This is a genomic window from Bifidobacterium commune, from assembly GCF_900094885.1.
Taxonomy (GTDB): domain Bacteria; phylum Actinomycetota; class Actinomycetes; order Actinomycetales; family Bifidobacteriaceae; genus Bifidobacterium; species Bifidobacterium commune.
Genome location: NZ_FMBL01000001.1, coordinates 498,894 through 556,564 on the forward strand (window position 1 = coordinate 498,894; position 57,671 = coordinate 556,564).

General features: G+C 50.2%; 57 protein-coding genes and 3 tRNA genes (2 of these 60 cut by a window edge). 55 read left to right on the plus strand and 5 right to left on the minus strand.

Annotated elements, in window-relative coordinates; translation table 11 throughout:
- The 3 genes in view from GA0061077_RS01880 to GA0061077_RS01890 are tightly spaced (at most 37 nt apart) and all read left to right on the plus strand, a layout consistent with a single transcriptional unit that may run on beyond the window.
- Nucleotides 1-806 carry the 3' portion of an HAD-IIA family hydrolase gene (locus GA0061077_RS01880; RefSeq protein ID WP_091847223.1) on the plus strand. It extends 232 nt beyond the left edge of the window, so 806 of the gene's 1,038 nt are visible here — the last part of the coding sequence; its start codon lies off the left edge, out of view; it ends in the stop codon at nucleotides 804-806.
- A gap of 17 nt (nucleotides 807-823) precedes the next feature.
- Complete coding sequence (locus GA0061077_RS01885) at nucleotides 824-1,009, plus strand: hypothetical protein (RefSeq protein WP_091847224.1); 186 nt, start codon at nucleotides 824-826, stop codon at nucleotides 1,007-1,009.
- 37 nt (nucleotides 1,010-1,046) lie between these two features.
- Nucleotides 1,047-1,781, plus strand: a complete 735-nt coding sequence (locus GA0061077_RS01890) for a TlyA family RNA methyltransferase (protein ID WP_091847225.1) — start codon at nucleotides 1,047-1,049, stop codon at nucleotides 1,779-1,781.
- Here the strand turns inward: GA0061077_RS01890 and GA0061077_RS01895 are convergent.
- Nucleotides 1,763-2,452 (minus strand): hypothetical protein, encoded by a 690-nt coding sequence (locus tag GA0061077_RS01895; protein WP_091847226.1) that lies wholly within the window; start codon nucleotides 2,450-2,452, stop codon nucleotides 1,763-1,765. The two genes, GA0061077_RS01890 and GA0061077_RS01895, sit on opposite strands and share 19 nt — an antisense overlap.
- A gap of 353 nt (nucleotides 2,453-2,805) precedes the next feature.
- Between GA0061077_RS01895 and GA0061077_RS01900 the strand changes: the two genes are divergently transcribed.
- From GA0061077_RS01900 to GA0061077_RS01930, 8 genes are all read left to right on the plus strand, one after another.
- Nucleotides 2,806-3,855: an NAD kinase gene (locus tag GA0061077_RS01900; protein WP_091847227.1), complete on the plus strand. Its 1,050-nt coding sequence runs from the start codon at nucleotides 2,806-2,808 to the stop codon at nucleotides 3,853-3,855.
- Between the two features lie 44 nt (nucleotides 3,856-3,899).
- Nucleotides 3,900-5,855 (plus strand): DNA repair protein RecN, encoded by a 1,956-nt coding sequence (locus GA0061077_RS01905; RefSeq protein WP_091847228.1) that lies wholly within the window; start codon nucleotides 3,900-3,902, stop codon nucleotides 5,853-5,855.
- 3 nt (nucleotides 5,856-5,858) lie between these two features.
- On the plus strand, nucleotides 5,859-6,515 hold the full coding sequence (locus GA0061077_RS01910; protein WP_091847229.1) for an HAD family hydrolase: 657 nt from the start codon (nucleotides 5,859-5,861) through the stop codon (nucleotides 6,513-6,515).
- Nucleotides 6,516-6,769: 254 nt separating this feature from the next.
- A complete protein-coding gene (locus GA0061077_RS01915; RefSeq protein WP_091847230.1) occupies nucleotides 6,770-7,147 on the plus strand; it encodes a GntR family transcriptional regulator in 378 nt (125 codons plus the stop codon).
- Nucleotides 7,148-7,421: 274 nt separating this feature from the next.
- Nucleotides 7,422-7,580 carry a P-loop NTPase family protein gene (locus GA0061077_RS07290; protein ID WP_159426897.1) on the plus strand — a complete coding sequence of 53 codons (159 nt, stop codon included), beginning with the start codon at nucleotides 7,422-7,424 and terminating at the stop codon, nucleotides 7,578-7,580.
- Between the two features lie 74 nt (nucleotides 7,581-7,654).
- On the plus strand, nucleotides 7,655-8,218 hold the full coding sequence (locus GA0061077_RS07295) for an ATP-binding cassette domain-containing protein (protein WP_143249598.1): 564 nt from the start codon (nucleotides 7,655-7,657) through the stop codon (nucleotides 8,216-8,218).
- Between the two features lie 11 nt (nucleotides 8,219-8,229).
- Complete coding sequence (locus GA0061077_RS01925; RefSeq protein ID WP_143249579.1) at nucleotides 8,230-8,655, plus strand: hypothetical protein; 426 nt, start codon at nucleotides 8,230-8,232, stop codon at nucleotides 8,653-8,655.
- 34 nt (nucleotides 8,656-8,689) lie between these two features.
- The gene (locus GA0061077_RS01930) at nucleotides 8,690-8,905 is read left to right on the plus strand and encodes a hypothetical protein (RefSeq protein ID WP_143249580.1); all 216 of its coding nucleotides are present in this window, start codon (nucleotides 8,690-8,692) and stop codon (nucleotides 8,903-8,905) included.
- Between the two features lie 160 nt (nucleotides 8,906-9,065).
- On the opposite strand, the gene thrC is transcribed toward GA0061077_RS01930, so the two are convergent.
- Nucleotides 9,066-10,565, minus strand: a complete 1,500-nt coding sequence (gene thrC / locus GA0061077_RS01935) for a threonine synthase (RefSeq protein ID WP_091847233.1) — start codon at nucleotides 10,563-10,565, stop codon at nucleotides 9,066-9,068.
- A gap of 283 nt (nucleotides 10,566-10,848) precedes the next feature.
- On the opposite strand from thrC, the gene GA0061077_RS01940 reads away from it, so the two are divergent.
- The 10 genes from GA0061077_RS01940 to GA0061077_RS01985 all read left to right on the plus strand — a co-directional run bounded on the left by GA0061077_RS01940 (nucleotide 10,849) and on the right by GA0061077_RS01985 (nucleotide 19,890).
- Complete coding sequence (locus tag GA0061077_RS01940; protein ID WP_091847234.1) at nucleotides 10,849-12,090, plus strand: glutamate-5-semialdehyde dehydrogenase; 1,242 nt, start codon at nucleotides 10,849-10,851, stop codon at nucleotides 12,088-12,090.
- Between the two features lie 20 nt (nucleotides 12,091-12,110).
- Nucleotides 12,111-12,821, plus strand: coding sequence for a phosphoribosylglycinamide synthetase (locus GA0061077_RS01945; RefSeq protein ID WP_375773974.1), 711 nt, complete (start codon nucleotides 12,111-12,113; stop codon nucleotides 12,819-12,821).
- A 125-nt stretch (nucleotides 12,822-12,946) separates the two neighbouring features.
- Nucleotides 12,947-13,612 carry a nicotinate-nucleotide adenylyltransferase gene (gene nadD / locus GA0061077_RS01950; RefSeq protein ID WP_375773975.1) on the plus strand — a complete coding sequence of 222 codons (666 nt, stop codon included), beginning with the start codon at nucleotides 12,947-12,949 and terminating at the stop codon, nucleotides 13,610-13,612.
- A gap of 388 nt (nucleotides 13,613-14,000) precedes the next feature.
- Entirely contained in the window at nucleotides 14,001-15,023 is a 1,023-nt protein-coding gene (locus GA0061077_RS01955; RefSeq protein ID WP_091847235.1) for a ribose-phosphate diphosphokinase, read from the plus strand.
- Between the two features lie 124 nt (nucleotides 15,024-15,147).
- Nucleotides 15,148-15,218: transfer RNA gene (locus GA0061077_RS01960), tRNA-Gln, on the plus strand.
- An 88-nt stretch (nucleotides 15,219-15,306) separates the two neighbouring features.
- Complete coding sequence (gene glmU, locus GA0061077_RS01965) at nucleotides 15,307-16,689, plus strand: bifunctional UDP-N-acetylglucosamine diphosphorylase/glucosamine-1-phosphate N-acetyltransferase GlmU (RefSeq protein ID WP_091847236.1); 1,383 nt, start codon at nucleotides 15,307-15,309, stop codon at nucleotides 16,687-16,689.
- Between the two features lie 3 nt (nucleotides 16,690-16,692).
- Nucleotides 16,693-17,109 (plus strand): ribosome silencing factor, encoded by a 417-nt coding sequence (gene rsfS / locus GA0061077_RS01970; RefSeq protein ID WP_091847237.1) that lies wholly within the window; start codon nucleotides 16,693-16,695, stop codon nucleotides 17,107-17,109.
- A 29-nt stretch (nucleotides 17,110-17,138) separates the two neighbouring features.
- Entirely contained in the window at nucleotides 17,139-17,864 is a 726-nt protein-coding gene (locus tag GA0061077_RS01975; protein WP_091847238.1) for a histidine phosphatase family protein, read from the plus strand.
- Between the two features lie 183 nt (nucleotides 17,865-18,047).
- The gene (locus GA0061077_RS01980) at nucleotides 18,048-18,308 is read left to right on the plus strand and encodes a hypothetical protein (protein WP_091847239.1); all 261 of its coding nucleotides are present in this window, start codon (nucleotides 18,048-18,050) and stop codon (nucleotides 18,306-18,308) included.
- Between the two features lie 289 nt (nucleotides 18,309-18,597).
- On the plus strand, nucleotides 18,598-19,890 hold the full coding sequence (locus tag GA0061077_RS01985; protein ID WP_091847240.1) for an alpha-amylase family protein: 1,293 nt from the start codon (nucleotides 18,598-18,600) through the stop codon (nucleotides 19,888-19,890).
- A gap of 168 nt (nucleotides 19,891-20,058) precedes the next feature.
- On the opposite strand, the gene GA0061077_RS01990 is transcribed toward GA0061077_RS01985, so the two are convergent.
- Nucleotides 20,059-20,463, minus strand: coding sequence for a pyridoxamine 5'-phosphate oxidase family protein (locus tag GA0061077_RS01990; protein ID WP_091847603.1), 405 nt, complete (start codon nucleotides 20,461-20,463; stop codon nucleotides 20,059-20,061).
- Between the two features lie 400 nt (nucleotides 20,464-20,863).
- On the opposite strand from GA0061077_RS01990, the gene GA0061077_RS01995 reads away from it, so the two are divergent.
- The 15 genes from GA0061077_RS01995 (at nucleotide 20,864) to GA0061077_RS02065 (ending at nucleotide 37,364) form a co-directional block, all read left to right on the plus strand.
- Nucleotides 20,864-22,093 carry a hypothetical protein gene (locus tag GA0061077_RS01995; protein ID WP_091847241.1) on the plus strand — a complete coding sequence of 410 codons (1,230 nt, stop codon included), beginning with the start codon at nucleotides 20,864-20,866 and terminating at the stop codon, nucleotides 22,091-22,093.
- 246 nt (nucleotides 22,094-22,339) lie between these two features.
- A tRNA-Ala gene (locus tag GA0061077_RS02000) sits at nucleotides 22,340-22,412 on the plus strand.
- Nucleotides 22,413-22,699: 287 nt separating this feature from the next.
- Nucleotides 22,700-23,539, plus strand: coding sequence for a histidine phosphatase family protein (locus tag GA0061077_RS02005; protein ID WP_091847604.1), 840 nt, complete (start codon nucleotides 22,700-22,702; stop codon nucleotides 23,537-23,539).
- A 215-nt stretch (nucleotides 23,540-23,754) separates the two neighbouring features.
- Nucleotides 23,755-24,723 (plus strand): magnesium transporter CorA family protein, encoded by a 969-nt coding sequence (locus tag GA0061077_RS02010; protein WP_091847605.1) that lies wholly within the window; start codon nucleotides 23,755-23,757, stop codon nucleotides 24,721-24,723.
- 10 nt (nucleotides 24,724-24,733) lie between these two features.
- On the plus strand, nucleotides 24,734-25,663 hold the full coding sequence (locus GA0061077_RS02015) for a transporter substrate-binding domain-containing protein (RefSeq protein WP_159426898.1): 930 nt from the start codon (nucleotides 24,734-24,736) through the stop codon (nucleotides 25,661-25,663).
- Between the two features lie 87 nt (nucleotides 25,664-25,750).
- Nucleotides 25,751-28,723, plus strand: a complete 2,973-nt coding sequence (leuS, locus tag GA0061077_RS02020; protein ID WP_091847243.1) for a leucine--tRNA ligase — start codon at nucleotides 25,751-25,753, stop codon at nucleotides 28,721-28,723.
- Between the two features lie 352 nt (nucleotides 28,724-29,075).
- Nucleotides 29,076-29,777 carry a ComEA family DNA-binding protein gene (locus tag GA0061077_RS02025; protein ID WP_159426899.1) on the plus strand — a complete coding sequence of 234 codons (702 nt, stop codon included), beginning with the start codon at nucleotides 29,076-29,078 and terminating at the stop codon, nucleotides 29,775-29,777.
- Complete coding sequence (locus GA0061077_RS02030; RefSeq protein ID WP_091847245.1) at nucleotides 29,774-31,750, plus strand: ComEC/Rec2 family competence protein; 1,977 nt, start codon at nucleotides 29,774-29,776, stop codon at nucleotides 31,748-31,750. The genes GA0061077_RS02025 and GA0061077_RS02030 overlap by 4 nt, the downstream gene beginning before the upstream one ends.
- A gap of 133 nt (nucleotides 31,751-31,883) precedes the next feature.
- Nucleotides 31,884-32,870, plus strand: coding sequence for a DNA polymerase III subunit delta (gene holA / locus GA0061077_RS02035; RefSeq protein ID WP_091847246.1), 987 nt, complete (start codon nucleotides 31,884-31,886; stop codon nucleotides 32,868-32,870).
- A complete protein-coding gene (tsaE, locus tag GA0061077_RS02040) occupies nucleotides 32,867-33,469 on the plus strand; it encodes a tRNA (adenosine(37)-N6)-threonylcarbamoyltransferase complex ATPase subunit type 1 TsaE (RefSeq protein WP_091847247.1) in 603 nt (200 codons plus the stop codon). Before holA ends, tsaE begins: the two co-directional genes overlap by 4 nt.
- 75 nt (nucleotides 33,470-33,544) lie before the next feature.
- Nucleotides 33,545-34,486, plus strand: coding sequence for a tRNA (adenosine(37)-N6)-threonylcarbamoyltransferase complex dimerization subunit type 1 TsaB (gene tsaB / locus GA0061077_RS02045; RefSeq protein WP_091847248.1), 942 nt, complete (start codon nucleotides 33,545-33,547; stop codon nucleotides 34,484-34,486).
- Nucleotides 34,483-35,079, plus strand: coding sequence for a GNAT family N-acetyltransferase (locus tag GA0061077_RS02050; protein ID WP_143249581.1), 597 nt, complete (start codon nucleotides 34,483-34,485; stop codon nucleotides 35,077-35,079). Before tsaB ends, GA0061077_RS02050 begins: the two co-directional genes overlap by 4 nt.
- Entirely contained in the window at nucleotides 35,076-36,119 is a 1,044-nt protein-coding gene (tsaD, locus tag GA0061077_RS02055; RefSeq protein WP_091847250.1) for a tRNA (adenosine(37)-N6)-threonylcarbamoyltransferase complex transferase subunit TsaD, read from the plus strand. Before GA0061077_RS02050 ends, tsaD begins: the two co-directional genes overlap by 4 nt.
- Before the next feature lie 120 nt (nucleotides 36,120-36,239).
- Nucleotides 36,240-36,312, plus strand: a tRNA-Asn gene (locus tag GA0061077_RS02060).
- A gap of 323 nt (nucleotides 36,313-36,635) precedes the next feature.
- A complete protein-coding gene (locus GA0061077_RS02065; protein WP_234696464.1) occupies nucleotides 36,636-37,364 on the plus strand; it encodes a M23 family metallopeptidase in 729 nt (242 codons plus the stop codon).
- Nucleotides 37,365-37,461: 97 nt separating this feature from the next.
- Here the strand turns inward: GA0061077_RS02065 and GA0061077_RS02070 are convergent, their stop codons facing one another.
- Entirely contained in the window at nucleotides 37,462-39,039 is a 1,578-nt protein-coding gene (locus GA0061077_RS02070; RefSeq protein ID WP_091847251.1) for a substrate-binding domain-containing protein, read from the minus strand.
- A gap of 136 nt (nucleotides 39,040-39,175) precedes the next feature.
- Nucleotides 39,176-40,399: an NADP-dependent isocitrate dehydrogenase gene (locus tag GA0061077_RS02075; protein WP_091847252.1), complete on the minus strand. Its 1,224-nt coding sequence runs from the start codon at nucleotides 40,397-40,399 to the stop codon at nucleotides 39,176-39,178.
- A 153-nt stretch (nucleotides 40,400-40,552) separates the two neighbouring features.
- Between GA0061077_RS02075 and GA0061077_RS02080 the strand changes: the two genes are divergently transcribed.
- The 19 genes from GA0061077_RS02080 to GA0061077_RS02170 all read left to right on the plus strand — a co-directional run.
- The gene (locus GA0061077_RS02080; protein ID WP_091847253.1) at nucleotides 40,553-41,677 is read left to right on the plus strand and encodes a GuaB3 family IMP dehydrogenase-related protein; all 1,125 of its coding nucleotides are present in this window, start codon (nucleotides 40,553-40,555) and stop codon (nucleotides 41,675-41,677) included.
- 229 nt (nucleotides 41,678-41,906) lie between these two features.
- Nucleotides 41,907-42,422, plus strand: a complete 516-nt coding sequence (locus GA0061077_RS07050) for an Rv3235 family protein (RefSeq protein ID WP_324609212.1) — start codon at nucleotides 41,907-41,909, stop codon at nucleotides 42,420-42,422.
- Nucleotides 42,423-42,501: 79 nt separating this feature from the next.
- Nucleotides 42,502-44,508 (plus strand): AMP-dependent synthetase/ligase, encoded by a 2,007-nt coding sequence (locus GA0061077_RS02090; protein WP_091847254.1) that lies wholly within the window; start codon nucleotides 42,502-42,504, stop codon nucleotides 44,506-44,508.
- Between the two features lie 53 nt (nucleotides 44,509-44,561).
- Nucleotides 44,562-45,044 carry a peptide deformylase gene (gene def / locus GA0061077_RS02095; protein WP_091847255.1) on the plus strand — a complete coding sequence of 161 codons (483 nt, stop codon included), beginning with the start codon at nucleotides 44,562-44,564 and terminating at the stop codon, nucleotides 45,042-45,044.
- Between the two features lie 369 nt (nucleotides 45,045-45,413).
- Entirely contained in the window at nucleotides 45,414-46,253 is an 840-nt protein-coding gene (gene rpsB, locus GA0061077_RS02100) for a 30S ribosomal protein S2 (RefSeq protein WP_091847256.1), read from the plus strand.
- A 100-nt stretch (nucleotides 46,254-46,353) separates the two neighbouring features.
- Nucleotides 46,354-47,205 (plus strand): translation elongation factor Ts, encoded by an 852-nt coding sequence (tsf, locus tag GA0061077_RS02105; RefSeq protein ID WP_091847257.1) that lies wholly within the window; start codon nucleotides 46,354-46,356, stop codon nucleotides 47,203-47,205.
- 280 nt (nucleotides 47,206-47,485) lie between these two features.
- Nucleotides 47,486-48,232, plus strand: coding sequence for a UMP kinase (gene pyrH / locus GA0061077_RS02110; protein WP_091847258.1), 747 nt, complete (start codon nucleotides 47,486-47,488; stop codon nucleotides 48,230-48,232).
- Between the two features lie 103 nt (nucleotides 48,233-48,335).
- Entirely contained in the window at nucleotides 48,336-48,890 is a 555-nt protein-coding gene (gene frr, locus GA0061077_RS02115) for a ribosome recycling factor (protein WP_091847259.1), read from the plus strand.
- Between the two features lie 67 nt (nucleotides 48,891-48,957).
- A complete protein-coding gene (locus tag GA0061077_RS02120; RefSeq protein ID WP_091847260.1) occupies nucleotides 48,958-49,944 on the plus strand; it encodes a phosphatidate cytidylyltransferase in 987 nt (328 codons plus the stop codon).
- Nucleotides 49,945-50,130: 186 nt separating this feature from the next.
- Nucleotides 50,131-51,333 carry a 23S rRNA (adenine(2503)-C(2))-methyltransferase RlmN gene (rlmN, locus tag GA0061077_RS02125; protein WP_091847261.1) on the plus strand — a complete coding sequence of 401 codons (1,203 nt, stop codon included), beginning with the start codon at nucleotides 50,131-50,133 and terminating at the stop codon, nucleotides 51,331-51,333.
- A 116-nt stretch (nucleotides 51,334-51,449) separates the two neighbouring features.
- On the plus strand, nucleotides 51,450-52,220 hold the full coding sequence (gene hisF / locus GA0061077_RS02130; RefSeq protein WP_091847262.1) for an imidazole glycerol phosphate synthase subunit HisF: 771 nt from the start codon (nucleotides 51,450-51,452) through the stop codon (nucleotides 52,218-52,220).
- A gap of 134 nt (nucleotides 52,221-52,354) precedes the next feature.
- On the plus strand, nucleotides 52,355-52,738 hold the full coding sequence (hisI, locus tag GA0061077_RS02135; RefSeq protein WP_091847263.1) for a phosphoribosyl-AMP cyclohydrolase: 384 nt from the start codon (nucleotides 52,355-52,357) through the stop codon (nucleotides 52,736-52,738).
- A gap of 141 nt (nucleotides 52,739-52,879) precedes the next feature.
- On the plus strand, nucleotides 52,880-53,842 hold the full coding sequence (gene lgt, locus GA0061077_RS02140) for a prolipoprotein diacylglyceryl transferase (RefSeq protein WP_091847264.1): 963 nt from the start codon (nucleotides 52,880-52,882) through the stop codon (nucleotides 53,840-53,842).
- A 136-nt stretch (nucleotides 53,843-53,978) separates the two neighbouring features.
- The gene (rpe, locus tag GA0061077_RS02145) at nucleotides 53,979-54,644 is read left to right on the plus strand and encodes a ribulose-phosphate 3-epimerase (RefSeq protein WP_091847265.1); all 666 of its coding nucleotides are present in this window, start codon (nucleotides 53,979-53,981) and stop codon (nucleotides 54,642-54,644) included.
- A 41-nt stretch (nucleotides 54,645-54,685) separates the two neighbouring features.
- Nucleotides 54,686-54,949 carry a phosphoribosyl-ATP diphosphatase gene (locus GA0061077_RS02150; protein WP_091847266.1) on the plus strand — a complete coding sequence of 88 codons (264 nt, stop codon included), beginning with the start codon at nucleotides 54,686-54,688 and terminating at the stop codon, nucleotides 54,947-54,949.
- A 63-nt stretch (nucleotides 54,950-55,012) separates the two neighbouring features.
- Nucleotides 55,013-55,864 (plus strand): ATP phosphoribosyltransferase, encoded by an 852-nt coding sequence (gene hisG / locus GA0061077_RS02155; protein WP_091847267.1) that lies wholly within the window; start codon nucleotides 55,013-55,015, stop codon nucleotides 55,862-55,864.
- Between the two features lie 9 nt (nucleotides 55,865-55,873).
- Nucleotides 55,874-56,485 (plus strand): CDP-alcohol phosphatidyltransferase family protein, encoded by a 612-nt coding sequence (locus tag GA0061077_RS02160; RefSeq protein WP_091847268.1) that lies wholly within the window; start codon nucleotides 55,874-55,876, stop codon nucleotides 56,483-56,485.
- Nucleotides 56,478-57,452 (plus strand): DUF881 domain-containing protein, encoded by a 975-nt coding sequence (locus GA0061077_RS02165; protein WP_091847269.1) that lies wholly within the window; start codon nucleotides 56,478-56,480, stop codon nucleotides 57,450-57,452. The genes GA0061077_RS02160 and GA0061077_RS02165 overlap by 8 nt, the downstream gene beginning before the upstream one ends.
- Nucleotides 57,452-57,671, plus strand: the 5' portion of a protein-coding gene (locus tag GA0061077_RS02170; protein ID WP_091847608.1) for a small basic family protein. Its footprint extends 113 nt past the window's final position; only the first 220 of its 333 coding nucleotides appear in the window; its start codon is at nucleotides 57,452-57,454; its stop codon lies beyond the right edge, outside the window. The genes GA0061077_RS02165 and GA0061077_RS02170 overlap by 1 nt, the downstream gene beginning before the upstream one ends.

The window sequence follows — 57,671 nt, forward strand, 5'->3', positions numbered from 1 at the left end:
TTATCACATCTTCCGTGGTGGCCGCTCGAATGGTTGCTCGCGAGGTGCCGGAAGGTGCAAATGTGCTGATGGTCGGCGCAGGGCATTTACGCCAGGAGCTCGAGCGGCAAGGGCTGAAGGTCGTTGAGCGTGTCGAGGACAATCCGGTTGCCGTTGTTCAGGGTTGGTATCCCGAAGTGACATGGAATGAGCTGGCCAATGCCAGCTATGCGGTCGAACGTGGAGCGAAGTACTTCGTCACCAATCGAGATCTCACCATTCCTCGTGAACTCGGTATTGCCCCTGGCAGCGGCTCGATGATCAGGGCCGTGATTACTGCCACAGGCGTCGAACCCGTGGCTTCCGCAGGTAAGCCGGAGTCCGCGATGTATGATGAAGCTCGTCTTCTCGCTTCGCATGACGGTTCCACACCCGTGCCGAAAGAGCGCTGTCTTGCCATTGGTGACAGACTTGATACGGATATTGAGGCCGGTAACCGCGGGGGCTATGATTCGCTCGTTGTTCTGACCGGTGTGGCTGATCCAAAGCAATTAATGCTGGCCGAACCTCATTTGCGTCCTACCTATATCTCACGTGATTTGCGTGACTTACATGAGGTGATGCCAGAGCCGAAATGTGTCGACCAACACCGTTTTGTCTGTGAAAATGCCACTGCTGAACTCGTCGATAACGAGGTAAAAGTCAGTGACACTAGTGACGTCAATGCATTGAGGGCCGCCTGTAATTTGCTGTGGTATCTCGCTGACTGCGGTGAGAAAAGCATTGCAGATCTCAGGCTGCCTGACTTCCGATTACAGGAGCGATAAGACCCGTGGAATCTCAGATGAATCAGTTGTCTACAGCGAATTCCAGCGTTTCGCAAGAACACCCTCGCGAATCTTTCGAAACGCTGTCTGGGCGTTATAGCCAGCTTAATGAGCTTCCCGAGATGGATGACGAGCGAAAAATCGAAGTATTCGGACAGGTGCTTGACATGCTGAACAATGACTTGAATCGGGACCAGGACTGAATTTCTCGACTGTGTATGTGAAGAGGTGGCTGAGAGTATGCGTTTGGATGCGTATATGGCTTCAATCGGACTGGTGTATAGTCGCAGTCAAGCCCAACGACTTATCAGTTCAGGTCGCGTCCATGTCGATGGCCGGCTGGTGAGCAAGCCGTCGTTCGCAGTTGATGAGCATTCAACGATTGATGTTGACAAGGGGGCTGACTATGTTTCGCGCGGTGCCTATAAACTGGAAGGTGCTTTTGAACGGTTTTCAGCGGTCGGCCTTAAGTCGCCCCAAGGGCGTAAATGTCTCGATATCGGTGCGTCCACCGGCGGTTTTTGTGATGTTTTACTACGGCGTGGTGCTGAAACCGTGATTGCGTTGGATGTTGGACATGATCAGCTCGACCCACGCATAGCCTCCGATTCGCGCATTATTGAAATGAGCGGAGTCAATATACGTGATATTTGTACGGATGACCTTCCATATCAACCGTCGCTGATTGTTTCCGATGTCTCGTTCATCTCTTTGACCTACGTTTTGCCAGTTGCCGCCGAAATCGCTGCACCCAATGCAGATACTGTTCTGCTGGTAAAGCCTCAATTTGAGGTCGGCAAGGGGCATCTCGGCAAGAACGGAATCGTAGAAGACCCAGAACTGCGTCAAGCCGCCTTGAACAGGGTATGCGATTGCGCGCAGCAGGTAGGATTCAACGTAAGAGGAGCCTGTCCTTCACCTATTTCCGGTACACACGGCAACAACGAATACCTGCTTTACGCCACCTTACGTTGAAGCTCGGGAGTGTTGTCTCTTCTCCAATTGCTCTCGATGAGTGTCACGTTGGAGGTTCGGTCCAAATCGAGATTTTGTTCGTATCTCACCTTACCGACGCGGGTGTTGCCCGAAAGACGCACGGTGTCGGCGTTGATACTGTCGCAGACAGTGTGGTTGAGTATCACTGTGTTGGCTTCAATGCCTTGAATCGTACTCGGCTTAAGATAATCGAGCATCCCAAATCGTTCGAACATTGTCGAGTAAAGTGAGGCAATCTCAAATCTAATGGCTTTGGAGGTGTCCGCGATTCGCACATGCCCCGCAATGTGGGAGCGTTGAGACTGGAACGAATGGCAGGTCAGTAACCCCGTTGCGTTTAGTGTTCCGTCGCACCGTAATTGATCGTCTACGATTAACTCGCCGATGAAGTCGATGCGGTTGACTTGTATGGACCCGCTCATGTGGATGTGTCCATGACCACTCAGACAATCGGCATCAATGCTGCCTGAGCCGTCCAGCATGCCGCCTTCGAGCCTGATTTGTCTGCCCGTGCACCCGTTTGCGCGCATAATTCCTTTAATCAGCAATGTGTCGAATGTAACCGATGGGGAAAGCACTGTGGTGCCTTGCGCGATGATCACATCGTAGTTTCCGTCCTTGATATAACCGCCAAACGTGTTGAGATTCACCGTCACCTTCTTTCTTTATCGTTTGTTTCCCGGGTGCCTTGTTGAGAAACTGCAGGTGCATTCCATATTCCTATCTAGCAACTTTGAAACGATGATGAAAGTCATGTAAACCCATTTCTGAAAAAATCAAGATTTCTTGATAAATAACTGGAGGTGCATCTTGTTTTTTTAAGATGGATTGCAGAGAAACCGTTGCAACAAAACAATGTCGTTATGTTTGAGAAGGTCGCTTCATGCAAGTATAGAGGTGCGGGAGTAAGCTCTAAATGTAGGTGCTATTCAGTTAGGATGTAGCCGATGACACTGTATATACAGTGAGAAAAACGTTGCGAGAGGGGTAAACAGTGGGTCGTATGAGGCACGCCGTCGTGGTAACGCATGCTCGGTTGCGTGACACCAGTGTTCTCGTGCGCGAGGCCGTCGAACAGTTGAAAAGGGCCGGTTTTGATGTCAAAGTTGTCGATAGTCTCAAACCTCCCATATTCGGTAATCCTTCCCCTGCTGTCGATGATGATACTGAAATCGTTGTGGTCCTTGGCGGTGATGGAACAATTCTTGGTGCAGCAGAGCTGGTATATGATAGCGGGATTCCAATTTTGGGAGTCAACCTCGGTCATGTCGGTTTCTTGGCTGAATTTGAAAGTTTCCAATTGAGCGAGGCCATCTCACGTGTTGCTGATCAGGATTACTCCATCGACGAACGCAGATTGGCAAGTGTTTCCGTGACTTCACCGGACGGGAAAAGAACAATCAGTGATTGGGCGTTGAACGATATCACGGTTCAGCAGGAAGAACATGATCACATGATCGAGTTGTCCATTGGTGTCGACGGGGTTGAAGCCAGTTCGTTCAGCTGTGACGGGGTTATTGTCTCCACCCCAACAGGTTCGACGGCATATGCGTTTTCGGCAGGTGGACCCATTATCTGGCCGGATGTTCAGGCACTGCAGCTCATACCCCTCGCCGCCCACGCTCTGTTCACCCGACCCATGGTCATCGGTGAGCATTCGTGTTTCTTCATCGATGTTCTTCCTGATTCGTTGACCGCCGGTTGGATTTGCTGTGATGGCAGAAGAAAGATGCGCTTGGAACACGGTTCTCGAACAACCGTACAGCTTTCGCCGTTGACCATTCGTCTTGCCAGCCTTTCCGGTGTGCCGTTCACCAACCGTCTTGTTACAAAGTTTGACTTGCCGAGTGTCAGTCTGCGACAGCATTCGCGTCTCGAGGAACGTAAACGTGAGAATATGATTGCCAGCGAATGTTCGAGGCGATCGACCGGTGAGCATACCGACGAGCTTGATTCGCGTCAGCGCCCTGCGAATCGAGTAAATTCCGAGGATGCAGTGGATGATGATGAATACGATGGTCTTACGGACTGGCGTGCTTGCGGCAGTAATTGATATGACTGAAGCATTTGTCAAGGAACATGCGAAAGGTGAATCCGATGCTTGAAGAACTCGAAGTCCGTAATCTGGGTCCGATTCGTTCCGCTGTGCTCAATCCGAGTGCCGGTATGACGGCCATCACTGGTGAAACAGGTGCCGGCAAGTCGATGTTGCTCAGTGCGATACGACTCATCTCTGGAGCGCCTTCTGGTGTCGGCAGTGTTGCCCAAGGAACCGAGGCTGCTTGGACCCAAGGGGTTTTCAATGTCGATGGAGCTGGAAAAGCCGAAAGGCTTGCACTGGATGCCGGAGTGCTGGATCTCGAAGAAGCTACCGGTGGAACGGACTTGGACGGAGTGGCAAGGCGGGAACTGTTTCTCTCGCGTACCGTACCTGCATCAGGGCGTTCGCGTGCTGTTTTGTGTGGTCACAGCGTGCCGCGAAATGTGTTGGCCGATGTCAGCGGCGAATTGATTACCATTCACGGTCAGGCGGATCAGCTGCGACTTGCATCAGCCTCAAGACAGCGCGACTTTTTGGATATGGCCGCCAACGATCTTGCTGAACGCGATGACTACCGTCGTTGCTGGGACCAGCTACAAGCCGTTGATGAACGTCTTCAACGTCTGACGAACCAAGAGGCGTCTGCTCGTCAGCGTGCTGATTATTTGCGTGAGTCCATCGAACAAATCAACAAGACGGATCCCAAGCCTGGTGAGGATGAGGCGCTTAAGGAAAAACGTTCGCGTGTTGAAAATGCAGCTGAAATAGCCCAAGGGGTAGCATCTGCACTGTCCGCCTTGGATACCTCGCAAGCTGATAGTGACACGGATACGCAAGGTGCCTCCCAGGCAATCGGTCATGCCATTTCAGCATTGCGCGCCATCCGTGTCGACGGAGCCTTTGGTGATGCGGCAGATCGGCTTGAATCGTTGAACGCCGATCTGGCCGACATCGTGTTTTCTCTCTCCAATGCGATGGATATCGATGAGGGCGCAGAAGGATTGGATGCGCTTAATTCCCGAATTCATCAGCTTGATGAGCTCACTCGTCGCTGGGGTCCGGCTCTGGATGATGTTATTGATTGGCGTGACAAAGCTGTTTATGAATTGGAAGACCTTGGAGCTTCTCCGGAGAAAATAGAGGAGCTAAAGACTCAACGCAAATCGGCGTTTGATGATGCTATGAATGCTGCGGAAACGTTAAGCAAAAAACGCGCTAGTGTTGCGAAAACGTTGGCGGACACCGTCACAACCGAGTTGGATTCCTTGGCGATGGCAGGAGCAAGCCTTGAAATCCGAGTCATTCAAAGGAACGCTAAGCGTGCTTCGAACGAAGCGAAGGCAGCCGAGCTCAACACGAATTCAAAACATGATACTTGGCCGTTGGATGTCAACGGAATCGATGATATCGAATTTCTGTTCACGCCATTCCCTGGTTCACCTCAGTTGCCGATGGGCAAGAGTGCCTCCGGTGGTGAGCTGAGTCGACTGATGCTGGCGTTGGAATTGGCGGTGGCGCAAAGACGTACCGCGCAAAGACACAATGCATCAGACCAAACAGGCGGAGTGAAGCAGAAGAAGGATGTCGGTGAGGTTTTAGTGACTGCAAGCAACTCGGATGTTGCAGATATGACGTTCATTTTTGATGAGGTCGATGCCGGCGTCGGAGGAAAAGCTGCGGTCGAATTGGGCAAACGCTTGGCTAAATTGTCTCAGACCTCACAAGTCATCGTTGTCACTCACTTGGCCCAGGTTGCGTCATGGGCGGATGCTCAATTCGTGGTTAGCAAAGGCGAGGCTATTCGCGGCGGGTCGAACGCAGCTGAAGATAAAGGCTCCGATGACACAGTTGCGAATGACAGTTCTGAAGGAAAAATACAAACGACTGTTCACGAAGTCACCGGTGATGCGCGCGTTCATGAGATTGCCAGAATGCTTTCGGGCAGTGAATCTGGAACCTCTCTTGAACATGCCAAAGAACTTCTTGAATCGAGCACGCTGGAGAAGGGCTAAGGCATGGGGGTCAACGACGGGAAGGCCGCTATTTTTGATCTTGATGGTACACTGCTCGATTCGATGGGGCTATGGAGTCAGATAGATATTGATTTTTTCGAAAGTCGGCATATCGTTTTTCCTGAAGATTATGGCTCTACAGTTGCATCGATGAGTTCTGACGAAGTTGCGCGCTATACCATCGAACGTTTTCACCTGCCTGATACCGTCGATGAGCTTAATGCAGAGTGGGAACGGATGGCTGTGGAAGCGTATGCGAGTGTCGGCGCCAAGCCGCATGCCAAAGCATATCTGGCTGCACTCAAAGCAAGCGGAGCGAAATTGGCGGTGGCTACAGCCTTAACGCCGCACTTGCGGGATATCGCAATGAGACATGTGGGAATCGCAGACATTTTCGATGCGGTCGTGAGTCTTAGCGAGACCCATAGTGCCGACAAGAACAATCCTGCTGTATATCTTTCGGCGGCGCAGCTGCTGGATGTTGAACCCGAGCACTGTGTCGTCTTCGAAGATCTGCTGGATGCAATGTTGGGTGCCAAAGCGGCAGGAATGCATGTGTGGGCAATGGCAGATGATTTTTCGACTGATGATTTGCCTGCAATCACAGTAGAGGCGGATGGGGTAATCTGGGATTTTTCAGATGCTCCGAAGATTCTTTAGAAGAGGTCTGCTGAGAACAATACGCCGTGTTCGGCAAAACACAGTTATGTGATGTTTTAGCGTTCTTGGTGGTTGCATTGTTCTGACGTAAACAGAACGCTTTAAGCGTCCAAAGTTTTACCATAAAGCTTTCATCATTACTGTTATGTAATAGAGTTGTACAGTTATCGTAACTGATATATACAATTATAGAACAGTGAGATTTCTAGTATAGGTCATCTTGCTGTTTGCCGATAAGGAAAGAAAGGGCGTCAATGAAACTCATTGTCTCGTCTGTGTCAGGTGAGCCTATTTACGAACAAATCAAGCGTCAGATTCGTGAAGCGGTTCTTAGTGGCGAACTTAAAAGCGGAGAAGCGCTTCCAAGTCTACGTAAACTTGCGCGCGAACTACGTATTTCGGTGCTCACAGTTAAGCGTGCTTACAACGAGCTTGCTAACGAGGGCATCATGGTAAATGTGCAGGGCAAAGGCTCGTTTGTGGTGGACCAAGGCGATGCTCGGTTGCGAGAAAAACTTACCGGTCAGATCGATAATGCCCTGCGTCAGGTCGGCGTAGCTGCAAAGGCTGCGGGCATACCCATGATTGATTTGATGGGTATGCTTGAGCAAGCATACAACGAAGCTCAGTAGGCTGTCCCGATGCCCAGGTCCCAGTGCTTTGGCTTCGTTCGAAACTGTTCGCATATTTTGCTCGCATGGACGTCCGTAAGCATCTTTTGAAACAAGGAAACAATATGAAATGAAACTGTAGCTGACTACGACATCAATTCCAGGAAGTAACTCGCTTTCAGCGGATGACATTGCCAGTTCGTTGATGGCACTGAGCGTCAGCGATGCGGGAAAGCAATATAAGTCCGGTTTTCAGTTTGAACCTGTCACTTTCGATTTGCCGTTGTGGTAGATCATGGGACTAATTGGTCCAAACGGTGCGAGCAGGTCGATCTCCATCAAACTGATTTTTAATATGCTTACATTGGATGCTGGCGCCATCAGTGTGCTGGGTGTCGATTATCAAGTCAACGAGGTACAAGCCAAAACCAACTTGGTGTCGTCTTCTGGATAATTGCTTCTTCTCAAGCTACTGGACTGTCGGTTTGGCAGAGGAATCCATGGTCGAGGCTTATCCGACGTGTGACCATGATTTGTTCGCGGGCTACCTTGAGCAGTTGCCGTCGGCGCGACAAAAAAGTCAAGGGCTTGTCTCGTGGCATGCAGATGAAACTTATGCTTGCTGCGCTGTTGAGTCATGATGCAAAACTGTTGATTCTGGACGAGCCAACAAGCGGACTCGATGTGCTGGCACGCGATGATCTTATGGATGTTCTGCGGCGATATGTGGAAGACGGGCACCACTGTGTGTTGTTCAGCGCTCATATCATCAGTAATCTTGAACACTCAGCCGATCGGATCACCTACATCAACAAAGGCCAATTGTATTTCACTGGTTCAACAGATGAGTTCGACGATTCGTTTAGGCTGGTCAAAGGCGGTCCTGATGAATTGGAAACCGTTACGCCGGTTTCGGTGGGTCTACGCAGTTACGGTACGGGCTTCGATGCGCTGGTAGCCACCGAGGATGTTCCTGGTCTGCTGCAAAGCGATGCCTGTCTGCATGTGGAACCGGTGAACATGGACGACATTATTCGATTGACCAACGGCCGCGCTGCACTTGCCGGCAACAAAGGAAAGGTCGTGCGATGAAGGAGTCTACTGTGACACAGGTAAGCCGATCGCTGCGTATCGATTTTCTGCGCCTCTCGGATACGGGGAAAAGTATGGTGTGGGTGTTCGTGCTCATGCCGTTCTTTTTTGTTGTTATGGGGATGCTTTCGGTAGATACGATGATGACGTTCGAATCCGCCGGTTCCGTTACGACGATGTGTGTGTTATTCGCTGGTGCGCTGCCCATGATTGTCGCCAACAATGAGGAAACGTCAGGTAACTCAAAAATGAATGGCATCATCCCGGCCACCGGATTGAATCAAGTCTTCGCCCGCTATGCCTTGATGTTTATCGTTGATATTTTTGAGGCAGTTGAAGCCATAGTCTGTCTGGCTTTGCTGTTTCATGCCGACGAGCCCCGACAACGGCTCTTATTGACATCAGGTTACTCATTCTCTGCATCGACCTGCTTGTAGGCAGCCTGCTGATGTCGTTGTTTTATCGGTTTTCATGGGCGCAGGCCATGGGATGGGGTTTGCTTTGCTGGTGCTGCTGTTCCTTGCAGGACTGGGGCTGTCACGCATCGTTGCGGTGACGGAATCCTCGGTAACGGTATATGTTGGGTTGTTGGGTGCAGCATCAATCGTCGGCATGGTGTTTGTCATACTGATCTGTATTGCATCGTTCCTTATTTCCAAGCGTATTTATACACGCAAGGAATTGTAGAGCTGAGCCAAGCAAACATCCATGCGCGCCGATAATAAGACGTGAACCGTGAGCTGCCACGTATGTAAGAACTTGGCCGGTGAATGTTCGATATCGAGCATTCACCGGCCAAGCATGTTGCTTATGGTTACGCCGGGCTGCGCACAAACTGTCCTGATACCTATAGGCGTTGCGACGCACGCAGTACGTAATCGCCGATTTCGTCGATAGGAATAACGTCGGTGAATCGTTCCTCTGCGTGCTGCAAGTCGCGCAGGTTCTTCGGGGCAACGGTATCGGTGGCCTGCGAGAGTGCATCCATGCAATCGAAATCCGTTCCGGTGCATTCAAGGCCGAGCGCCTTGCCGACGACCCGTGGGAATTTATACGGGCTTGCGGTGCTAAGCAGCACACGCGGCATATCGGTTTCGTTGTTGGCCTGTTGCAGAGCGTGGTAGCCACAGGCCGTATGCGGGTCGATGACGTAACGGTTGTTACTCCAGCAGTGTGCGATGGCTTGGTTCACCTGGTCTTCGTCGGCCCACCCGCATGAGAACAATGCCTTGATGTTTTCAAGCAGCGCGGACGGGACCGTGAATGACCCTTTGTCGCGCAAGTCGGCCATCAACAACGAAATAAGTTCGGTATCACCGTCGGACATGTAATACAGCATGCGTTCGAGATTCGAGGAAACCAGGATATCCATCGATGGGGAAGTGGTTTCGAAGAACGGGCGCTCGCGGTTGTAAGTGCCCGTGGTCAGGAAATCAAACAGTACGTTGTTGCGATCGCTTGCCACGGTAAGCCTGCCAACAGGCAAACCGAGCTTCTTGGCATAGTAGCCGGCAAGAATGTCTCCGAAATTGCCGGTTGGCACGATGAATTCGACGTTGTCGCCTACGCCGATGGCGCCTTGCTCAACTAGTTGTACGTAAGCGGAGAAATAGTAAACGACTTGTGGTACCAAACGCCCCACATTGATGGAGTTGGCGGAGGAAAGTGTGACGTTTGCATCCTGCCGCAGCTTCATAGCAAGGCTGTTGTCCGCAAAAATGCGTTTGACCGCTGACTGAGCGTCATCGAAATTTCCTTCTATGGCGCATACGTTGACATTTGCACCTTTTTGGGTCGTCATTTGCAGACGTTGAACTTCGCTGACCTTACCCAGTGGATAGAAAACGGTGATACCTGTACCTTGGGTTCCCGTAAATCCCGCTAGCGCCGCTTTCCCGGTGTCGCCCGAGGTGGCTGTCAATACCATTACATTTTCGTTGCTGTTCGTACCGGCAGACGTCTTGTCAACAGTACGTGCCATGAATTCCGGAAGAATCTGCAACGCCACATCCTTGAAGGCGCTTGTCGGCCCGTTGAACAGCTCGAGGATGTAATCCTTCCCCAAAGGTTTGAGAGGGGTGATTTTTTCATCAAGCCACTGCGTGCTGTAAGCTGCTTTCACACACTCGTCAAGCTCGGAAGCTGAAAAATCGGGAAGAAGCGTACCCAGAACGGTTCTTGCCATATTTTGGTATGTTTTGCCAACCAAAGAAGCCACATCGATTTTCTCTTTGCCGAGTTCGTCGCTGACGAACAAACCCCCGTCTGTGGACAGACCCTGACGGATGGCTTGACGGCTTGTCAAGTGTTCGGATAAGCCGCGGGTGCTATGAAAAGTGGTAATCATCACAGGTCCTCGTTTGCTGTGGCTGGTTGTACATTCGCTTTCTCAGTCTAATGGAATGCTTGGCCGAATTGCGCCTGTGTCCATATCGTCGCGAAAGAAATCGATTTGGGCCAGGTAGGGCTTACAATCATTTCACACCAGAGAAATTCATCCCCTGCTATGTTCCACGGCTGGTACAGTCAATCGCGGAATGTAACGGAGGAGTCGGGGAGGCTTCGTGGCTGGAAAAGATCAGCGTGGTTCAGCAGTTCTCGATCAGGACGTGTTTGATCGAGTGTGCGCTATGGGAGATGCAGCTTCGCGCTCTCAACGGGCATTGGCTCTTGCCAACACCGAGCAGAAGAATGCCTTGCTCAATGCCATTGCCGATGAACTTGAAGCCGGTAGCCATGCCATTGCCGAAGCCAATGCTCTTGATATGGACGCAGCAAAGCAGGCAGGCATCAGCACAGGCAGACTCGACCGTCTTTTGTTTGATGAAAAACGCATCAAAGCTGCAGCTGAAGGAGTTCGTCGCGTGGCCGGTCTGCCTGATCCGGTCGGTCAAATTGTTCGCGGCTTGACCCTGCCCAACGGGTTGCGTTTGAACGAGACTCGTGTGCCCATCGGTGTCTTCGGAATGATTTATGAAGCCCGGCCCAACGTAACTGTGGATGTTGCCTCATTGTCTCTTAAATCGGGCAACGCAGTGCTGTTGCGTGGCGGTCATGAGGCGCAACGTACAAACGAAGCCACGCTTTCTTTCATTTGCCGAACACTGCAAGAAGAAGGGTTTGATGCTTCGCTCATAGCCTCAGTCGATAGGTACGGACGAATGGGAGCTACGGCGATGATGGAAGCCAGTGGTCATATCGACGTGTTGGTGCCACGTGGCGGAGCGAATCTTATCCAGACCGTCGTACGCAATTCAAAAGTACCGGTTATCGAAACCGGGGCCGGAAACGTCCACATCTACATCGACAAGACAGCTGATTTCGCCAAGGCCATTCCAATCCTTCTCAACGCAAAGACACAGCGGGTCGGGGTCTGCAATGCCGCTGAAAAACTGGTTGTCCATCGTGAGATTGCCGAGGAGTTCTTGCCCATCGCGGCCAAGGCACTCGACGAGGCTGGGGTCGAACTTCTTGCGGATGATGAGGCTTACGGCATCATTGAAGACTCAGGTGTAAATGCACAGCATGCCTCGTCTGAGGATTGGAACATCGAATATCTTGCGCTCAGAATGGCGGTCAAGGTCGTTGAATCCATGGATCAGGCCATCGAGCATATCAACGCTCATTCAACTGGGCATACCGAATGCATCGTTTCTGAAGATTACAGTGCAATCGAGCGTTTTACTCAGTGTGTTGATTCCGCCGTCGTCATGGCCAATGCTTCCTCAAGGTTTACGGATGGCGGTATGTTCGGTTTCGGGGCAGAATTAGGCATCTCCACCCAGAAACTGCATGCGCGCGGGCCTATGGGGCTTAGCGAGATGACGACAACCAAATGGATCGGCTATGGAACAGGTCAGGTGCGGCAATGACGACAAGCAAAGGGCATGATATGAATGACGCCGAACACGGCGATGATGACATTGCCGGTGAGCGCAATGTGCACAAAGTCGGTGCCTTGCTGGGTCAAGACTTTCCCATGAGTATCGAAAGTCTACAAGGTTCGATTTCGATAGACTACAAACTCGCTGCAGACCGTGGCATCGACGTGAACAATCCCCGTATCGGTTTGAAAGTGGCCTCTGAACGCCTGGCCATCGTTCGTTATGTCTTCCTTGTACAGGTGGAGGACGGCATTGCGACTGCAGAACAGCGCGCTGCTTTGGAATATGCCGACGCTGCCCTTGTTGGTTGGCCTGAAATTGATGCCGCTGACGTCGTTGACCCTGACGAGGATGACTTGCGTACCGTAGCTGAGCGCTTGGGTGAGATGGAAAGGAATATCGAACAATTCAGCAAGCATGAGGCCAAGGGTGACGTTGACGCCATGAACGATTTGTTCGTGCATGCAACCGAATGCGTGGCCTCCGTGCGACGGCTTTACCAACCTGAATTTCCGATTCCGACATTTGCTGAAATTCGTCGTGTTGTTCAGGACGAGTATGACGAGGACATGGGTAAAATTGATCCCAACGAACACATCGCAACGGTTGAAGCGATCGAAGAGCAGACCGAACAAGCCGACGAACGCCGTGAACAGGGCCAGGCGGATAATGCAGGTAAGGTCAACAGATCCAATCTCAATGATGGCGGTCAAGCATGAGTGTGCGTTGGAATCTGGGGGATTCACCATATGAAAGTGCCGCAGGCGAAATGAATTCTGTCGCCGCGCAAGCCACGACACTATCCGACAACAATTCTCTCAAACCGTTGAAACTTGTTCGTGAAATGTCCGGGCTTTCAGGTGTACAGGAATCGAGATCGGCTGACACTGCCGCACCACAGGCCCGTGGAGGTTCGGATCGCCGACGACGACGTATCGGCATTATGGGTGGTACGTTCGATCCTATTCACAACGGGCATTTGGTCGCAGCCAGCGAAGTTGCATGGGTCTATGACCTCGACGAAGTCATTTTCGTTCCGACCGGTCGTCCTGCCTTCAAACTCAATAAGAATGTCACGAACGCCGAAGATCGCTATCTGATGACAGTTATCGCCACGGCATCGAATCCTCGATTCACCGTCTCTCGGGTAGATATCGATCGTCCGGGTGTTACCTACACGATCGACACTTTGCGGGACATTCATGATGCCAATCCTGAAGCCGAGCTTTTCTTCATCACAGGTGCCGATGCTGTCGCTGAAATCCTCAAGTGGAAGGAAGCACGGAAAATGTTCGAACTTGCTCATTTTGTCGCAGTCACGCGCCCAGGATATCGCAGTCCGGAGCACATGCGCGCGCAGGTGAGAGTAGATACACTCGAAATCCCAGCCTTGGCCATTTCTTCAACAGATGTGCGTCATCGTGCTTCTAGGTTCGAGCCAGTCTGGTATCTTGTGCCGGATGGTGTGGTGCAATATATTGCCAAGCACGGTTTGTATTCCATGAAGTAGAGAACCGTTTGGATGTCGTTTTCCGCATGAACGGAATAAAATCCAATGCCATGCATGTTCTCTGGCATTTCAAATGGCTTTCGGAAAGTGTTGCCAGTAAAACAGCAAATTTTAGGCAAAATTAGAAGCATATGGTTTAGCCTTACCTATTGGGTGGGGACGGATAGACGTTTGCCTTAATGGTGAAGAAGCGTCCAGTTTTGTCAATTCGTGTTTGTCTTCAGCATTATTGATACAGTCTGAATTTTCCGTTATTTGTCTGGTTGTCATGAACGTTTGTGGATTTGAAGAAGTTAGGCAATACGAAGGTAAATAAACCGTGTCGTGAACCGTCTCGCTGGAAAGCTAATATGGCTTAGGTTTACACAGACGAATAACGTTTGGAGACATGGTGAGCGCAATCCTCGAGGGAAAGCCCAGTAAGAATCTCATTCTCGTAACCGGCAGGGCTCATCCCCAGCTGGCGATTGACGTCGCCGCACAGCTCGGTATCGACGTTCTGAAGACCACATCATACGACTTTGCAAACAGTGAGATGTATGTTCGTTACACCGAATCTGTTCGTGGAGCTGACGTATTTGTGCTGCAAAGTCATGCGGGTGATGTCAACAAAGCCATTATGGAACAGCTTATCATGATTGATGCTTTGAAACGAGCTTCAGCACGGTCGATTACCGCGGTCTGCCCGTTGCTGGGCTATTCACGCCAAGACAAGAAGCATCTAGGCCGTGAACCGATTTCCTGTCGTCTGGTGTTCGACTTACTGCGCTGCGCTGGTGCCGATCGAGTGATGAGCGTCGATTTACATGCCTCTCAATCCCAAGGTTTCTTCGACGGTCCGGTCGATCATTTGATTGCAATGCCTGTCTTGGTCGATTACATTCGTGACCGGTTTGAAGGCAATATTGATAATGTTGCCGTCGTTTCACCGGATGCTGGTCGTATTCGTGTTGCTGAACAGTGGGCGCAAAGACTAGGTGGTGGCCCGCTCGCCTTTGTTCATAAAACGCGTGACATCAACCGTCCGAACCATGCCACCTCCAACCGTGTGGTTGGTGATGTCGTGGGTAAGGATTGCGTTCTTGTTGACGATCTGATTGATACTGCAGGCACTATCGTTGGAGCCTGTGATGTGCTGAAACGCGCGGGTGCCAAATCGGTTACTGTCGTAGCCACTCATGGCGTGCTTTCAGATCCGGCTGTTGAGCGGCTTATGAACTGTGGTGCCCGTGAAGTCGTGTTAACCGATACGGTACCGATTGACGAATCCAAACGTTGGGATGGATTGACTGTTCTTTCCATCGCACCGCTGTTGTCCAGTGCCATCAAGGCTGTTTTTGAAGACGGTTCGGTTGCCAAGCTTTTCGACACCTATCCCGAACACCACGGGCAGGGCTTCCTGTTTGCCTAGATTTGCAGGACTGTTTGCCTGATTTACGCGTAATGAATCCAAGTCGCTTTGAAGTACCGAGCGTGTCGGATTGTCAGTGGTGGTCAGCATAATAAGAAAACGGTTCAGCTTTTGGTTGTCCCATTCCTCCATGGTGTAATGGCAGCACACGGGTCTTTGGAACCCTTAGTCTTGGTTCGAGTCCAGGTGGAGGAACTTCTGAGTCGGCTGTTTTCCTTTAACGGATGCCAGCCGACTTGTTTATATGTGGTGTGTTTTTGATTGCATTGGAAATGGAGTGGATATGGCATTGAATGCAGCAATTATCCTTGCGGCTGGTGAAGGAACACGAATGCGTTCATTCAAACCGAAAGTGCTCCATGAACTCGCCGGCAAGACTTTCCTTGAACGTGTTATGAGTTCTGTTTCCGCACTTAATCCGGAAACATTGGCGGTTGTTGTGCATTATCAGGCCGAACGTGTCTCCGCTGCTGCCCGAAGCTATAACGACACAGTTGAAATTGTGCAACAGGATGATATTCCAGGCACTGGTCGCGCCGTGCAATGCGCCATGGAGCAGCTCGATGCCGAGGGAAAACTGTCGGGTCCCGTGCTCATCGCAGCCAGTGATATGCCCTTGTTGGATACGACGACCCTGAACTCCCTGCTTGATTTCCATAAAGAGAGCGACAATGACGTCACCGTTCTCACTGCCAATCTCGAGGATCCCACAGGCTATGGGCGCATCATTCGTGACAGCGACAACAGTGTGCTGCGCATTGTAGAGCAAAAAGACGCTAATAGCAGTGAGCTGGCTGTTCATGAAATCAACACATCTGTATACGTCTTTGATGCTGCGGTGCTTACCCGTGCGGTGCAGGGCCTGAATTCCAAAAATGCCCAAGGCGAGTTCTACCTTACCGATGCGCTTGAAAGTGCCAGGGCAAACGGGAAGGTTGGTGCTTTTGCCGCTCCCGATGCTTTGAGTGTTGAAGGGGTCAACGACCGTGTTCAGCTGGCTGAGCTCTCACGCAAGCATAACCAGAGAATTTGCGAGCAATGGATGAGGGAAGGGGTTACAATACTTGACCCTGAAACCACTTGGATTGAGGATGACGTCGAACTTGCTCAGGATGTGACGGTGCTGCCGGGCTCATTCCTCAAGGGACAAACCGTAGTGGGGGCCGACGCTGTTGTAGGCCCGTATACAACGCTTATCGACACGCGGGTTGATGCCGGTGCCACCGTTGAGCGCAGTCGTATTCAGGAGACTCATATCGGTCCTGAAGTAAACGTAGGTCCGTGGACCTACCTGCGACCGGGCAACGAGCTTGAAAAAGGTGCTAAGGCCGGTGCGTTCGTGGAAATGAAGAAGTCCCATATCGGTGCCGGCACCAAAGTGCCTCACCTGAGCTATATGGGTGATGCCGAATTGGGGGAGAACACGAATATCGGCGGCGGCACCATAAGCGCTAATTACGATGGGGTGCACAAGAATCGTACATATATCGGTTCAAACGTTCACGTTGGAGCGGGAAATTTGTTTATCGCTCCCGTAGAAGTCGGTAACAATGTTACCACTGGTGCGGGTTCTGTCATTCGACACGCTGTGCCGGACGATTCGATGGTATATTCAGAGAACACAGAGCACGTAGTAGAGGGCTGGAAGCCCGAATGGGAGCGTTGATTTATGGCAGCTTTACAGAGTTCTATCGATGCACTTCGTTTGGCCGCCGCAGCGGCTGACAGAATCAAAGCCACAGATATCGTGGCTTTCGATGTCACTGGTCCTGTCGGCATCACTGACGCAATGCTCATGGCCACCGCTTCGAGCGAGCGGCAGGTGTTGGCTGTTGCGGAGGAAATAGAGCGAGAGCTATATGCCAAGTGCAATAAGTTGGAGCCACTGGGCAGAGAAGGTCTGAGTGAGGCTCGCTGGGTGCTGCTTGATTACGGTGATTTCCTCATTCATGTCATGCATGAAGAAGAGCGCCTGTACTACGATATTGAGCAGCTGTGGCAGGACTGCCCTCGTATCGGTCTTCAGCTACCTACGACACCTGAAGTGGCTACAGCGGCTACAGATTCAACTATTGGGCAAAACTGATTGCGTTCGATTCGTTACCAGGGGTAGTCGTGGATTTCCGTGCTGAATTCGTTTCCGATTTTAATGTTCGTTCACTGACATTGGTTCGTCATGGTCGCACTGCGTACAATGCTGCGGGCCGTATACAGGGATCGACAGATATTCCCTTGGACGAAGTTGGTGACTGGCAGGTGCATCAGAGCGGTAAAGCGTTGAAACGGCTGTACGTTGACTCTGTTCAAGATAAAAACCGTCGGCAGCTCATTGTCTCCTCAGATTTAGGTCGTGCGATGGCAACTGCTCATGCCTTCGCTGATCTCATCGGTGAGGACGTTCACCCGGATCCGCGCGTACGCGAGCGGGATTATGGCGATTGGGAAGGTGAATCGATTGCCGAAATTGCTAACAAGTATCCCGAAGATTTTACTTCGTGGGTACGCGGCGAAGGTGGAGAGCTTAAGCACAACGTGGAACCGGATGATCACGTTGGGCAACGTTCGGTACAGGCCATCGCCGAATGGGCGCGTAACGCAGATAAGAACACAGATCTGTATATCTTTTCGCATGGCGCCTGTATTGCTGACACCATTCGCACCTTGCTTAACGCCGATAGCGGTAATGACTCCAACTCCGTAGTCTCTTCAATGACCAATGCGCACTGGGCGAGGCTTACACCAATATGTGGTCCGAACAAACTGATGCGCTGGATGCTTTCTGATTACAATCATGGCCCCGCTATTGCTGATATCCCGGAATGGGAGAATCCCGCACTCTAGCTCTGCAAAATTCTTTTGGTTGTCTTTTATTCCCATATAAGCTGTAAGCGTTAATTTATGATAATCATCTCAGTGCTATAATAATAATCATACGACGATAAGTAAATCGTTGTGTTCCTGCTGTGGGTTCATGTCGGTTTCAATGGTGCCCGGCAGGATGGAATATTAAAAAAGGGGAATGTCATGGGATTTTTCGATGACGCCAAGAACGCAGCTGAAAAAGCAGGACAGAAAATCGGTGATGCCGCCAAGGACATCCAAGAAAAAGCTGCCGATGTAGTCGACAGCGCGAAAGACAAGGCCGATGACGCCAAGGACATGCTCTCCGATAAGGTCGACGAAGCCAAGGCAAAGGGCGACTCAGGGGCCGCACAGCTGAAGGAAAAGGCGACCGAAACTAAGAATGACGTCAAAGAGCAGGTCCGTGACTCCAATAATGGCTGATTACAAACTCTGAACATTCAGCTGCGGATGGCCGTAGGTCCGTCTTGTTTGCTGTATAAACCGCCGATTTGCGTTACGCATTTCGGTGGTTCTTTTTTTGATGTAGAGTTTTAGCGCATTAGTAAATCATCTGAAATGACTGGCAGCATCTGAAAACATGTGTTTGGCCACAGCTTGGGAATACCGGAGTCGATACTTGCTGTCGATGTAATGTGGACCAGGAGGCAAAGAAGGTGGCATGTGTTGGTAGCGTTGACGGTGGAGAGTCCAATAGTGGAAGGTTGCAAGGATGAACTCGATGGCCTACAGGGTTTGGTGGCAGGTATATCCATTGGGTTTTTGCGGAGCCCCGATACGTCCACAATCCAATGAAGAACGTTGTATCAAGCCCCGACTCGACAGAATTGTCAATTGGCTTGACTACATGAAAGACATGGGTTGTGATGGGCTGTTGCTGGGCCCGATTTTTGAAGCCGATACCCATGGTTATGACACCACCGATTACTACCGCATTGATCCCAGGCTTGGAGATGAGGCATCATTCAATCGGTTGGTGAATGCATGTCATGAACGCGGCATAGTGCTTATGCTCGACGGGGTATTCAATCATGTAGGGCGCAAGTTTCCTGAATTTCAACGTGAATTGCAGCGAGCTCAGCATGAATTTCGCAACGGGGGATCGATCAGTCATGACAACGAGGACATGTTCAGTTTCAGTCGCGCAGGTGACGGGAAACTGGATTACGAAAAATTCGAAGGACATGCGATTCTTCCTGCTTTGAATCATAGATCGAGCAAGGTCGCCGATCTGGTTGTCGATGTGATGACTCATTGGATGGCTCGTGGGGTGGACGCCTGGCGTCTTGATGCAGCTGCCACGGTTCCAAGCGAGTTTTGGGCTCAGGTCTTGCCTCGGATTAGGCGTAAGAAACCAGATGCCTGGTTCATGGGCGAAGCTATTCAAAGCGATTATTTGCAGCTTGTCAAGGATTCCACAATGGATAGTGTTACCCAATATGAACTGTGGAAGGCCATCTGGAGCAGTTTAAAGGAAGAGAATTTCTATGAGCTTGATTGGTGTTTGAAGAGGCATAATGATTTTCTTGGTACCTTTGTCCCTCAGACGTTTATTGGAAACCATGACGTCAGTAGAATCGCCAGTTTGGTTGAGGATGAGGGGAAGCTGGCTGTTGCTGTTGCGTTGTTGTTTATGCTAGGTGGCACTCCTTCAATATATTACGGTGATGAAAGAGCTTGGTGTGGCCTTAAAACAGACGGAGTCGGCGGCGATGATGAGGTAAGACCGGAATATCCTGATACACCTGCTGGACTCAGCAATCAAGGTGATTGGATGTATAGACTGATCAGCCAGCTTGCCGCGGTCAGGCAAGCACGTCCCTGGATTGCCGACGCCTCTACAAAACCCGTGATTCTTGACAACCGTCATTATGTTTATGACATTTGTGCAAGAAACGAAGAGGCAAGTTTACGCGTCGACATTAGTCTTGATCAAAGGCCTCATGTCGATATCCTCAAACAGGGCGAAGCCAAGCCCTTGCTGCACGTGGAACATCATACTTGACGGAATTGTGTGTATTCATTGACATTGAACCGTTTCCTGTGACGCTAAAACTGAGTTTATTGGCAACGCCGTTCGAAAATAGTTGAATAAGAAAAGTCGGGAATCCCATATGCTGGAACTCCCGACTTGACGGTATCTGTACAAGAATCGACTGCTTAAGCCGATCAATCAGTCCTTGCTGATGGTGGTTCCGGCCTTGGCGCCAGCGGAAAGATCCTGAATCTCAGTGATTTCGAGCACGGGAATCACAGCGGGCTTCTTCGTGCCGTTCTCCTCGGCGACCTTTACCTGCTCGTCGTAGATGACATCGTCAGAATGCAGCGTGACATTGCCGCGGAAACGGTAGCCCTTCTTGCTTTCCAGATTGGCGAAGCAGACGACCAGCGGGCTGCCGTCCTCGAGATTGCGGTAATGCTGTCCGGCAGTGCGCTCGTGATAAGCGAGGTGATTGTCGTCAAGCACAAACATCGACATCTTCGGGCCGAGGTCGAGCTGACCCTCCTTGCTGACGGTTGCAATCCATGCAAGGTTGTTGTTGATAAATTCCTTCATTTCCGGTGTAAGAGTAGCCATGATGCTGTCCTTTCGAGCAAACTGCTTTTCCATACCGTTACATTTTACGTCGTTCCGGCTTGGTTCACATGAGGAATCGTGTGACATTGTTCACCTGGTGCTTACAACCCTTCAAATGAGGGATTGGCATAATCGTTTGTTTAAGATTTACTCAGTTAGTGAATGATCTCGGCTGAAGCGCTGTAGGTCATTGGTTTCTCGATGCGAGGATGTCCTGATTGTATTAGTAGCTTCACTGATGGTAGGTGTGGAATTAGGCATTGAATGCTAGCAAAACCCGGATCAAACCAGAAACAGTATTGTTCCGAGTCACTTGGCTTACAGCCAAAAGCTGTAATCGTTCGGCAAGATTTTACTGTATTTTCAGCATTCTTCAAATCCGGTCATTATTCTTATTCGCATGAAGAATTTTTTCAAAGGGATTTCTGTCTCGCAGATCATCGCCGGTGCGCTTGCTGCGGTCACTTCGTTCCTGTTGTCGATCAAGATCGGTATCGGTGGTTCGGTCATAGGTGTTGCGGTTGGCTCCATCGTATCGGCGGTGGCGTCGCAGATTTATCAAAACATCATTAAAGAATCGGGCAAAAAATTGCAGGATGGTACATCGGATGACGTCAATGAGACGCGCGATGCCTTCGATGCGGAAGATCGGACTCGGGTAATAAGCGCTGCCGCCAACTCGCATCCTCAGCAAAACACTCAGGTGGCACCTCAACGGTCAAGCGCCATGACGACATTGCATTTGGATGGAACGTCGGCAAGTTTGGCGGCTCTGGCGAAGAAAGACAACGCGGAACCTGAAAATAGAGGTAAAGAACAAACCAAGACCATGGCTGTTCTAAGCGATGAGACATTGGCGACCGAGAACGCCAAACCCAATGCAACATCGGCTTCACATCTTGATGACACGAAGACCATGGCTTTGACGGCTCTCAAGGAACGGCAGAACGCTGACGTCGTTAAACCATCGGGAACCGCTCATGCTGTGAAGCGCGTTCATGGAGCAGGTACCTCACATCAGGATCGCAACAAACGAATCGCCATCATCGTCGCAGTGGTCAGTGCGCTGTTGGCTGTAGGCATTACGGCCGCAGTAATTTCGCTGGTGACTAAAGGGCAAGGGACCGATAACGTGGTTCGCGATCTGGTCACTAATTCAAGCACTGAACCTTCTCAGCCTCGTAGTAACGATTCGAAACAAGTTCCACAAAGGGAACGAAAGGACGACGGTTCCGACAATCAGCAGAATGGCGGAAACAATCAGAACGGCGCTGGTACGTCGACCGATTCTGGCTCTTCCGCTGATTCCGGTTCTTCGAACGGTTCCGGCACTGTGCCCAATTCCGGGACGCCTGGAGGTAACAACTCTTCAGAAACTGGTAACGGGTCGAGCAAAACTCCCGGAACTTCAAAAAATACAGATTCCGGAACTTCTGGAAGTGGCAGCGGAACGACCGGTGTCCCAGGCAACGGGGGAACGGACGGCTCATCGGTTAATGGTACCGGGGGGGACGGTACTAGTTCCACCAATTCTTCGAATTCGGGAACGAGTGATAAAAACTCAACCTCAACCAACCGGCCGAGTTCCACTCAATCCGGTTCCATTTCGAATGGTTCTGCCGTAAAATAAACAGATTTAGTCGGCAAGAATTGAGTGGAAATTTCATGTTATTCAGGTCAGAAAGCAATGCTAAACCTTTCCGGCCTAAATGTCGCTTGGAAATGGTCGTCGACTGTACCTGCTTGCCGGTATTTCTCCGCATTTTCTGGCTATTTGAGCGTCTGGGAAGAGCATTACGACACGCCGATTTGGTCTTCCATACAATTTGTTGTAGGATATCTAAGGCTTCGCAAGAGGCCAGCAACTTAAAAGAATGGGGCTATGGCGCAGCTGGTAGCGCATCTCCATGGCATGGAGGGGGTCGGGAGTTCGAATCTCCCTAGCTCCACGGATAGGTCCTGAGTGAAAGCTCAGGACCTTTTTGTTTGTCAATGAAATGATTATCGTTGTCCGCCTATCGGTGACTAGGGTGAGCTGTTGTCTGGCTTACATTGCAGAACATCAATCAAATAAATGTTTCTGAAGAGTTGCCATGATTGTATGAAGATCATTCTTCCGGCCAAGCATTGCCGGATTGATGATCTTTTCTCATCGACAGTGTGCGGCAGAATTAAAGAAGAAGACTTCAGATTCATCGTTGCGATATCGCAAAGAGGCAAACAGAACGGAGAGGACATGATTGACGAAGTCATTTTCTTGCGACATGGACGTACTGCATACAACGTGGTTCACCGCCTTCAGGGACAGATCGACGTGCCGCTGGATATCGTCGGACAGTGGCAGGCCGATCAGACAGGTGTAGAACTCGCGAAACGATATTATTGGGCCAAAATAAGCTATATCGCAAGGCATCCAGAAATACTTGTTCAACGGAGTGAGGGTGTTGTCAAACAAAGCAATGTCGGAGAATATCAAAATGTCCCTGCAGCCAAGGGCAAACTCGAAGTGCGTTCCAGCGATCTTTTTCGGGCTGTTCAAACCGCTCACTCATTTGCCGACTTGCTGGGCATTCCTGTGATAACCGACAAACGCTTGCGGGAACGTAGCTTTGGCCAGTGGGAAGGAATGACCCATGAGCAAATCAAGTCACTCGATGCCGAAGCCTACCGCTCCTGGAGATCTCGTGAGGGAGGCGAAGCAAAGTACGGTGTCGAGTCACGCACGCGAGTTGGTGCACGTGGAGCAAATGCGGTTCTTGAACTGCTTGACGAACATGCCGATGATGAGGAGCCGACGACACTCATGTTGGTCAGCCACGGTTCATTCATAGCGGCCACGATTGAAACGTTGTTGGGCATGGACCCAGAAAGCGATAAACTTGGCAATATTCCCAATGCGTTCTGGTCCAGATTGAAACCATTGAGCGGAGACGATAGGAGCTGCTCCTGGAAGCTCGCGGAATACAACTGTGGGCCGGCCATTGCTTTTGAACAGGATTGGTCGAATGGTCCCGAGGAATTGCACTATCCTGGTCAGACACGGATGACTCCGCTGCCGGTGACTGCGACCGTGTGATGGTTACTTTTGCACTGGAGGAAGACGTAACTTGTTCTGTGTGTGAGTTAAAAAGTTCCGACGGGGGATTATTCTTGACGTTTGGACTAAATGGAGACAGGAAAGCGTTTGAGCTGTTGTGGGATTCTGCATGATGCGAAATCGTGGTACAAAAGCGCACGCTCGTGTATCTCGTTTGAAGCGAAGGGTGAAGAAACGAAAGGTGGGTGGCGGACGTGCTGAGAATGTTCAATACGGTTAATGGACAAGTCGAGCAGATAAAAACGTTGGAAAATGGCGCTTGGATTTGTCTGTCGGATCCCACAGATGTAGAACTCGCCACGGTATCCTCACAAACCGGCATCGATCTGGCTGACCTTCGTGCTCCTCTGGATGATGAGGAACGTTCTCGCGTCGATTCGGAAGACGATTACACGATGATCATCGTCGACATACCGACTGTCGAGCAGCGCGATGGGCGAGATCATTACGAAACAATTCCTCTGGCCATCATTATTTCGGCCCACACCATTACCACGGTGTGCATGCAGGACACTCCGGTGCTTCATCCGTTTATGGAAGGCACAATCCGGGGATTCAACACATACATGAAAACCCGTTTCGTTCTGCAGATTCTCTATCGCAACGCCACGATGTACCTACGTTATTTGCGTATCATCGATCGAAGCTCGGATGATCTTGAACTTAAGCTCCAGCATTCAATGCAAAATCGCGAGATTCTTCAGCTGCTTGAGCTTTCCAAAACCTTGGTCTATTTCACCACAAGCCTCAAATCCAATGAAATTGTGATGGAAAAGCTGCGTGTGACAGAGAAGCTCAACTCCCTAACCCATATTAAGCAGTATTCGGAGGATGAGGATCTTCTGGACGACGTCATCACGGAAAACAAACAGGCCATCGAGATGGCGAACATTTACAGCGGGGTTTTGGCGAATATGACCGATGCTTCAGCTTCGATCGTCTCGAACAACCTGAACAACGTGATGCGTATCTTCACCATCATTTCCATCGTTTTATCCATTCCTACTTTGATTTTTTCTATGTACGGGATGAATTTCCAAGATGGTATGTTCGGCATGCCTTTCACCAATTCCAGATGGGGCTTCTTCCTCGTTATTTTCGTATCGATGGTGATTACCGGTATCGTTGCCTGGTGGCTTACCAAATCGAGACTGTTCAAGTAGAGGTAGTGTTGTGAGGAGGATAAGCATCGCTTCGGTATTACGACAATCCCGAGAACAGTGTCGCGCTTCGTTGCGTCGTATTTATGCAACGTTGTGCTCGCTAGGTTTGCTGTTTGCGGTAGGGGGATGCGGAGTGACCCAGACTCCCACTTCTGCAGATGTTCCCCAGGGGCCGACAATTGCCATAGCCGTAACCAACGATGTGCCGGGTCTCGGTTTTGAACATGAGGGCAAATATTCGGGTTTTGACATTGAGGTTGCTCGTTATGTGGCTCAGAAGCTTGGGTATGCAGAAAAACAAATCGTATTCAAACCGGTTTCGACAGCATCAGTAGTCCAAACACTTGAGGACTCCAAGGCAGATTTGTATGTTTCGATAAGACCTTCGTTGACCGCAACCACTGCGGGAAGACAGCTTGGCGTTTCGAATGCGTATCTCATCGATCCTCTGGCATTGTTGGTGCCGAAGCGATTGCAGGATGAATTCACTGACTCATCTTCGCTTGATAACCGGAAAATATGCACTGTCAAGGGAACTTCAGACGCAAACTATTTTGCTTCACACGTCCCTGGAGTGCAGGTCGAACAGCGGGATACGTATCCGCAATGTCTCACAGCTTTGCTTTCCGGTGCGGTGGATGCGGTCGGTGCGGATGCCGCAGTTTTGGCGGGACTTGCTTCCGGTGTCGTCGAACGGAGCGTGACTGTTTTAGGTGATCAGTCCGCATCGGATTCGCTGGCGGCATTTGTCGCAGGTATTGCACAGGTTCCACATGTCGTGATGGTTCGACAGTCTGATGGTGAGCTTACTAAAAAAATTGATAATATACTTCGTGACATGGCTGAAGACGGCACGTGGAGTCAAGCCGTTGAAACAATGCGGAAGGATGTCGGTTACTCGTTCGATGAATCGCTAAACGTAACAATGAGGCGTCACTGATTCGTTGCGCAGCATGTCGTCCTTCATGTGGGTGATATGGTCCAGTTTAGAAGCCTGTGTCCAGTTGAGCCACAATAATTTCCTATTATGAGCGACAACGAGCAAGGCGTAGCTACGGGCGCCAATACACCGAGCGAACCAGCCTACCGATATAACGCGCGAATGGCGCAGAATATCGAAGGGAAATGGCAGAAGACATGGGATGAAAACGGCACGTTCTGGGCTGCAAATGTCAACGGAGATCTGACTGACGGCGAGGGGCGACACGCTGACGGACGGACCCCTTATTTTGCGATGGACATGTTCCCTTACCCTTCTGGCAAAGGTCTGCATGTGGGGCATCCGTTAGGATATCTGGCTACCGATGTCGTCAGCCGTTATCATCGCATGAAGGGTGAAAATGTGCTGCATGCCATGGGATACGATGCTTTTGGTCTGCCTGCTGAGCAGTATGCCGTGCAGACCGGCCAACATCCACGTGTGACCACTGAAGCCAATATCGCCAACATGCGCCGTCAGTTGCACCGCATGGGCCTGAGCTTCGACGATCGGCGTACTTTCGCCACCATTGATTCCGATTACGTGCGATGGACGCAGTGGATATTCTCACGTATCTATGATGCTTGGTACGATCCCGATTTTGTCCGTCCGGATGGAGGCACGGGCTCGGCACGCAATATCAGCTCCTTGATTGATCAGTTCGCACGTGGTGAGCGCGCTATCCCTGGCTTCGAAGAATCCGGCAAGCAGTGGAGCGATTTGACGCCGGCCGAGCAAGCGGATGTACTCAATGATTTCCGTTTGGCTTATATTTCGAAATCCCCAGTTAACTGGTGCCCAGGCTTGGGCACGGTGCTAGCCAACGAAGAGGTTACCGCCGAAGGCAAGTCGGAACGCGGCAACTTCCCGGTCTTCCAGCGCGAACTGCGCCAGTGGTCAATGCGCATCACCGCTTACGGTCACAGACTGGTTGAGGATCTTGAGGTCATTGACTGGCCTCAGAAGGTCAAGCTGATGCAGCGTAACTGGATAGGTGAATCCCATGGCGCTACCGTTCATTTTAAAGTCGAGACGGCAAACGGTGAGCGTGACATGGAAATCTATACGACACGACCCGACACCCTGTTCGGAACGACGTTCGCGGTCGTTTCCCCTGAGCATGCTTTGCTTGCTGACATTCCAGCGCAATGGCCCGAGGGCACACCGGGAAGTTGGAAGGGCGGTTACTCCACACCGGCAGAAGGCATCAATGCATATCGACTTGCTGCAGAGTCCAAAACAGCGCAGGATCGTGTTGCTGAAGGCGGGGTGAAAACGGGCTTGTTTACCGGTCTTTACGCAGTCAATCCTATTACCGGCGCCAAGCTTCCGGTATTCACTGCTGATTATGTCCTTATGGGGTATGGAACCGGCGCCATCATGGCTGTGCCGGGAGGTGATCAGCGTGATTATGATTTTGCTATGAAGTTTGGTTTGCCGGTTATTTACACCGTAAAGCCCGCGAGCGATGACGATGATCTTGCAGCTTATGAAGGTAAGGCTCCGTACGTTTCACACGACGGTATCGTTATTAATTCATCCACGGACTCGACGCAAGCAAAGGGTGATGCACTGAGTCTCAACGGTCTTTCCGTTGAAGAAGCAATTGAAAAGGTGAATGAGTGGCTTGAATCGGCCGGTGTCGGCGAAGGTTCCGTCAGCTATCGTCTGCGTGACTGGCTCTTCTCCCGCCAGCGGTACTGGGGCGAGCCATTCCCTATCGTTTACGACGAGGATGGGGTTGCACATCTACTGCCTGATTCCATGCTTCCGATCAATTTGCCGGACGTGCCGGACTATAGCCCGAAGACCTTTGATCCTGAAGATGCCGAAAGCAACCCCGAGGCACCATTGAGCCGCAACGAGGATTGGGTGAAAGTCACCCTTGATTTCGGTGATGGTCCAAAGACATATTACCGCGATACCAACACCATGCCGAATTGGGCCGGTTCCTGCTGGTATTACATGCGCTATCTTGACCCAAAGGATAGCGAAAACATGGTTGCTCCGGAAGAATACGGCTACTGGATGGGCCCCAACCACAACGAGGAATCCGGTAAGAGCGGCGGTGTTGATTTGTATGTCGGCGGTGTAGAACATGCAGTGCTGCACTTGCTGTACTCGCGTTTTTGGCACAAGGTTCTTTTCGACCTCGGATATGTCGACAGTCCTGAACCGTTCCATAAACTTTTCAACCAAGGCATGATCCAGGCTTACGCTTACACAGATGATCGCGGGCAATACGTGCCAGCCGCCGAAGTGGAAGAAGATCTTGACGCATCAGGAGAGCCTTCGTTCACTTGGCAAGGGCAACATGTTAACCGAGAGTTCGGCAAAATGGGCAAAAGCCTTAAGAATATCATTACTCCGGACGATATGTATGAGCAGTATGGTGCTGATACGTTCCGTCTTTACGAGATGAGCATGGGACCACTTGACGAATCAAGGCCATGGAACGACAGGAATGTTGTGGGTGGTATGCGTTTCCTTCAACGTCTTTGGCGTAATGTCATTGATGAGAACACCGGTGAAGTGACCGTTTCCGAGGACGAACCGGATGTCAATACGCTGAAGTTACTCAACAACACCATTACCTCCGTAACCGAAGAAATGGAAAACATGCGCCCCAACACATCCATAGCTAAGCTTATCGTGCTTAACAATCATTTGACAGGATTGGATGCTGTGCCGAGAGCGGCGGTTGAGCCGTTGATTCTCATGCTTTCGCCGATTGCTCCGCATATCTGCGAGGAGCTCTGGAGCAGGCTCGGGCATGTGGATTCTCTTGCATACGAGCCATGGCCGATTGCCGACGACCGTTATGTAGGCGAGGAATCGGTGACTGCAGTAGTGCAAATTAAGGGCAAGGTTCGTGCCAAACTCGAAGTCAGCCCCGCTATCGATCCTGACAAGCTTAAGGATATGGCGTTGAAGGCTGTAGCTGATCGTTTGGGAGGCAAAGAACCTCGTAAGGTCATCGTGAAGGCACCGAAGATTGTTTCGATTGTTCCTGCCGAATGATGCGACGGCAAGACTACCTGATGGTTGTTCAAAAGGGCGTTGGATTGTAAACTAACGACCGAAACACATGGGGCACCAAATTGCACAGCTTTCTGGTGCCCCGTTTTGTGCAGTTTATTGTTTATTCAGCTATTGGTATTGATGAGATGTGGGTAAACCAACCATTCGACCACATCACCGGTTTTGTCTCGACATTTGTTGCTCGACAAACCATGCTTAAACCATGGCTAAGTATTTGGATAATGTGGACAACGGTCGAGAGTTGGTTCAGAGGTTGCGTGTGACTTCTGGGGGTAGTGGTGCGTATTGTACGGCGACACGACTAGGCCTTTCGGCCAATCCCGGAATTCCATTGGACGGTGCTGTACAACAAATGGGACTTCCACCGCTGCCTCCGATAGACCACTGGCTCGTCGACACTTCGATGCCCGCAGATTCTATTGATGATGGGAATACGCAAGAACATCTGGCTCAGGAGCCAAAACGAAGCGTTTCAGCTTCTTCTAATATCGAGTTGACGTCAACGAAACGTGACATGCCTCGATTATTTTTTCGTCCTCTGCAAGCTGTCATCGCAATTCTGCTATTGGCGGCAGCGCTATGCGCAAGTCTGACGATGCTGGTGACGCAGTCCGTCAATTACGACAAACAGCAAACTGAAAGTACATCGTCGATCGAATCACATGATGCAAAAAGAAGGACAAACAAGGGTGCAGCTGAGAGTGGATCTGATTCGGAGCAAAAAAGAAATGGGACAGGAACTGCCAATCAAGGCACTGCTGGAACCAATGATGATGCGCAACCTCCTGAACATGCTCTGTCGCATGAGAGCGCAAAAAGCTTGGAGATGCAAAGTAACGGCAACGGTATTAATCTCAACACAGCAGACGCCACACAACTTCAGCAGGTGAAAGGTATCGGGCCGGTGATGGCACAGCGCATTATAGATTACCGTGCCTCTATCGGACGATTTAGCAGTGTCGACCAACTATTACAAGTCTCAGGCATCGGATCCAAAACATTGGAACGCATACGAGGGCAGGTGACGGTGTGATTACCGCTCGAACCCTCGTGTGTGATGGTGAGCGTGGCAGCCTTGATTACCGTATGCTTCTGGTTGCCGCAACAATCTGGATTCCCATGCTGATGACACACTTATTGTTTATAAGTCTGTGTGTGGTGCCAAGGAGCCAGTCCACATCACAACGCGTGAAGCATGATTTCGAAAACAGTTCACTTCAGAGTTCACAACCTGCCATGAACCGAATTGAAAAAGCCCCGCAGCTTGATGCGCCTATGAAAGTCTTTATTGGTGTATCGGCACTGCTGATAACGATTGGGGTGATAGTGGTCATCATGCATTATCTTAGATGCAGAACAGCCACCAGCGCTAACCTGAACGAAGATGTTGGTCCTCGCACAGTGAGTATGACGCTTGAGGCCAATGTCGCATCAAGCATACGATCGATAAATCCTAATGCTCATATTCGTCAACGTGTTCTCGAATTATTACGCAAGACATCGATTGTGAGGTTGATGAGGAGATCTGACGGATGCAAAGGGATTTGGATGGCTGTTCTGGCATGTTCTGCTCTAATGGGAGCCTGTGCTTGTTTCTCGTCGGATATCGTCGCCTATCGTGATCCTGCCATGTTACTGCAACATGTGCCAAGACATGTTGAAGCCGAAGTTGAGCTTGAATCGCCCGTCAGGGCTTCGGGTTCTTTTTCAGCAGATTGTCAGGCCAATGCCCGTCTTCATAGTGTTGGCTACGATGGTGTCAGACAGGTTAGTCGTTCAAGGATTCTGCTATATGCCAACCAACCGTGGTGCACAAAACTTGTTAACGGACAGATCCTCAGTTTGTCGGGTGAACTAAAAACTGTCGAACACAAAATACAGCCTTTATCATTGACATTGGGAGAAAATGCTCATGTCCAGGAGTTAAAGCGAGCGCCGTTTGTTAAGCGACTTGTTGATAACACCCAGCGTTCGTTCTTCGGTGTTACCGATGGTCTTTCCGATCAGGGTCGTGTACTTGTTCCGGGGTTGACCATCGGTTTGCTCGGCCAGGATTTCGTCGGTCAAAGCCAGCGGGACCCAGTTGATGCCACGTATGCCGCGCAATTAGAAACGCATTTCAAAGATTCTGGAATCATGCATTTGATGGCTGTTTCTGGCGGACATTTCGCGCTGATCGGTGACCTTGTGCGATCGGTGTGCGCTCACTTCCTGCTGCCAAGACAAGTAGTTGCAGTATCGACGATTCTGGCCTATGCGGTGCTAGCGGGCGCCATGTACCCATCTGATTCAGTCATGCGTGCTCTGATTATGGGGGTTATTGTCTCATTGAGTAAATTGATAGGCAGGCCAGCGCAAGTAACTAGTGCATTGGCGTGGACGGTAGTGTTGACCTTGTTGATTAATCCGGAGATGTCGCGCAGCTTCGGATTTGCGCTATCCTGTTCCTCGGTATTGGGAATCGTATTGTGCTCCAAAGCAATAGCAGGGTTTCTCGCCAAAATCTTCCCAACGTTTCTTGCCGAAAGCATATCCGTTACCCTTGCCGCTCAGATGTTTACCTTGCCGATACAAGTGTTGATGACGCCGGAGCTTCCGTTACTGTCGGTACCCGCCAATCTGATTGTTGCCCCTTTCGTTGATTGGTCTACGTTAACAGGGTTGTCAGCGCTATTGCTTTCACCATTCAGCGAGAGGCTGTCATTTGTTTTTGCATGGATGTCGAGTTGCGGCACCTCCGTGATGCGTTGGTGTGCCGACACCATTGGGGGATCGGGCGCTGTCACCATACCATGGGCAGGAGGCATGAGCGGAGTCGCTCTTGTAATCATCATTGAATTAGCCATTATCGCTCAGGTCAAGATGATAGGCGTCATATCGGCTATACGTAGTAGAGAAGGAGGTCGGGCTTCGCTCAATAGCATTGTAGGCTCAATGAAAATGCATGGCATTATATGGTTTAAAGAAACCAAGCAAATATTTGAGGAATTGGATGGAACCGATTGAAACAAACCTGCCCGTAAAGAAAACGCTGTGGATGTCCACATGTGACACCACATTGAATATCATGGAAACCAAGCTGCGGATGTAAACTCGTTATTACGAGCCGAATCCGTATCCGGATGAACAGAGGTATTACATGGCAGCAGAACAAACGAAGCAGTTGCCGCTATTCGTTGTATGTATAGGTGGGGACGCCTTTCTCAACGATCGGGAAGTCCGTGACTGCCGTGACAGGGCGTTGCGGGACAATCCTACAGCCGAAGTGATGGAACTTGATGCCAACGAAACCGATCAATACGACTTCGACGAAGCTGTCAGCCCCTCGCTGTTGAGCTTGGATTCTGTCGTCGTCATCCGGCATGTTCAAAACGCGGACGAATCGTTGGCAGAAGCCATGGTCGGCTACTGCCGATCGATGGCAGATGGTACTGAAACGGCCACAAGCGTCATCATTGCACAGCACGACGGAGGTCAGAAGGGACGCAAACTTATTGATCGTCTCGTCAGAGCGGGTGCGGAGAAAAAAGCTATTCCAGAACTCAAACAAGCTGATGCCAAACTCAATTTCGTCATAAAATGCTTTGAGCGTGAACAGCGCCGTGTCGATCCGTCTGCTGCAAGGCAACTTGTTGCGCTTCTGGGTGAACGGACTGGGGAACTTGCCGCGATGTGTTCCCAATTGTGCTTTGATTTTGACGATGAAATCATCGGTCTTGACCATGTTGAGCAGTATCTTACCGGCAATGCCGAGGTTACCGGATTCGCGGTAGCGGATGAGGTGCTTGCAGGTAATAGCGTCAAAGCGATTATTGACATGCGTGCTGCGATTATTCAGGGCATTGATCCCATTGCACTGGTAGGTGCATTGGCGATGAAACTACGAACCCTTGCCAAAGCGTCAGCTGTTCGTTCGGGGTCTATCTCTAAGGCGGAAGCTAAAACAAACCCCTGGGTTCTCAAGAATGCAATGAACCAATTGAATGGCTGGACTTCAGACGGTCTTTCGAGTTGTATACAGATGCTCGCATGGGTTGACGAACAAAATAAAACCGGTGGTGACTCCATGTATGCTCTTGAGCGGTGCATCGAACTTATCGGTCACAAAGGAAGGAGGCGTGCATGACAGAGGAATTATCGTTCACAATCAAAGTTCCTGATGTCGCCGACATGCAGCAGTTGGGTGCGCGAATCGCTTCCTTGGTCCAAGGGGGTGATGTTTTGTTGCTTTCAGGTCCTTTGGGGGCGGGGAAAACGACGTTTGCGCAAGGATTCGGTTCTGAACTGCATATCTCGGAGCCGATTGTTTCTCCGACTTTTACCGTAGCACGTGAATTGACCGGATGTTTTGCCGATGGGTCTGCAGCGCATCTCATCCATGTTGACGCATACAGGCTCGGAGGCAATAATTTCGCACCAGGACAAGATACGGTGGATCGACTTCTTGATGAACTGGAATCACTGGGTTTGGATGAAGAGCTTGAATATCCTGGCGAACAGACGGTGATTCTGATGGAATGGGGTGAGCAGATGGCATCGGCGTTTGCTCAGGAGCGCCTCGAGGTGCATATCGATCGTCCGCTTGATGGCACGGCAATTAAAGCCGGTGCAAATGATTCGGATATCGAGCTGACCAGTGACGGCATGCGCGTTGTTACATTCAAACCTATTGGACGTCGTTGGGCGGATTTTCGCGTAAAGTTTCAGAAGAACAACAAACACTGAAAACATCTTGTTAATATGAAAGCATATGGCCATACATATCGATTGCTGGAATATGGAATGGCAGGGAGAGGCATAATGGCGAACACACTGGTCGTCGATACGTCGTTCGGTTCGACCGTAGGCGTTTTGGGGCACGATCCAATCGTAGAGGGTGATTCTCGGACCCATGTCGAACGATTGCAGGTCAATATTGGTGAGGCAGTAGAGTCGGCTGGACTTGCACCCGGTGATCTCGACAACATAATTGTCGGTGTAGGTCCCGGCCCGTTCACAGGGTTACGGGCTGGTGTTGTAGCGGCCAAAGCCATGTCTTACGCCACTTGCTCGAAGCTCATCGGACAGGATGTTCTTTCTGCGCAGGCCTGGATGTTGAGCTTAAAACGTCAAGGTGACCAACGTCTGTCGGATACACAGTTCCTTTATCCGGTGGAACAAAGCAAGAATAACGATTCGACTCGTCATCTAACGTTGGCTGTCAATGATGCGCGACGTCGACAGCTGTATTTTGCTCTGTATGACGAACTGCTGATGGACGGCGGTTCGGATACTGATACCAGTAAAGTGCCTCAACAAGAAGTAACACAGCATCATCGAGTAGATGTACGTGAACTAGTGGCAATGGATATCGATTATCCGCAACACATCGTTGAACGTATACATGCAACCCTCAATGATTTCGCTACGACCTCAGATTCGGAAGGATCTTACCGCATCGACATCATCGGTCACGGTGCGGCCAAATACGCTGACGAATGGCAGAAACTCGGTGAGATGCTCGGTTGTGTCGTCGAAGCGTCAGTCCTCGATGCTGGTGCGGTCGGATTGGAAATCTTTGCCGAGTGTGCATTGTGTGCCAACGGAGTGTCCGGAAGTAAGACAAAATACAGTACACAGGGCGATAGTGCCGAAAACGATCAGATTAAACCGGTTGAACCGTTGTACTTGCGACGTCCGGATGTATCGGTGCCAAACCCACTGAAACATGTTCTCAACCACGCCGGCGTAACAAGGTCTTGAGTCACCAAGCGATGATTGTTCTGTTCAATGACCTTGAACTGCAATGGGCGCTGAAGAATGCGACTGACCTTGACAGACGATTGTTCGGCGACCAAGCGTGGGGCTACGAGGTGATGAGTCATGAAGTCATGGATACTTCAAGAACGTACATCGCTGACATAACTGAATCCGAGAAGGCTATGAACGTTGATAATGAAAGAGATGATAATCAGCCCAACGTTCAATCTCTGGAAATGTACGATTCGCAGCGACTGATTATGCGTGGGTATGCGGGAATCTGGATCGGTGACGGAAAGGCGGAAATCATGACCGTCGGCGTTGACAATAATTATCGCAGACAAGGCATCGCAGGACGTATGCTTGACTGGCTGATCAATTATGCACGCATTAACGACGTGGGTCGTATCAGTCTTGAAGTTCTCGCCGACAATCAGACTGCCCAGCAACTTTACCATTCACGCGGTTTTGAGGATATTGGCTTGCTGTCGAATTACTATGCGTCGCAAGGGAAAGATTGTATCAAGATGGTCTTGGACCTCAAAGAGCATATTATGGGTTTCAGCGCAAAAGGAATCAGGATGGAGCAACAATGAGTGAACCTATCGTTTTGGGGATCGAATCAACATGTGACGAGACCGCTGCGGCCGTCGTCCACGGACGTACCCTAATTTCCAGCGTCGTTGCCTCCTCAATGGAAGAACATGCTCGCTACGGCGGCGTTATACCGGAAATCGCTTCACGTGCCCACGCTGAAGCGTTCGTGCCGGTTGTCTCGAAAGCGCTCGCAGATGCCAATGTGGATTTCACTGACATCGATGCCGTTGCGGTTTCGTCCGGTCCAGGTCTTTCAGGCTGTTTGGCCGTTGGGGTTTCCGGAGCTAAGGCGCTTGCGTGGGCTGCCAACAAACCGATCTATGGTATCAACCATGTCATCGGGCATATTGCTGTTACACAATTACAGTTCGGTTCGTTTCCCAAAGATACTTTGGCGTTGATTGTCTCCGGCGGACATACCTCGTTGCTTCATATCGGAGACGTTGCCCGTCATATCGATGTCGTTGGCACCACACTGGATGACGCAGCAGGGGAATGCTTCGACAAGGTTGCCCGTTTGCTTGGTTTTCCGTACCCAGGTGGTCCACATATTGACAAGCACGCACGGCAAGGTGACCCTCACTCAATCAAGGTTCCCCAAGGTCTCACGAAAGGTAAAGCAGGTAAGGAACATCCTTACGATTTTAGCTTTTCCGGAGTCAAAACCGCTGTGGCACGTTGGGTCGAATCGTGTCAGGCTGTGGGACGCGATATACCTGTAGATGATGTTTGTGCATCGCTTGCCGATTCGGTTGCCGGTGTTTTGGTGGACAAAGCGATGCACGGTTGTGAGGAATACGGATCGAAAACACTGGTGGTGGGTGGGGGATTCACCGCCAATTCTCAACTGCGTGACAAACTGCTTGAAAGTGGCAAACAGCATGGAGTCGAGGTACGTATTCCAGATTTCAAGCTATGTACGGACAATGGCGCGATGGTTGCAATGCTGGGCGTTAATCTGGTTGAGGCGGGTATTCGCCCGTCCGCGCCTGATTTTCCAATTGACTCTGCCATGCCCATGAATGTCATCAGCGTTTGAACAGGAACAAACTTGATGTATGCGCTGAAAACACAAGCGACACGCCATCGCATTTGCATAACGACTTTTTTCGTATAAAGTATATGTCTTGTGCGGTGCTTCAGGGATCGCACGGGACATTCCCGCATAGCTCAGTTGGCAGAGCGTCTGACTGTTAATCAGAATGTCGCTGGTTCAAGCCCAGCTGCGGGAGCGGAATAAAAGCCTCAGAACTTATTAAGTTCTGAGGCTTTCTGTTTTAATTATTAACCAAAAGGCTACATGGTGAAGTATTCACCAGATTGTATACAGACTAGCTACAGGCGTTGGGTGTCTGGCTGAAGCATGGACCTTATTTTTTTGATGGAGTGGCCGTATCATTCAGATTACACGTAAAGGCGCACGTTGCTTTGTGTGGTAAGTGGTTCTGCGGATGGATAACCGGACCGTTCGACCACATCACCGCGTTAAGCTTTCGTTGGCTGACGAGATGCTTGATAGTGGAAGTAGTCCGAACCAATTGAAACGGAAAGGGTAATGGCGATGACGGTGCAAGGAGCAAAGATGCGACGGCTGAGACATAAAATGTATTATCAAAACGTGCAGCGATGCGAGCAACGGCTACAGTATGCATTTCGTGGAATAATCACGATGTTGATGTTTATTTCCGTGTCTGCTCTGGTATGTAGTTGCTTAATCACTCCAGCATCAGCCGTCGGTATTTCCGGTGATTTGTATACCGATGAATCACAAGAAGATAGTACGACGGGAATACCATATGAAACACATCCTATAGCTGTTATCAAGCCAATGGACTCGGTGGATCCTCCTTTGCATGACGATAAAGGTTGCAAAGCCAGTATGGGCTGGCCCGTGTTGCCCCATGTTGTTACCAATCGATTCAAAGCTCCGAAACAGATTTGGGCCCCTGGTCATCGTGGTGTCGATGTTGCCGCAATGGAAGACACCCCGTTGTTGGCGCCCGCAGATGGATTCATCAGTTTCGTGGGTATTGTTGCCGGTAAATCAGTGGTCAGTATTCGCCATAATAGCTTGACGCTGACATTGGAACCGGCTCAGACATTGTTGCCAATAGGGACACCCGTTAAAAAAGGATTGCCAATAGGGGTTGCAAAAGGTCTGTCGGATCATTGCATGGGACTATGCGTGCATTGGGGCGTAAGAAAAGGTAGAACAGAATATCGTGATCCACAAATGCTGGCCTCAAAGCGAAAAATTGTGCTGAAGCAACCAGATGGTGCATAAATGCGCGAATGCATAAAACAAGACTGTGTTTCTCATCCGATGTTTGCTAAGCCTTTGAGAATCAAACTGTCGTTGTACCTGTATTGTGTTGCATTATCTAGAGCTCTGCATCTGCAAGTGAGATGTATCCTGGTTCGATAAGTGTTTTCTTGAGGTTTCCGGCGCTGATAGCCATCGCTTCTTCATGGATGACATTGGTTGTGGTACCGTTTATGGGCATTGAACTGATTGACGGGCAGTCGGTCAATGGCTTCTCGGCTACCAACGTTCCTGCCGCATCGGCTATATCAGTTGAGAGCTTTTGGATGTTTTCCATACCTGTCATCCATTGCTTGCCATTGACGACATAGGGAATCATATCCAAGTAGGAACCATAGCCCGTGACTATCGGCCAACTCATATTATTGCTGTCGTTCACTTTCGGTACATCGTCAGCGTCGTTGCTGTTTTGCTTGCTGTCTTTAGGCTTGGGAACAGCTTGTCGGTTCAGGTTGCGCTTGCTTGTAAGCGAACTTACAATTCCGGAAACATCTATCTCAGGATTGACGTCTGCGGCGCTTCCGGAGTATTTAAGGCTGGTGAGCTCCTCCACTACTCCTGATGAGACGAAATCGTTCATTGCGATGATCCCATCAACATGATGGGGCTGCGCGTCCTTCGAACCCCCAGTAAGCCGAGTATTGATCGCTTCCCGAACATCAGATGTCTTTGAGGCGTTGAACGACACCTTCTTCCAATCTTTTTCGCTACTTTGTTTGCCAAGTGTATTGGAAGCACTCACCGCTCTACCGTCCTTGAAATAAGGGCCTAGCGTATCCCATATTCCTTTGAAAGCTTCTGAAGCAAAGATTCTCGAGGAATCAGAACCGGTTCCATCCTCACTGAAGGGAATCAATATTTCTATAGATTTGGGATGATCTGCCGTTACTTTTTCTAAAGCCAACTTTGAAACAAGTTGATGTGCTTGGAGTGTTCCAATCTGTTCAGCGGTGGACATGCTGACGAAGAAATCAGGGGTGAAATCGTCTAGTGAGTTGGCAAGTAGCCCCGTATGTGCACCAGCCTGTTGTGCCTTCTTCAGGGCCTTGACCATTGCCTTTGCGTCAGCAGCAGCCTTGCTCTTTTCTTCCTTGCGTTCATCATCATTCTGAGCATCCGTTGTTGAGTCATCAGCGGTCTTCTTTTCCGAAGAGCTATTCGCCAAATCACTGGGACTGGAGACATAATCGCCGTATTGCTCGTTGCCTGAATGTTCGGGAGTGACGGGTGCCACGATGAGTACGGTGTGCTTTTTTGTCTCCGTTGATGCTGTCAATAACTGATCAGTCACATAATTTTCGATATCCTCACGCTGTTTATCGAGGCTTGCGTCAGTTTTCACTCGGATGCTTTTGGATGGAAATCCCTTATCGGTGAGTGCCTTGGTGATTAACGGTGTAAATTTCGCCCACTTATTGAGAGGCGTGTGTGCAGTGATGGAGATACCGTCGGAAGGAGTAAAGATCACGACATTGCTTTTTCCCGCAACCGAGCTGATCGAAACTTTCTCGTTGTCTATGGATGCATTGTCGTCGTCGCTCTGAGCACTACCGCAACCGGATTGAATGATGGCAAGCATGCCAATGAGTATTAATGTCAGAAATCGCGCCAAGGAACAACCCATACGCTTGGTCATAGTCCATCCTTTACCGTGCCATGAAAGATTCGATATCGATAATAGTCTTAAGGTAATATGAAATCACTTTGCCGCACCACAATTATAAAATCGAGGTGCGGCAAAATGTATTGGATCGGCTGCCGGCAAGCGTAATTCAGCGCTTTTCGGAAAGCTGCCGGTTTAGTTCTTCGTCTAGCTCATTCATGAAGCTTTCGGTGTTGAGCCAAGCCTGGTCAGGTCCAACGAGCATGGACAGATCTTTAGTCATGCTTCCTCTTTCAACTGTATCGATGACAACTTGTTCCAATGTTTCGGCAAAATCTGCGACTTGCGGTGTTCCGTCGAGTTTTGATCGGTGCTTTAAGCCGCCAGTCCATGCATAGATGGAGGCAATTGGGTTGGTTGATGTTGTCTCACCTTTCTGCCACCGACGATAGTGTCGTGTGACAGTACCGTGAGCTGCTTCCGCCTCGACAGTTTGACCGTCCGGCGTCATCAGCACCGAAGTCATTAACCCGAGCGAGCCAAACCCCTGCGCTACGGAATCGGACTGCACATCACCGTCATAATTCTTGCATGCCCAAATATATCCCCCGTGCCATTTCATGGTGCTTGCCACCATATCGTCAATCAAACGATGCTCGTATGTCAAACCGGCTTCTTGAAACTGATCTTTATACTCTTCCTCGTAGATTTGCGCAAAAATATCTTTGAATTCGCCATCATACGACTTGAGAATGGTGTTTTTGGTTGACAGGTAGACCGGATAGTGCCGCATAAGCCCGTAGTTGAAGCAAGCTCGCGCAAAACCGCGAATCGAATCGTCAACGTTGTATTGAACCTGGGCAACACCTGCACCAGGGTAGTCGTAAACCACATGTTCGACCGGTCCGCTGTCGTCAGAGGGGGTAAAAGTGACGGTGAGACGACCTGGCTTGTCTACTTTGAAGTCTGTTGCCTTGTATTGGTCGCCGAATGCGTGACGAGCCACGACAATAGGTTGTTTCCAACCCGGTACCAACCTCGGAATGTTTGAGATGACAATCGGTTCTCGAAAAATGGTGCCGCCAAGGATGTTGCGAATCGTCCCGTTCGGTGATTTCCACATTTTTTTGAGGTTGAATTCTTTGACTCTTGCCTCATCGGGTGTGATAGTCGCGCATTTCACGCCGACGTGATGCTTTTTAATCGCTTCTGCGGCATCAATCGTTACTTGGTCATCAGTTGCGTCGCGATTTTCGATGCCAAGGTCATAATAATCCAGATTAATGTCAAGATACGGAAGAATAAGTCGGGTCTTGATGTCATTCCAGATTATTCTGGTCATTTCATCGCCGTCAAGTTCGGCGATGGTGCCTTCCACCTTTATTTTTTCCATGCTTGCCCCTTCATTGATGATGGATAAAACAATATAACGTCATTATGGCGCTCGGTTATGTCAACAGTATTGCGATGTTTAATCAGTGAGATACCGCTTCATGTAGGTTTGCGATTCACGGTGTTCGTCACATACGGAAAGTAATCTGAGAGCATGACTCAGGAAATTGAAATCGGTTTAGGCAAGAAAGGCCGTCTGGCCTACACATTGGACGATGTTGCCATCATCCCTTCACGTAGGACACGAGATCCGAAGGACGTTTCGACGGCTTGGCAGATTGATGCCTACCAGTTTGATGTTCCAGTGCTTTCCGCACCGATGGATTCGGTGACCAGCCCAGCGACCGCCATCGAGATGGGCAGGCTAGGAGCACTCGGTGTGCTTGATCTTGAAGGTTTATGGACTCGTTATGACGATCCGCAACCGCTGTTGGACGAGATCGCCGATCTTGATGATCTCACAGCCACACAACGTCTTCAGGAGATTTACGAACAGCCGATCAGTCCTGAACTCATCACCCAAAGGATCCGTGAGATTCGTGATTCAGGCGTCACTGTTGCCTGCGCGCTTTCGCCTCAGCGGACCCAAGAATTCTATTCGACTGTTGTTGAAGCCGGTGTCGATTTGTTCGTGATTCGCGGCACTGCGGTCTCTGCAGAGCATGTATGTGAGAACCATGAGCCGTTGAACCTGAAAAAGTTCATTTATGACCTAGATGTCCCCGTTGTTGTCGGCGGTGCTGCCAGCTATCCGGCAGCAATTCATCTCATGCGTACCGGCGCCGCCGGTGTGTTGGTCGGTTTTGGCGGGGGAGCAGCCTCGACAACCCGCACCACCCTGGGAGTTCAGGCACCAATGGCGACCGCAATCGCCGATGTCGTTGAGGCTCGCCGAGATTACATGGATGAATCGGGCGGTCGTTACGTTCAGATAATCGCTGACGGCGGAATGGGGACCTCGGGTTCCTTTGTCAAGGCGCTTGCAATGGGTGCTGACGCCGTGATGTTGGGTACCGCGTTAGCACGTGCAACTCAAGCACCGGGCAAGGGGAGTCACTGGGGAGCTGAAGCCCGTCATCCCTCGCTTCCGCGCGGACGGCGCACCCAAGTCGGTACGGTCGCTTCGTTGGAGGAGATTTTGCTCGGGCCCAGCCATCGGGCCGATGCCAGCGTGAATTTCATCGGCGCATTGCGCAGGGCCATGGCCTCGACAGGTTATGTCGATCTGAAGAACTTCCAGCATTGTGATGTATCCGTCATCCCTTCGCACCGAGCATAGCTAGGGTTAACGCCCAATAAAAGGGCCATCTGTTTGCAGCAGGTGGTTCTTTATGTTTTTGAAATCTCTTCCCTCTGAGGCCGAAGACCGAATGTAATATTTCAGGACCGACATACGTCTTGACATTGAAGAATCTTGAACTTTTAGCAACTCAGTCGTTTTGCGTTGACGGCATCTGGTTTTTCTGTTGCCCTTAGAGGTATGCATTGGAAATCAAGGGGGCGTGAAGATGAACATGAACGGACAGATGGAACTGATGCCTAGGCTGGTGACGATGACAAACGGAACAACATCGAGCCTGCCGAGCTATGACGGCTACGTTCATGCGGAACTGTCGAACCAGCCGATTTCATATCATATTTCACGCTGTTATCCAGGAACGTTAAGCGAAGCGGAATGCCAGCGATTCGCCCTCGCATCCTGTCGCATAGCATGTATGAGCATGGATGTGATTCGAGGCCGAATACCTCCTCGCAAACTTCAGCGGGTATTGAACGCCTCTTGCTTACGTCGCCTGGAAACAATGGCGTATCTGCTGGAAAATCATTTACGGACACACCAAGAGCTCAAAGCGAGGCTTTCCTATCTACCCGCTATGCCGACGCTGGTTTACGGTACTTTGGTTAGTTTGGATACAACTGAGATCGTTGTGAATCTTATGGTCGGTAAAGACAGTTACTGGGTAAACCTTGTGCTTAAACGAGTCGGTTCTCGCTGGATTTGCACAACAGCTGACCTTGGGTAGCAGCATTTGACCGGTTTCCATATAGGTCTGAAGTTACGCAAACGTAAGTTTGGCCTTACGTTTGCGTATAATCAAAGGTATGTTGCGAGAATTTTATTTGGATCCTGTCACTCACACGACAGACAAGGACACCATATATTCATTGCTGCGCAAGCGCGGCGAAAAAGACCCCGATGCCGCAATCGCTGAATGGCTGGATCAGCAGACCCAGCAGTGGCACAGTGTTACCGCAGGCGAAATGCTTGACAAGGTTCGTTCTGTTGCTAAAGGCCTTATGGGCTTGGGTGTAAAAGCCGGAAGTATGGTCATTCTTTATGCTCCAACAAGCTACGAATGGGGTGTCGTCGATTTTGCTTGCGCAGCTATCGGTGCCGTAAGCGTGCCGATCTATGAAACAGATTCGCCGAAGCAGGCAGGGGAAATCATTACCGATGTCGATCCGATCGTCGCGTTTGGTGGTGATGCCCAGCACACGCAGACACTTGAGCAATTCCGACGAGAGTGTGATGGGCTCAAGTATGTATTCAATCTTCAGGAAGGCGGTCTGCAAGCCGTTACGGATTTTGGCGCGGCTGTCACTAATGACGAGCTTGAGGAAGCAATTTCTCGTGTGCGTGCCGACGATATGCTGACCATTGTCTACACTTCCGGTTCAACCGGTGCGCCCAAGGGTGTCATGCTGTCACATCGCAATTTTGTTTCAACGGTATTTATCGGCTGGGCAGTGCTTGAGGAAATGTTGTATCAGCCAAGTCGTCTGCTGCTTTTCCTGCCGTTGGCGCATTGCTTTGCCCGATATATTCAGTACGTCGCCATTGGATCTCAGGGTGTCGTTGGCTATACGTCCAGCTCCAAACACCTGTTGGCTGATCTGCGAACCTTCAAGCCAACGTACCTGCTTGGTGTCCCGCGCGTATTCGAAAAGGTATACAATGCCGCATCCCAGAAGGCCGGAGCCGGTTTGCAAGGTCGTGTCTTCAATGCGGCGTTTGACCACTTTGTCAAATGGTCGAAAGAGGGTCAGGAAGGACATGGTCATACCGTGTCCGAAAAAATCAAGCATGGTTTTTATATGAAGACAGTCGGTGCTTCCGTACGTAGTGCATTGGGTCCAAACCTCAAATTCGTGGCCTGTGGTGGCGCTCCGATGAATGCGGATTTGGCTCATTTCTTCAACGGAATGGATGGGATTACCTTTATCCAGGGTTATGGCATGACCGAAACTGCGGCACCCTGTATCGTCAGTTTCCAAGACTTCAACAAAGTCGGAGCTGTTGGACGTCCAGGTACTGGCATTGCCATCAAACTTGCTGATGATGACGAATTGCTGATTAACGGCGAAGATGTATTCTTGGGCTACTACAAGCAGCCTGAGCTGACTGCCGAGGTTACTGAACCGGGCGGATGGGTGCATTCTGGGGATATCGCACAGATTGATGATGACGGTTTCGTCTACATCACGGGCCGTAAGAAGGATATCATCATCACCGCCGGCGGCAAGAACGTTAGCCCGGCTCCGATTGAGGATACGATTTGCACATGTCCTTTGGTTGCTCATGCTGTTGTCGTGGGCGATGGACGGCCTTTTATCTCTGCACTTATTGAACTTGACCCGGAAATGGTTCGCTCCTGGCTGTCAAATAACGGCATGGACAAAAACATGAGTATGGCACAAATCGCTAAAAATGATGCTGTCCGAGCTTGTGTACAGCAATATATCGATCAGGCCAACAGTGAGGTATCTCGCGCAGAATCAGTACGTAAATTCATCATTGTTGACGGAGAATTCACACAAGAAAACGGTATGTTGACACCGAGCATGAAAGTTGTGCGCCCTCAGGTTCTCAAGAATTACGCTGATATTATTGAAAATCAGATCTATGCGCCAAAAGGTGGGGGAAAGCCATCGATTTCAGCAGCAACGAGTTTCATCGACAAAACTGCTGAGAAGGCACGACAGGCCACTGATGCTGTCACACCAAAGGTCCGTGAGGCATATAAGCAAGCCAAACAAAATGTAGAGGCACATCTCTCGGATCATGACGATCGGCAAGAAGTCGACGCTCACGGCACCGACAAAAAGTAAAGCTGATCTTCAGCCGAAGAGTAATCAAGCGAGAGATATGAAGGAGCAAAGCATTGTCGTTACGAGAGATACGGGTCGTCCCTGATCCGGTATTGCGTACACCTTGTGAACCAATCCGGGAGATAACACCTGCTGTTAGGCGGATGGTACAAGATTTGCTAGATACTGTAGATGACCCAGGCAGGGCCGGGCTTTCTGCAAATCAGATTGGTATCAGTTTGCGTGCATTCTCATATAATATCAATGGCAAGCTCGGTTACGTGCTCAACCCAGTTATAGAGGAGACTCGGGGAGAGCAGTATGGAGAAGAAGGTTGTCTTTCTGTTCCCAAACTTTGGTATAAGACTCGGCGCGCTGATTATGCCCGTGTACGGGGCATCAATCTCGACGGCAAACCGGTCGTTCTTGAAGGAACTGGCCTCATGGGTCGAATGCTGCAACATGAGACCGACCATCTTGACGGGTATATCTACCTCGATCGTCTGGAAAAAACGGAACGTCAAGAGGCGATGCGTCGCATGCGCGAAGTTCGCTGATTGCCGGAAATATTCCAAAATCGACTCGAACATAAGCGTCCTGAAGCCATCTGTTACGGTTTCTGGACGCTTATGTGTTCAGCCTTCAAATCCTGTTTTAGCATATATTTATTGCTCATAGACCTTTGTTGCCGCGCTTGAATGGTCGCGTATTTATTCAGTGTGTGTGTTATCCTTTTTGCAGTGTGTTTAAACGGATTCTGAGGTAGTCACGTTGCTGAGGAAACCACCCAATATTGTCAATCAAAACACGCGAATACGCGCTATGCACGTGACGGACTGTGTCGGTCGATAAGACGCTTTCACAGGCGAACTGTCGTACGCAGGGCCGCATAGCCAGGCAATAACCGACTGAAAGGTAGCATTACCGTGGCTCAAATAACTATGAGTGACATGCTGAAGGCAGGACTGCACTTCGGCCACCAGACCCGTCGTTGGAACCCCAAGATGAAGCAGTACATCTTGATGGAGCGTAACGGCATTCACATCATCAACCTTTTCAAATCACTCGATTTGATCGACAAAGCCTATGATTTCATCAAGCAGACCGTAGCACACAATGGCACTGTCCTCTTTGTCGGCACGAAGAAGCAGGCTCAGGAAGCCATCGCGACACAGGCTGCCCGCGTCAGCATGCCTTATGTTTCCGAGCGTTGGCTCGGTGGTATGCTTACCAACTTCCAGACGGTTTCCAAGCGTGTAGCACGCCTGAAGGAACTCGAGGAGATGGACTTTACCGACGTTCGTGGATCAGGTCTGACCAAGAAGGAACTCCTGCTTCTGCAGCGTGAGAAGAACAAGCTGGAGAAGCAGCTTGGCGGTATCCGCAACATGAACCGCACGCCTTCCGCTATGTTCGTGGTTGATATCAACAAGGAATCGCTGGCTGTTGAGGAAGCGCACAAACTGGGTATTCCAGTCGTCGCTATCGTCGACACCAACACTGATCCGGATGTGGTCGATTACCCGATTCCGGCGAACGATGACGCCATTCGCGGCATCGAGCTGCTGACCTCTCTGATGGCAGATGCCGTTGCTGACGGCTTGCTTGAGCGTAGCGGCAAGGCTGAGAAGACCGAAGACAAGTCCGAGCAGCCTATGGCCGCTTGGGAGAAGGACTTGCTCAAGGACAAGGACGGCAAGGAAGAAGCTGCCGAGCTCGCTGAGGGCAAGAAAGCAGAAGCCAAGTCCGAAGAGGCCAAGGCCTGACCGATATGTGTTTTGTAAAAGGCGGTGTCGGAAACTTCCGGGCTTCCGCACCGCCTTTTACGGCATATAACGTTGGGAATAGATTTTAAAGGAGATAGACATGGCAGCAATTACAGCAGCTTTGATCAAGCAGGTTCGTGATGACACCGGAGCCGGCATGATGGACGTCAAGAAGGCACTGACCGAGGCTGAAGGTGATGTGGCACGTGCCAAGGAAATTATCCGCGCCAAGGGTATCCAGGCAGCCGGCAAGCGTGAAGGTCGCGCCGCACAGGAAGGTACTATCGCGTCTCGCGTAGTCGATGCCGCCAACGGCCAGGTAGGTTACGCGGTTGAGCTTAACTCTGAGACCGACTTTGTGGCAAAGACTCCGAAGTTCGTCGCGTTTGCGGATGAAGTTCTATCCAATGCCATTGCAGCCGACGCTTCGGACGCGGAATCCGTTCTCGCGGCTAAGGCGGATGATGGTACCGTAAAGACCGCCGTAGAAGAAGCAGCTGCTCTCTTCGGTGAGCACGTTAAGGTTGGCCAGGTAGCCAAGGTCGAAGGCCCCAAGGTCGAGATTTATGCACACAAGAAATCCGCGGAAATGCCGCCAAGCATCGTGGCCATGGTCGCAACCGATGAAAAGGGTGCGGCTGTCGCTCACGAGGCTGCTCTGCAGATTTCGGCCATGGGCGCCAAGTGGCTCAAGCGTGAGGACGTTCCAGCCGATGTGCTTGAGTCCGAGCGTCGTGTCGCCACGGAGAAGTCGCAGGCTGAGGGCAAGCCTGAGCAGATCATCCCCAAGATCGTTGAAGGCCGTATGAATTCCTTCTATAAAGAGAACGTGCTTCTCGAGCAGGAGTACGTCAAGGATCCTTCCAAGACGGTTAGCGATCTCTTCAAGGATGCAGACGGAGAGCTTATTTCCTTCGCCCGTATCGAGGTTGGTAAGGCTGGCAGGGAGTAATTAACTCCTTGCGAGGTCCTTTGACGGGCTGATCAAAGTTGGCCGGTGCTTGCGTGTACCGGCCAACTTTGATATTTGGGTTATCCATAGCGATCAGTAAGCCGATGGAAAACGCTTCCACATGGAGAAACGGTGACACGAACAAGTAGCGGGCAAGGGTAATTCGCAGCCTCTTATTATTTCGCCGATTTGAGCAAAACAATCACCGTATCGCTGTCGTTGTAGACAGATAACCTAGAGACCAGAAATATGCCGTCGGACAAGGATAGAGAGGCCGTCGATGACTGGTGATGACAAGAACAAGAACAGCCGCAGAGTACTGCTGAAACTGTCTGGTGAGGCATTCGGCGGAGGTAAGATTGGTATAGACACGAAAGTGATTCGCCGCATCGCCAAGGAAATTCACGAGGCTGTTGATCAAGGCATTCAAGTTGCCGTTGTTGTCGGCGGTGGTAATTTCTTCCGTGGCGCAGAACTTCAACAAGCCGGTATCGAGCGTACACGCGGCGATTACATGGGTATGCTTGGTACTGTCATGAACTGCCTCGCTCTTCAGGATTTTCTTGAGCAGGAAGGTCAAGCAACTCGCGTACAGACCGCGATTACCATGGGACAGGTTGCCGAGCCTTACATCCCGCTCAAAGCCATACGTCACCTTGAAAAAGGCCGAGTGGTGATTTTTGGTGCTGGCGCAGGTATGCCATATTTCTCAACTGATACGGTGTCGATTCAGCGTTCCCTTGAAATTCACTGCGATGAAGTTCTTATGGGCAAGAATGGCGTTGACGGCATTTACACGGCTGATCCCCGTAAGGAACCAACAGCTCAGCGATTCGAAACGTTGAGCTACCAGCGTGCATTGGTTGACAATTTAGCAGTTATGGATGCAGCTGCGCTTTCGATGGCGAGGGAAAATGATCAGCATATTCGTGTGTTTGGTCTTGAGGAAGCCGGAAACGTCACCAAGGCACTGGTAGGCAAACCAATCGGTACGCTCGTATCTAATCTCAAATCGGAAACTATTTAATAACTGAAACTTGATGCTGAATTGACCGTTGTAAAAGCCACGTACGTTGGTGATAAAACGCATTAATAAAGATTCGCTACAGCGAATAATAAAGGAGAACAATATGGCAAACCTTGTTGAACAGGCAAAAGACCAGATGAACAAGTCCGTGGAAGCCACCAAGGAGAATTTTGCTGGTATCCGTACAGGTCGAGCCAACCCGGCTCTGCTCAATGGTTTAGTTGTCGATTATTACGGAGCCCCAACGCCAATCAAGGCTGTCGCTTCAATTGGCGTTCCTGAGCCTCGCACTCTTTCCATTACACCGTTCGATGGTTCACAGACCGCCGCTGTGGAAAAGGCAGTTCGTGACTCGGATTTGGGAGGTAGCACCCGTCGAGATGGCGACATTATTCACCTCACGATGCCGGAACTGACGGAAGATCGCCGTAAGGAATATGTCAAGCTTGCCAAAGGTAAGGCCGAGGAAGGCAAAGTCGCAGTTCGTAACATTCGGCGCAAAACCAAAGAAGCAATTGACAAGGCAACCAAAGATGGCGATATGGGGGAGGATCAAGGCGACCGCCTGCAAAAAGATCTCGACAAAGTCACCAAAGAAATGACCGATACAATCGATCAGCTGCTCGAAGGCAAAGAAAAGGAGATCATGGAGGTCTGATCAGTCATTTCGCGCTATAGACTATGTATGCAAGAGTGAACGATTGGATGACCTGAAAGATAAGGCGATGACCAAACAACAGGACGAAACAACAGCCGAGTCGAGCGCTAAGCTTGATGACATTAATAGGAAAACCGGCCGTAACATGCCTCAGGCCGTAGCCACAGCTGCGTTTTTGATTGTCCTTATTGTTGCTTCCTTGCTTGTGCGAGTCGATTTATTCATTTGGCTGATTGTTGTTTTTGTCCTCCTTGCATTGCGAGAGCTACATGTATCGTTCGCCACAGTTCATCTCTACATCCCTTTGGTCGCATTCTGGCTATGCAGTGCAAGTACACTGTTGGCAACATACTATCTGCCGGATCATGTATTGGTCGCAGGTGTAGGAATTGCTGTTTCGATGCTCGCCGTGGCGATAAGTTCAAATATGCGTCATGTAGTGGGACGGCGGCTTAAGGTCGCGATTGAGGATAAACGCAACGCCGCTCAATCGACAGATACCTCATCGGATAATAAATTGGCATCTAACTCGAAGACCTCAGAGAGCAGTCTAAACAATGTGGCGGTATCGATGTTCTTGGTGGTCTACATCTTGGTGTTGGCTTCGTGCATCGTTCTTTCGGAAACGTTCAATGGGCATCCTGTAGCCCATGCCATTATGCTCATTTTCCTGCCCGCACTGTCAGATACTGGAGGGCTTTTTGCTGGAGCATTCCTTGGCAAGCACAAGCTCTCGCCGCGTATTTCTCCAAAAAAGTCCGTTGAAGGTCTATGCGGTTCCATACTTTTCGCGATGATTGGAGCATACGCGGTTTTCGCGGTCACATATTCACACCTTTGGTCCCGTTATTGGTGGGTACCAATTCTGACAGGTGTGATGGTCGGCATCATCGGAACATTTGGAGATTTGAGTGCCTCGATGCTCAAACGTGATATGGGCTTGAAAGATATGGGTCACTTGCTTAAAGGCCATGGCGGTGTCATTGACCGAGTTGATTCAATCCTTCTTTGCGCTCCGTTCTTTATGTTGCTGTTTATGTTGACTGGCATGTGAGTGTTCAATTACCGCTTGCAATTAGCGTAATGAAGAAGCTTGCTCATATCTGAAGCAAAGCTGAGATGTGGATGACTCTTCTCGGCCCATAAGTAACACTATGTCGTTTTAAAAGGAATTTCAATAACGCAAGCGCTGGCTTTATGTCAGGAAATCGTACCTATCGCTTGGAGTGTGGGACAGAATATGAACGTAACTGCAAATAGCGTCTATGATCGCCAGAAACCCATTGGCAATGGCGAATCAGGCGTGACGCCCGGTGGTAACTCTGGATCATTCCGTGACGTGCTCTCCAAGAATCACGCGCGTCGCGGCAAGCCTCCGGTTCACTTTGCCGATATGACTCCGGAAGAGCGCGTTGAAACGACAAAACAGCTGGGAATGCCAAAGTTCCGTGTACAGCAACTTGCTAACCACTATTTCGGTCATTTCAGCAACGATGTCTCCTCGTTCACCGATTTTCCGGCAGATAAGCGCGATGAGGCTCAACGCGAATTTTTCCCGAATCTGATTACTGAGGTAACCAGTCAGGTTGCAGACGAAGGAACCACCATCAAAACGTTGTGGGAACTGTTTGATGGTACGCATATCGAATCGGTACTGATGCGCTATCCTAACCGAGCCACACTATGTATCTCCAGTCAGGTAGGTTGTGGCATGGGCTGCCCGTTCTGTGCGACCGGTCAACTTGGCCTTACTCGTAATCTGTCTACAGCTGAAATCCTCGAACAGGTCCGTGTCGCTGCCAAAGCAATGGCTGAGGGTCGTGTCGCAGGAGGCCCGGGACGTCTGAGCAACGTGGTGTTCATGGGGGAGGGAGAACCCATGGGCAATTACAAGTCTGTGCTTGCCGCAGTGCGCCAGATCAGTGCGATGCCACCGAACGGATTTGGCATTTCGGCACGAAATATAACTGTTTCCACAGTAGGTGTCGTTCCAGGAATTAAAAAATTGACCAACGAGGGGATACCACTTCGCCTCGCACTCTCCCTGCATGCCCCAAACGATACGTTGCGCGATGAGCTGGTGCCAATGAACCGCCGCTTCAATTCGGCAGCAGTATTGGACGCCGCCCATGAATACTATTTGGCTAGCCACCGTAGGGTCAGTATCGAATACGCGTTGATGCGTGGCATCAACGACCAGGCCGAACACGCGCATCAGTTAGCACGCCGCCTCAATCATTACGGAGACGATTGGGTACATGTCAATCCCATTCCTCTCAATCCGATTGAAGGTTCGAAGTGGACAGCTTCGAAGCCCGAGGATGAGCGCCAATTCCTCGAGATTCTCCATCAATCAGGTATCACTGCGACATTGCGCGACACCCGAGGATCCGATATCGATGGAGCCTGCGGTCAGTTGGCTGCCAAAAACATCAATGCATGACCGCTTAACCTGTTCGAAGGTCAGCTAAATTGTTGATTTTGAGACACTTCAGGAACTCACTGGTTTGTTGAATTAAAATCACATCATTGTTTTGCATATCAAGGTGGAGGGATTTCATGTCATTGGCTGTCCGAGTAATTCCTTGTTTAGACGTGGACAACGGTCGTGTAGTCAAAGGTGTTCATTTCCAAAATCTTCGCGACGCAGGGGACCCTGTTGAACTGGCATCACGTTATTACGACGAAGGTGCGGATGAACTTACTTTCTTGGATGTCACTGCCTCAACCGGTAATCGCAGAACAATGACGGATGTGGTTACGCGTACAGCTGGCCAGATATTTATACCTTTAACCGTTGGCGGTGGTGTACGAACGGTTGAGGACGTCAATTCCCTACTGCGCTGTGGCGCGGATAAAATCAGCGTCAACACTGCGGCCATCAATAACCCAGACCTTATTTCGCAGGTTTCGAAACGTTTTGGTAACCAGGTGCTTGTGCTTTCAGTTGATGCTCGGAGAGAAAAGGGCGAGCGGCATACGCAATCAGGCTTTGAAGTGACGACCATGGGCGGCAGCCATTCGACTGCAATCGACGCACTGACCTGGGCAAAGCGTGCTGAGGAACTCGGTGTAGGAGAAATCCTGCTCAATTCAATGGACGCTGACGGAACTGGCAATGGCTTCGATCTGGAAATGATCAAAGCCATGCGTAAGGTTGTCAACATACCACTGATTGCAAGCGGCGGAGCAGGCAAACTCGAAGATTTCCCTCCGGCCATTCGGGCCGGTGCGGATGCGGTACTTGCCGCATCGGTTTTCCACTACGGCAAGATGACCATTGCTCAGGTTAAAGACACCTTGCGGAACGCAGGTATAACGGTAAGGTAACGTACCTATCCAGGTGCGGCGGTCTCACGAATAACTGTTTCAGGAGATGCTAGGAAGATATGCCGCACTGGTGTTCATGCAGAGCTATCGATTCAAAGTACAAAATAATCGATGGTCAACGGTAAGGAATTGACATGACAAACACCGACTACGACAATCACACCGAGCTAGACCCACGGTTGGTACAACGCTTGAAACACGATGCCAACGGTCTTGTCGTCGCAGTCATCCAGCAATACGACACTGGACGTGTACTGATGGTCGGTTATATGAACGATGAGGCTCTGCGGCGGACGCTGACCACAGGCAGGGTCACGTTCTGGTCTCGATCACGCCAAGAGTACTGGCGAAAGGGCGATACTTCCGGCCATGCGCAGTATGTAAAGGACGTATCGTTGGATTGTGACGGAGATGCCTTACTCGTCGAAGTAGATCAGGTTGGGGCTGCCTGCCACACAGGCGCACATTCGTGCTTCGACGAAGGTGGTCATATCCCTGCTGTAGTCGGCGAACGCTGACAGTACATTCGTTGCAAGGTGGATACGCATCTTCGACCAATCATCTCAACTGTGTTGCCATGCCGAGCTATGATGGCCACTAGTATTTCATCGTCAAGACCATCGCGAGGATTCATGACACAACAATCGGCATTGGGCCTTATGAGTACAGGAAAAGTATTGGCTTACATTCCATCTCCAACTGTTTTCAAAATCGAAATCCCCAGTTTTTCCCTCGGTGGTCTGACTATTGGCCCTATACAGATACGTTTTTACGCCCTGTGCATCATTTTTGGTATCATTCTGGCAGTATTCGTTACTGAAAAACGTTGGAAACACATGGGCGGTAACTTCGATCAGATTCTCGACATAGCCTTGTGTGCAGTGCCATCAGGCATCATCGGAGCACGCCTGTATCATGTCGTAACCACCCCTGAACGGTTCTTCGGTTCACACGGAGATCCAGTGGAAATCCTACGTATTTGGAACGGCGGACTGGGTATCTGGGGAGGAGTTCTTCTAGGGGGTCTCGCAGCATGGGCTTGGTGCCGTCACAAGCATTACCCAACGGCGTTGCTTGCGGATTGCGTCGCACCCGGATTGTTGATCGCACAGGCCGTGGGCAGGCTCGGCAACTGGTTCAACCAAGAACTTTACGGGGCGCCGACAACTCTTCCCTGGGGTCTGAAACTCAATATGACGAGTTCGGCAATCGGTCATGCGGAACAATGCTATGACGGTCGAACATGTCCTACAGGAACCCTTTTCCATCCGACATTCCTTTATGAGATGATCTGGGACTTGATTGGTGCCGTGCTAATTATCTGGATCGGACACAAAGTCAAGGAAAAGCTCAACGCAGGCAGTCTCTTTGCCATATATGTGATGTGGTACACGCTAGGGCGTACATGGATTGAGTCATTGCGCATTGATTTCGCTCACGAGTTCCTGGGTGTCCGCGTCAACGTGTGGGTTTCGGTGATTGTCTTCATTTTGGGCATCATTACTTTTATTGTCATCCAACGAGTCGGCAATACCACAACAAGCCTTTCGGAACGGTTACAGACGTTGACCGAGGTCGAAGAACGTACCCTTGAAGAGGAGAAAAAGGCATCAGTCAAATAGAACCGAACCGTTTACGCTGCATCTATCTACTTATTGGCCTTGGTACCGTCTGTATCAACTTCTGAATGACTCAATCTGTTTGTGTCATCATTGGATTCTCTCATCAAGTCTTTCGCACCGCTTAGGATGGAACACTATGAGTATTCAAATCGCACCAAGCATTCTTTCAGCCGATTTCTGTAATCTCGAGCGAGATCTCAAGGCCATCGACCATGCCGATTTGGTCCATGTCGACGTGATGGATCATCACTTTGTACCAAATTTGACGCTAGGCGAGCCGATTGTTAAACGTATCTGCGAAGTGACGGACCTGCCTGTTGATGTTCACTTGATGATTGAAGACCCTGATCGTTGGGCGCCGGAATATGCAAAGCTTGGAGCTTCCTCTGTAAGTTTTCACGTTGGTGCCGTTCACGCCCCGGTAAGGTTGGCACGCCAGCTGCATGAAATGGGTTGCAAGGCATGCCTGGCTGTTCGTCCAGCGGAACCCGTCGAGCCAATTTTCGATATTCTTGAAGAATTCGACATGATTCTTATCATGACCGTTGAGCCTGGATTTGGTGGACAGAAGTTTCTTGACAACCAAATGGGCAAAGTTCGTCGTCTTCGCGATGAAATTACACAGCGCGGACTCGATACCCATATCCAGGTTGACGGAGGCGTCAGTCCGCAAACAGCGCATATTGTGGCTGAGGCAGGGGCAGATGTGCTGGTCGCTGGCTCGTCAGTTTACGGTGCACAGGATCGCGCGCAGGCGATTGATGATATTCGATCGAAGGCACAGGCCACTTACCGAGCATAACGTGCCCGACGTTGACTAGTAGTCGTAACATTGGAGCAACAATGAAGACATTCGAATCGCTGTACAAAGAATTAAGCGAAAAGGCCGAGATGCGCCCTGTTGGATCCAAAACTGTGGACGAGCTCGATCGCGGTGTTCACTTCATCGGCAAAAAGCTGAGCGAGGAGGCTGGGGAGAGCTGGATCGCCGCGGAGTACGAGGGCGCGGATCGTACCGCAGAAGAGATGAGCCAACTCATATACCATATCCAGGTAATGATGATTAAATGTGGAATCAGTCTTGAGGACCTTTACAAAAACCTGTAATACTGAATATTTTGCGCAATGACGACGAACGGATGATATTTGCATGGCTGAAAAGGAGAGAAGATGCTGAGAATTGCTGTGCCTAATAAAGGCATGCTTTCTGAACCTGCATGGAGTTTGCTGCAAGAAGCGGGCTACCAGCTTCGTACCCAGCCAAGGCAGCTAGTGGTCACTGATTACGACAACAATATCGAGTTGTTTTATCTGCGTCCGCTGGATATAGCAGTCTATGTCGGGCAAGGAGCCATCGATGTTGGTATTACCGGCAGAGATATGCTGTTAAATACCGAGACCACCGCAATTGAAGATCTTCCACTCGGTTTTGGCGCATCGACATTCTGTTTTGCGGCCCCTCATGATTCTTCGATAACTAAACTGGAGGATGTGGACGGTAAACGTGTTGCGAGTTCATTCGACAAGCTCGTTCGAGACTATCTTACTGAACATGATATTCAAGCTGACATCATCCACTTGGATGGGGCAGTTGAATCTTCAGTGCAACTTGGCGTGGCAAATCTTATCGCAGATGTGGTATCCACTGGTACTACGTTGCGCAATGCTGGTCTGCGTATCTTCGGCGATCCGATTCTGGAATCAGAAGCCGTCCTTATTCGTTCGCCAAAGCTGAGCAAAGATGACAAGCAGCTCGTTGTTTTCAAGCGACGTCTCGAAGGTGTGCTCACTGCGAGACGCTATGTGATGGTGGACTATGACGTTCCGGTTAGCAAGGTCAGTGCCGCTGTGGCTTTGACGCCCGGACTGGAAAGTCCGACAATCTCTCCTTTAAGAGATCAACAATGGTGCGCGGTTCGCTCGATGGTGGAACGTGAAAAAGTCAACCAGACAATGGATCGGCTCTACGATGTGGGAGCCCGTGCGATTATCGTAACCGCATTGCAAGCTTCAAGAATCTAAAATTTTGTTATGAAATTACCGTTGAATGTCAATCGATACAGTCCCGATGCACGCAACATTTATATGACTGTACCGAATCTCGTCAGTCTGTTGCGTATCGTTTCAATTCCTTTTATTTCGTTGCTCATCGCACAGCACAAAATGGTTGCAGCACTTATTGTGCTTGCAATCTCCGCCGCAAGCGATAGCTTGGATGGAATTATCGCGAGGAAATGGAATCAAGTTAGTAAAATCGGACAGATTCTCGATCCAATCGCAGACCGATTGCTTATTTTCTGCAGTATTTTGGCTCTCGGATGGGCAGGCATCATCCCTTGGTGGATGCTCTTTATTGTGGGACTACGGGATTTTATTTTACTTGTTCTCATCTTTGTCCTTGCCCAACATGATTACGGCCCATTACCGGTTCATTTTGTCGGGAAAGCTGGAACCGCTCTGTTGATGATTTCCATAACTGCCCTTATTTTTGCGGATTTATGGGACAACATGTTTACTCAGGTACTTCACCTTGCTGCGCTGGCCGCAGGTATTTGGGGTGTCGCTCTCTATTGGATTGCCGGTTATATCTACATTCGTCAAGGTATAGCTTTGCTTCGTGACGATTCGATAAGCAATGACTGATATCAACAAACAGCGACCATCGTTCCCCGTAACGGTCGATGAGACACCTAGCAAGCGACGTGCGGTCTTTTCCAAAAACGTGACCGGCCTCGGGTCTTGGCATGTTGAAGATTATGGGCGAGCCATGCCGAGACGGCCGGTGCGTAAGGTCTACGACGACAGCCTTCATCTTATTGACGATCTGACTAACCGACCACTCGACCCCTTGTTTTCAGATGCGTTGCTGACGCAAAGCAAGTCCCTTTCCACATTTTCAGTGTGGTTCACACGGGTTATCGTTTTTATCATCTGTGTAGCTGTTGGCTGTGCGGGGTGTGTGTTTGTCCGTCAGCTCAGCACTGATCCGCGCAAGCAGGTACGCGCAAGTCTGGCAACAGAGTTGCAGCAACAAAATGCTGGGTTGAATAAGATTACGGGAGAAGTAACAAATCTGCACACTGAAGTGTTAAAAAAAGCCGATTCCATGCCCCAAAACTCTGACGATTCCCTACTTCGCAATGACGAGATGGCCAATGGCTCTCTCAAAGTCCAAGGACAAGGTATCGTCATTACGTTGGCTGACCCGATATCATCCGTCGACAACAATGATGGTGTCTCTCCCAGAGAAGGCACCGGCAATCACATTCGCGTCGTTACGGATGCCGATCTACAGGATATGGTTCGATCACTGTTCAAAGCCGGTGCCGAAGCAATCTCTATCAATGGATACCGTATCGGTGTTTCGACTTCCGTACGAACCGCGGGCCAAACGATTCTCATCGGTGTCAATCAGGTGACCAGTCCATATAAGATAGAATCCATAGGCAATCCGACCGATTTGGAGCAGCAAATGAGCAGCAAATCAATACCCGGACTGTATGAGAGATTGAACACGGCCGGCATAAATCCACATATTACCAAGTCGCTTTCCTTGAAATTGGATGCTGCTGAAACCGTCAACATTACAGACGCGAAAAGGAGCAAATGATGACAGCTGTGCTCGGACTGATTATCGGAGTCATTGTAGGCATTTTTGTCAAACCCGATATCCCCATCGTTCTGCAACCTTATCTTCCTATCATGGTCGTAGCAGCCCTTGATGCCTTGCTTGGCGCAGCTCGTGCTTATTTCGAACGTTCATTTTCCGATAAGGTATTCGTCATCTCGTTTATTTCCAATGTATTGACCTCAGCATTGCTCGTTTTGC

Coding starts and splice junctions, on each gene's coding strand:
- GA0061077_RS01985 (WP_091847240.1), top strand. CDS start 18,598: ATGAACTCGATGGCCTACAGGGTTTGGTGGCAGGTATATCCATTGGGT.
- pyrH (WP_091847258.1), top strand. CDS start 47,486: ATGACTGGTGATGACAAGAACAAGAACAGCCGCAGAGTACTGCTGAAA.
- GA0061077_RS01940 (WP_091847234.1), top strand. CDS start 10,849: ATGGGAGATGCAGCTTCGCGCTCTCAACGGGCATTGGCTCTTGCCAAC.
- GA0061077_RS01945 (WP_375773974.1), top strand. CDS start 12,111: ATGAATGACGCCGAACACGGCGATGATGACATTGCCGGTGAGCGCAAT.
- nadD (WP_375773975.1), top strand. CDS start 12,947: ATGTCCGGGCTTTCAGGTGTACAGGAATCGAGATCGGCTGACACTGCC.
- GA0061077_RS01885 (WP_091847224.1), top strand. CDS start 824: ATGAATCAGTTGTCTACAGCGAATTCCAGCGTTTCGCAAGAACACCCT.
- tsaB (WP_091847248.1), top strand. CDS start 33,545: ATGGCGAACACACTGGTCGTCGATACGTCGTTCGGTTCGACCGTAGGC.
- GA0061077_RS01990 (WP_091847603.1), bottom strand. CDS start 20,463: ATGGCTACTCTTACACCGGAAATGAAGGAATTTATCAACAACAACCTT.
- GA0061077_RS07290 (WP_159426897.1), top strand. CDS start 7,422: ATGGGACTAATTGGTCCAAACGGTGCGAGCAGGTCGATCTCCATCAAA.
- GA0061077_RS02070 (WP_091847251.1), bottom strand. CDS start 39,039: ATGACCAAGCGTATGGGTTGTTCCTTGGCGCGATTTCTGACATTAATA.
- holA (WP_091847246.1), top strand. CDS start 31,884: ATGGCAGCAGAACAAACGAAGCAGTTGCCGCTATTCGTTGTATGTATA.
- GA0061077_RS02005 (WP_091847604.1), top strand. CDS start 22,700: ATGATTGACGAAGTCATTTTCTTGCGACATGGACGTACTGCATACAAC.
- leuS (WP_091847243.1), top strand. CDS start 25,751: ATGAGCGACAACGAGCAAGGCGTAGCTACGGGCGCCAATACACCGAGC.
- GA0061077_RS02090 (WP_091847254.1), top strand. CDS start 42,502: ATGTTGCGAGAATTTTATTTGGATCCTGTCACTCACACGACAGACAAG.
- GA0061077_RS02080 (WP_091847253.1), top strand. CDS start 40,553: ATGACTCAGGAAATTGAAATCGGTTTAGGCAAGAAAGGCCGTCTGGCC.
- GA0061077_RS02150 (WP_091847266.1), top strand. CDS start 54,686: ATGAAGACATTCGAATCGCTGTACAAAGAATTAAGCGAAAAGGCCGAG.
- frr (WP_091847259.1), top strand. CDS start 48,336: ATGGCAAACCTTGTTGAACAGGCAAAAGACCAGATGAACAAGTCCGTG.
- GA0061077_RS01890 (WP_091847225.1), top strand. CDS start 1,047: ATGCGTTTGGATGCGTATATGGCTTCAATCGGACTGGTGTATAGTCGC.
- rlmN (WP_091847261.1), top strand. CDS start 50,131: ATGAACGTAACTGCAAATAGCGTCTATGATCGCCAGAAACCCATTGGC.
- hisG (WP_091847267.1), top strand. CDS start 55,013: ATGCTGAGAATTGCTGTGCCTAATAAAGGCATGCTTTCTGAACCTGCA.
- GA0061077_RS02065 (WP_234696464.1), top strand. CDS start 36,636: ATGGCGATGACGGTGCAAGGAGCAAAGATGCGACGGCTGAGACATAAA.
- rpe (WP_091847265.1), top strand. CDS start 53,979: ATGAGTATTCAAATCGCACCAAGCATTCTTTCAGCCGATTTCTGTAAT.
- GA0061077_RS01930 (WP_143249580.1), top strand. CDS start 8,690: ATGGGCGCAGGCCATGGGATGGGGTTTGCTTTGCTGGTGCTGCTGTTC.
- GA0061077_RS01995 (WP_091847241.1), top strand. CDS start 20,864: ATGAAGAATTTTTTCAAAGGGATTTCTGTCTCGCAGATCATCGCCGGT.
- GA0061077_RS01915 (WP_091847230.1), top strand. CDS start 6,770: ATGAAACTCATTGTCTCGTCTGTGTCAGGTGAGCCTATTTACGAACAA.
- hisF (WP_091847262.1), top strand. CDS start 51,450: ATGTCATTGGCTGTCCGAGTAATTCCTTGTTTAGACGTGGACAACGGT.
- GA0061077_RS01980 (WP_091847239.1), top strand. CDS start 18,048: ATGGGATTTTTCGATGACGCCAAGAACGCAGCTGAAAAAGCAGGACAG.
- GA0061077_RS02165 (WP_091847269.1), top strand. CDS start 56,478: ATGACTGATATCAACAAACAGCGACCATCGTTCCCCGTAACGGTCGAT.
- rsfS (WP_091847237.1), top strand. CDS start 16,693: ATGGCAGCTTTACAGAGTTCTATCGATGCACTTCGTTTGGCCGCCGCA.
- thrC (WP_091847233.1), bottom strand. CDS start 10,565: ATGATTACCACTTTTCATAGCACCCGCGGCTTATCCGAACACTTGACA.
- GA0061077_RS01955 (WP_091847235.1), top strand. CDS start 14,001: ATGGTGAGCGCAATCCTCGAGGGAAAGCCCAGTAAGAATCTCATTCTC.
- GA0061077_RS01910 (WP_091847229.1), top strand. CDS start 5,859: ATGGGGGTCAACGACGGGAAGGCCGCTATTTTTGATCTTGATGGTACA.
- hisI (WP_091847263.1), top strand. CDS start 52,355: ATGACAAACACCGACTACGACAATCACACCGAGCTAGACCCACGGTTG.
- GA0061077_RS01905 (WP_091847228.1), top strand. CDS start 3,900: ATGCTTGAAGAACTCGAAGTCCGTAATCTGGGTCCGATTCGTTCCGCT.
- GA0061077_RS02075 (WP_091847252.1), bottom strand. CDS start 40,399: ATGGAAAAAATAAAGGTGGAAGGCACCATCGCCGAACTTGACGGCGAT.
- GA0061077_RS07295 (WP_143249598.1), top strand. CDS start 7,655: ATGATTTGTTCGCGGGCTACCTTGAGCAGTTGCCGTCGGCGCGACAAA.
- GA0061077_RS07050 (WP_324609212.1), top strand. CDS start 41,907: ATGAACATGAACGGACAGATGGAACTGATGCCTAGGCTGGTGACGATG.
- lgt (WP_091847264.1), top strand. CDS start 52,880: ATGAGTACAGGAAAAGTATTGGCTTACATTCCATCTCCAACTGTTTTC.
- GA0061077_RS02160 (WP_091847268.1), top strand. CDS start 55,874: ATGAAATTACCGTTGAATGTCAATCGATACAGTCCCGATGCACGCAAC.
- tsf (WP_091847257.1), top strand. CDS start 46,354: ATGGCAGCAATTACAGCAGCTTTGATCAAGCAGGTTCGTGATGACACC.
- glmU (WP_091847236.1), top strand. CDS start 15,307: ATGGCATTGAATGCAGCAATTATCCTTGCGGCTGGTGAAGGAACACGA.
- GA0061077_RS01900 (WP_091847227.1), top strand. CDS start 2,806: ATGAGGCACGCCGTCGTGGTAACGCATGCTCGGTTGCGTGACACCAGT.
- tsaE (WP_091847247.1), top strand. CDS start 32,867: ATGACAGAGGAATTATCGTTCACAATCAAAGTTCCTGATGTCGCCGAC.
- GA0061077_RS02120 (WP_091847260.1), top strand. CDS start 48,958: ATGACCAAACAACAGGACGAAACAACAGCCGAGTCGAGCGCTAAGCTT.
- tsaD (WP_091847250.1), top strand. CDS start 35,076: ATGAGTGAACCTATCGTTTTGGGGATCGAATCAACATGTGACGAGACC.